Source organism: Psychrobacter sp. Ps4, assembly GCF_022129285.1.
Lineage (GTDB): Bacteria > Pseudomonadota > Gammaproteobacteria > Pseudomonadales > Moraxellaceae > Psychrobacter > Psychrobacter immobilis_A.
Genome location: NZ_JADQAK010000001.1, coordinates 173,014 through 230,684 on the forward strand (window position 1 = coordinate 173,014; position 57,671 = coordinate 230,684).

Here is a 57,671-nt window from a genome sequence, read left to right on the forward strand (position 1 = left end):
CTTGTCCATGTTAGCCAATCATTGGTTAGGCGTTCGGCAGCTTTTTTGAACAATGTCATTGACGGCATTTAAGTATTCTTTTTTAAATTGAATGGACTATATTTTTAATCCTTTTTTTTAACATCGTTCTCTAATATTGTTCCTTGCCATTAAAAGTCAGTAAATCCATTTTAGATAAGTAGGATAGTAAATAAGCATGAGTGATATCCAAGACCCGCTAATTGTATTGCAGCAGCGCCAGATTTTAGCGATGATGGGTATCAATCAGTGGGTGCAGCCGAGCTCTGAAACCCTGAGTATCGCAGATATTTCCGCGCCTACTCTGTCTACCACTAACTCGACTATCGTTAATGCCAGCACGACCTCTATTCCTGCTGCTGCGACCCTTGAACAGCCAAGTGTTAAGTCTCTCAATGGTGATGATATAAGCGTTGGGATGTCGCATTCAGCATCTGCTGATTCGCTATCAGGTATAGTGGGTGATGAGTCTATTAATCATTATTATGATGATGCTAATGAGATAGCTTTACACCATTCTGACCAGCAAAGCCCTGTTACTTATAGTTTTGACTCGACTACTCCTAATGCCCTTAATATCTCTAAGCCAGCCGTTACCTCCTTTGTAGATACTGTTGTACAGCAAGCTTCTATTACTGATATAAATAAAGCTTCGAGCTTTGAAAATGGCAGTTTTAAAGAAGAGAGCTTTCAAGAGGAAAGCTTTAAAAAGGTAGCACCCTTTGATTTACAAGGTGGTCGTTATGGTGATTGGGTGATTTTGGTGGATATCCAAGCACTTAATCATGACAGCCAAAAACTGTGGCAAAATATCACCCAAGCGTTATCCATCAGTTGTGAGACGACATCGTTCCCTATCTGTGAAGGTATGGATACGGCTGAGCTTGCCAATGCCAGTCTTGCTGGATACGTCTTTAAAATCGGCCGTAGCGAAGAGATAAAAATTGCCGCATTGACAGTGTTGCCTGACGGTCTTGAACATCCTAGCGTGACTACTGTGCCCACACTCGATGAGATGCTTGCTGATAGTAGCCTTAAACGTCAGCTTTGGGAGCAGTTATCGAGTCACAGTTAAAGGCTTACCACTTACTATGATAGAGATTAAAAAATAACGATAAAATTCACCTTCAACATTCAACCTTTAATAACCACGATGACTTCATCATATTTAGGATATTGATTATGACCACTAAAGCCGCTCCTAACCGCGTACCCAATTTTTCAGCGGGACCTGCCACCATACCGACGGCCGTATTATCACGCGCTCAAGAAGAGTTGCTTGATTGGCAGGGACGCGGCATGTCGGTTATGGAAGTGAGTCACCGTAGTAAAGAATACATCGCCATTACCGAAAAAGCCGAAGCCAAATTGCGCTCGCTAATGGACATTCCAGATAACTATAAGGTACTATTTTTACAAGGTGGCGCTAGCTTACAGTTTTCAGCGATTCCATTAAACTTGCTAAATGGTGGGCGCGCAGACTATCTAACGACGGGTGCATGGTCTGGTAAAGCGGTCAAAGAAGCACAGCGCTATGAAAAGCTTGGTCTTGGCGAGATTAATGTGGTCGCAACCGGTAAAGACAGTAGCTTTACTGACGTACCAGCCCAAAGCGAATGGAACCTGAGCGAAGATGCCGCCTATTTCCATTACTGCGCTAACGAAACCATTCATGGTTTGCAAATATTTGAGCCGCCACAAGTCGATGCACCAATTGTCGTCGATATGTCTTCTTGTATTTTGTCACAGCCCATTGATGTCTCTAAATTTGGCATGATTTACGCAGGTGCGCAAAAAAATATCGGGCCAGCAGGTCTGATTATCGTGATTATCCGTGAAGACCTATTGGGTCAAGCGAGTGAATGGTGCCCACTGCTGATGAACTATGAGCACCAAGCTGAAAAAGAATCCATGTCAAACACACCAGCGACGTATTCTTGGTATTTAGCAGGACTAGTGTTTGATTGGTTAGAGGAGCAGGGCGGCGTTGCTGCTATTGGCAAAATCAACCAACAAAAAGCTGATTTACTCTATAAAACGATTGATGGTAGCAGCTTTTATAGCAATCCAGTTGATCCCAAATATCGCTCTATCATGAATGTGCCTTTTACCTTAGCCGACAGCAGCCTTGATAAAGTATTCTTAGAAGAGTCGGAAGCGGCAGGCTTGATGAATCTAAAAGGTCACCGCGATGTGGGCGGTATGCGTGCCAGCATTTACAATGCAGTGTCATTAGATTGGGTGCAGCAGTTGGTTGACTTTATGATTGCGTTTGAGAAAAAACACGCATAAATTAGCATGGATTTTAAAACAAAAGACGCAGCTTATAAAAGTTGCGTCTTTTTTTATACGCGTTAGTATTCTTTTAAGATAAATGATGCATCATGTAGCAACTCTAACGCTGCAAATCATTAGGTTAAAAAACCTAAGTTTGTTATGATAAAATTCTGCAGCACTCACTCTTTTTAATTATATGGTAGCACTTAAGTAAAATTTCATCATATTCATTGGGCTCGCACAAGGGTTTGTTATAACTTTATTATGATAAAAAATACCATGCTAAAAGCCGTCTTACTTGCCATGACTGTAAGCTGGATACCTGCCAGTATCGCGGTGCCAATCACTACTACTGCGCTTGGTCATAATAGTACCACTGAGTATATTGACGTGCCCTTTATGCCTTATGCCAACCCAAAGGCACCGACAGGCGGTACATTATCACTTGAGGCGCGTGGTACTTTTAACGCGGCCAATAAATGGATGACCACAGGTGTGGCGATGGTTGGCACCGATTATCTCTATGACACCTTGATGACTGGCTCATTAAATGAAGCCTTTACCATGTATCCGCAGCTGGCAACCAAAGTAACTTATGATCCCGACGATACTAGTTGGATTATTTACCATATTAATCCTGCTGCGCGCTTTTGGGATGGCACGCCGGTCACCAGCAGTGACGTCAAAGCGACTTATGATGCACTGTTAAATAAAGGTCCGATGTATATTCGCAGCTATTTGGGTGATATTAAAAATATTGAAATTATTAATAAGCAACAAGTAAAATTCATCTTTAACTCTGATGACAATAAAGAGATTTTATTAACCGTCGGACAGTTTCCTATTTTTGCTAAGTCCTCTATCGATACGGATTTTGAGAAAATAACGTTGACGCCATTGATGGGCAGTGGGCCTTATAAGTTAGGACGTGTCGATGCAGGGCGCTCGGTCAGCTATCTACGTGATCCCAATTATTGGGGTCGTGATTTGATGGTCAATCGCGGTCGTTATAACTTCGATATGATTAAGTTTGTTTATTATCAAAGCGATGAGATTGCCTTTGAAGGTTTTAAGTCTGGTCAATATCGTTTTCGCCCTGAGAATAAAGCGTCGAACTGGGCAACGGGTTATAACTTCCCTGCAGTCAAGGCAGGTCTTATCAATAAAGAAACCATAAGCAGCGAAAACCCAGTACCAATGCAAGGTCTGGTCATGAATATGCGACGTCCCATCTTTCAAGATATTCGCGTTCGCCAAGCACTGAGCAAGGCTTACGACTTTGAGTGGATGAATAAGACCTTGTTTCATGGGCAGTATGAACGCTTACAAAGTTTCTTTCATGGCTCCGAGCTTGCCGCAACAGGGGTGCCATCTGCTGAAGAGATGCAGGTGCTTACGCCTTTATTACCTAAGCTTGAACCGCTGCAACGTCAAGCCGTATTAATGGAGTGGCAATTGCCGACCAGTGACGGTAGTGGCTTTAACCGTAAAGAGTTACTAGAAGCGCGGCAGCTGTTGCTAGATGCTGGATTTTATTATAACGATATGAAGCTATATCAGCCCAATGGACAACTTGCTCAGATTGAGGTTTTAATGATGGGCGATACTATGGGTCGGGTGCTGCTGCCATATATTCGAAATCTAAAGCGCTTAGGATTTGATGCGACGTTACGTCAAGTCGACGGACCACAATATTATGAGCGGGTACGCCGTTTTGACTACGACATGATAGTTGATAAATTTGCTCAGAGTTTATCCCCTGGTGCAGAACAAGTTGGCTTTTGGGGTAGCTCAGCGGCTGACCAAGCGGGTAATAGAAATACTATCGGCATCAAAAACCCAGAGATTGACGCGGTGATAGAGCAGCTTGGTAATGCTAAAACTCGCGACGATACTATATTATATACTCAGGTGCTCGATCGCCTACTACGTGCTGGTCATTATTTAGTGCCCTTATACGGCAAATCAGCGACCAATGTCGCCTATTGGGATCAATATCGTCATACTGAAAAACTGCCCTCTAATGCCATCGGTATTGACTATTGGTGGACGGATAAAGAAGCAGAAGCACGTGTTAACCAATACTTGAAGCAATAATTTAGAACAATAAATGAAATAACGCTGCATCTTAAAATTTTATTTCGTTTAAAAAATCAATAAAAGACATCAGCAATAAAGATAACTACTGGTAAGGATTTAATATGACTATCCGTATTCACCCAATCAAAGCGTTCAATGACAATTATATTTGGACATTGATTAATGAAAATAATAAACAGGCGATCGTTATTGATCCTGGTCAAGCTGAGCCTGTCATGAGTTATTTGGAAGAAAATAAATTAGAGCTGACGTCTATCTGGACGACTCATCATCATCATGACCATATCGGCGGTGTCGCAGAACTGCAAGAGTCGTATCCGATGACGCATCTGGTTGCGCATACTGAGCATAATGTCGATGAAGATCAAACCATCAAAGATGGCAGTACCGTCAGTGCGTGGGGCTGTGCAGCACAAGTATGGGATGTGTCTGGCCATACTGATAGCCACGTGGCTTATATTTTGGATATTGACGGGCTTAAACATTGCTTTTGTGGCGATACTTTATTTAGTGCTGGATGCGGACGGGTATTTACGGGGACGATTGAGCAATTACACAACAGCTTTAAGCGTTTAAATGGTTTACCAGCTGACACGCTACTATATCCTGCACATGAATACACTGCCAGTAATCTGCGCTTTGGACTATCTATTGAACCTACTAATGAAGCAATGCAGCAAGCACTGATTCAAGCAGAAGAAAAAACCGCCCAAGGTATTCCGACGTTGCCAGTCTCTTTAGAACATGAGCGCGCAGTCAATGTGTTTTTACGGACGCAAGAGCCGAGTGTGATAGCAGAGGTGAAGTCTAAAACAACTATCGATGATGATAAATCTTTGGCTGTATTTGCTGCGTTACGTGAGCTTAAAAATAACTTTTAAACCATAACGGGCGCTTCGACTGACGTTTTGATAGTTATTAGCTGCGTATTCTTTCTGTCGTCATATTTATTATCTTAGGAAGCCACCGTTATGGGTCTTTATATCTTAAAAAGGTTACTGCTGATATTACCGACGCTTTTTTTGATATTGCTCGCAAACTTTGTGATTGTACAAGCAGCGCCTGGTGGTCCTGTCGAGCAGCAACTGGCGCTTATTGAGCAAGGTGCAAAAGACAATGCACTTGGCGATAATATTGGCGCGGGTAGTGCAGGAAATAACAGTACCTATCAAGGTACGCGTGGCTTATCTGAGGAAATGGTTGCAGCGATTAATGCCCAATACGGCTTTGATAAATCGGCACCTGAGCGCTTTTGGCTCATGTTAAAGAATTACGCTCAGCTAGATTTTGGCGAGTCTTTTTTTAAAGGACAGTCGGTAACGGATTTGATTATCGAGAAATTACCCGTTTCTATCTCGCTTGGGCTCTGGAGCACGTTGCTGATTTATATGATAGCGATTCCACTAGGTATCTATAAAGCCATGCATCATGGCTCGGAGATGGATAAATTCACTGCTATGCTGCTTGCTATCGGGCATGCAATACCCGTTTTCGTATTTGCCGTTATATTACTGGTGTTTTTTGCAGGTGGTAGCTACTGGAATATCTTTCCACTGCAAGGCTTGACCTCTGAGAACTTCGATCAATTAAGCGCGCTGGGTAAAATCAAAGATTACTTTTGGCATTTGGCGCTACCACTGCTGGCAAGTACGATTGGCGGTTTTGCGGGTTTGACCTATCTGACCAAGTTTAGCTTTTTAGAAGAGCTGGGTAAGCAATATGTACTTACTGCTCGTGCTAAAGGGCTGGGTGAGCGTCAGGTCCTTTACGGGCATGTGTTTCGTAATGCCATGCTGATTATTATTGCAGGTATTCCAGCGGCTATCGTTGGCATTTTCTTTGCCGGAAACTTCTTAATCGAGATTATTTTTAAACTTGATGGTTTGGGTCTCTTAGGCTTCGAAGCCATTCAACAGCGCGATTATCCTGTGATATTCGGTACGCTATTTATCTTTACTTTACTCGGACTATTATTACAGTTAATCAGTGATTTAAGTTATCACTTAATTGATCCTCGTATTGATTTTGAGGGGCGATAATGTCAGATAAAATATCAAATCATCCGTTACCTTCAACGCCTTCATCTGCATCTCCTGTCTCTATGCCAAAAAAACGTCGCCTAAATCCTATCTGGCAGGCGCGACTTAATCGCTTTCGTCAAAATCGTCTTGGCGTCGTATCATTATTCATTTTTGCGCTGATATTCGTCATTTGTATGGCAGCCAATGTGATTGCCAATGACAAGCCGCTACTGGTGCAGTATCAAGGCGATTATTACTTTCCTGTCCTAAAAGCCTATCCTGAAACGGCTTTTGGTGGGGTGTTTGAGACTGAAGCCAATTATAAAGACCCTGCGGTACAGGCGCTGATTGATGAGCAGGGTTTTTACATTATGCCGCCCATTCCATTTGCTGATCAGACACCAAACGTTGAGCTGGGTATTCCATATCCAGCAGCGCCCAATAGCCAGAACTGGCTTGGTACTGATGACTTAGGCCGCGATGTGTTGGCACGGATACTTTATGGCATGCGGGTGTCATTATTGTTCGGTTTAGCATTAACACTTGCTGGGGCAGTGATTGGTATTATCGTCGGTGCAATACAAGGTTATTACGGTGGTTGGATAGATTTGGCAGGGCAGCGCTTCATGGAAGTATGGGGCGGTATGCCGCAGCTGTTTATGATTATTATTTTGGTCAGTTTATTCAGCCCCAGTATCTTTATGCTATTTGCAATGATGTTATTATTTGGTTGGATGGGATTGGTCGGTTTGGTACGGGCGGAGTTTTTGCGCGCGCGTAACTTTGATTATGTCCGTGCGGCGCGTAATCTTGGGGTATCGGACAGTCAAATCATGCTCAGACATATTTTGCCCAATGCCTTAGCATCAAGCTTGTCACAGCTGCCATTTATATTGACCGCTAATATTATCGCTTTAACCGCACTAGATTTTTTAGGTTATGGCTTGCCGCCTGGGTCACCGTCTCTCGGCGAGCTGATGGTACAAGGGAAAAATAATCTCGATGCACCATGGCTTGCGCTATCTGGGTTTTTTAGTTTGACCTTTATCTTATCACTGCTAATATTCGTTGGCGAAGCGCTGCGTGATGCGTTTGATCCGAGGCGCTCTTAAGATGACCATGACTGATACGCACACTGACAGCCTAAACGGCAACCGTAGCAATACACAGCAAAAGCTAATATTGAGTGTCGATAAGCTTAGTATTCTTACCAATAACGGCGTAACGTTAGTCGATAAACTCTCTTATGAGCTGCGGCAAGGACAAACTTTTGCTATCGTAGGTGAATCAGGCTCTGGCAAATCTATTGCAAGTCTCGCGCTATTAGGCTTATTGCCAGACAGTTTGACCGTTAGCGGTGAGGTGAAGCTGGCAGGGTCAGCAGGGTTGACTGTGCTACCGATAGCCAATGCCAATGCCAATGTTAGTGTTAGTGCTAAGGCACGTAACGCTGCGCTGCGCTCTATTCGTGGGCAGCGCAGCGGCATGGTGTTTCAAGAACCGATGACGGCGCTCAATCCACTACATACAGTTGCCAAACAAATTGCTGAATCACTACGTCTAGTTGGTGTGCCCAAGAAACAATGGCAAAGTCAAACAATCGATTTACTAAATGATGTCAATATTACCAATCCGATTGATAAGCTGAACCGCTATCCACATGAGCTATCAGGTGGTCAGCGTCAGCGCGTTATGATTGCCATGGCATTGGCACAGCAGCCTGATATTTTAATCGCTGATGAGCCGACCACCGCGCTTGATGTGACTCTCCAACATGAGATTCTCGCTCTATTAGATGACCTTAAGCGTCAGCATAATATGGCGATGGTGCTTATTAGCCATGACCTCAATCTGGTCAGGCGCTACAGTGATGAAGTAATCGTCATGCACCAAGGTAAAACGATTGAGCAGGGGCAAACCGCAGCGGTGTTTAACCAGCCCAAAGCCGAATATACCCGCTCGCTAATCAAACAAGACTTTGGCCAAGCACTGAACTTCTCTAATGATGATGAAAGTCAGCCACAAACCGTATTGCAAGTCAGCAATTTACAAGTACAGTTTCCCATTGAAAAAAGTCTGTTTGGTAGTACTAAGCGCTGGTTTGATGCAGTAAAAAATGTTGATATGACGCTACAGAAAGGGTGGGCGTTAGGCATTGTAGGTGAGTCAGGCTCTGGAAAAACCACGATAGCGCTTGCATTAAGTCAATTGCTTAGCAATCAAGCGCGTGTGGGTGGCGAAATAATAGTCAATGGACAAGATATTTCAGTATTGTCCAAGGGTGAGCTACGTCAGTTTCGCTCGCAAATTCAAATGGTATTTCAAGACCCATTTGCCAGTATCAATCCACGTATGACAGTGATGCAAATCGTTGAAGAAGGATTGCTCGTACAAGGCGTTGATAAGGCAGCACGGCAGCAGGCAGTGATGGATAGCCTTACTACCGTGCATCTGCCAGCTGAGTTTGCGCATCGTTATCCGCATGAGCTATCAGGTGGTCAGCGTCAGCGTGTCGCACTTGCGCGCGCCCTTATTATGCAGCCGAGTCTATTGATATTAGATGAGCCGACGTCCGCGCTTGATAGTACCACGCAGGTGACCGTCGTTAATTTACTACGTGAAATTCAGGAAAAATTGCAAATCAGTTATGTGTTTATTAGTCATGACTTAAAAGTGGTGCGCGCCTTATGTCAGCATATTATGGTGCTTAAAGATGGCATATGTATTGAGTACGGACGTACTGAAGATGTTTTTAATAGCCCACAGCATCCCTATGCGCAGCAGTTGCTGCAGGCGAGTATGATTTAGCTTAGCCAAAAAGAGTTAAGCAGATATAGCCAAATAAGCAGAACATGGCAGTTCATACTAATTGCGATATCCTAAAAATAGCAGTGATACAATAAGTTAAACAGACGTTCACTTTAGTTGGATGCTTAGATTTGTTTAATTTTTAGTTAAAGAGCCGTTTAAATTGCTGCTTTAAAGGATTGTCATCGCTATTATTACCATCATTAAAAAGGATTTTTACTCATGAAAAAACAAAATAGTATTGTTAAATTAGTAAATAACAAGTTAGTAAATACCAATGGATTGCAGAATGTCGGTTATTTAGCCGTTGCTAAAACACGCGCTAAAGTCTTAAAAGCGTTCGCTTATGTTGTTCCAATTAGAAGACCAATGCTATTTGTTGGTGAGAGCTCTTGTGAAGAGCTATGTGATATGGCTATCAACGAAGGCAGCACCAATGTATTTATCGTCACTGATGCCGTGCTTAATAAGCTAGGCATTCCAGCCAAAGTGACTGATTATCTAGATAGCAAAAATATCAGCTATACCGTTTATGACGGCATTACCCCAGACCCTACTTTTAAGGTTGTCGAAAAAGGACTGCGCAAATCTATCGATGCTAAGTGCGATTCAATTATTGCCATCGGTGGTGGTTCGGTCATTGATGCGGCTAAGATGATTGCGATGTCACAAGGCAATAGCTGCAAGCCGCAACAACTTATCGGCATTCTTAAAGCCAGAAAGCCTTCTATGCCGCTCTATTGTATTCCTACCACGGCTGGCACAGGTTCAGAAGCAACCCTTGGTGCAGTAGTATCAGACGATAAAACGCATCAAAAAGCGCTGTCTATTGACCCAAGAATGGTGCCATTAGCAGCGGCTATTGACCCTGTTATTATGAAAGGCATGCCGGCTCATATCACAGCGGATACGGGTATCGATGTTTTAACGCACGCGCTTGAAGCTTGGATGAGTGCTAATGCGAGCGTAGAGACCGATTATTATGCGGCTTCTGCGGTCAAATCTGTGATGCAAAACCTACCGCTGGTTTATAAAGACGGCGGCAATCTTAAAGCCAGAGAAGAGATGGGTATTGCCGCTCATTACGGCGGTATCGCCTTTAATAAAGCGGGTCTTGGTTACGTCCATGCTATCGCTCACCAGTTAGGGGCGCACTATAGTATTCCTCACGGTCGTGCCAATGCCATCGTGCTGCCGTATGTGCTTGATGTCAATCGTCAAGGAAGTAAAAAAAGACTGGCACAGTTGGCTAGAAAAACAGGTATGGTAAAATCGGGACAAGCTAGCAAGAGTGATGCTGAGATTGCCGACCACCTCATCGCGCAAGTACGCGAACTGATTGCTACTTTGAATATAGATCCAACGGTGAAAGGCATGCAAAGCAGTGATTTTGATAAAATTGCCAAAGCAGCAGCAAAAGAAGTCAGTGATACCTATGCCGTACCAACGTATCTATCAGCGTCTGAAATCAAGGCTATTTTAACCAAGATTCAGCAAGCCAGTGATGAGCATACTGCTGGAAAATAAAAGAGTAACTAAGCTACATAAGCTGCCTAAGATATATTGATGTAATATAAAAGAGCACACTACGCTGTCCGTAATGTGCTCTTTTTTTAATTATTGTACTTTGTAGCAAACTTATCTTATTAAGAAATTGGGTATAATTCAGGATTATACTGTTTAATTATATTAAATAATATCTAATTACTGTTAAATTTTTATAACAATGTAGGTATAGTTTAGTGAGGTCAAAGAGTTATCATAGTTATATTATATTACTTTTAGGAGGTATCGATGAATCATAAATTAAAGACGGGCGCTATTTCGATGGCTGTAGCAGCCATCAGTATGGTTTTCGTTGGCTGTGCTGCCACCGAAAATACGCCCGCTGTAAAAAATACTGCCATCGATAATCCTTATGCGCCAACGGATCCAAATCTCGCAGTCGCTACGGTCGCTGGCGGTTGTTTTTGGTGCGTGGAAGCGGGTTATGAAAAGATACCTGGCGTTGTAGAAGTGGTCTCTGGCTATACCGGCGGTCAATCGACCAATCCAACTTATAGCACTGTATCAGCAGGCGGCACAGGGCATACTGAAGCGGCTCAAGTATATTATGACCCGACGAAAATCACCTATAATGGTCTCGTTCAAGCGTTATGGCGTATCGCCGATCCAACCGATGCTGACGGCCAGTATGTAGATCGTGGAACCCAGTATCGTCCCGCTATTTTTTATAATAATGCACAAGAAAAGCAGATAGCGGAAGCTGCTAAGCAATCACTGCAAGACTCTGGTGTCTATAGCAAACCAGTTGTGATTGAAATTGTTGCTGCTAGCAAGTTTTACCCTGCTGAAGAGTATCATCAAGATTATTATAAGAAAAACCCAATCCGCTATAAAGCTTATACCTTTAATTCTGGTCGCTATCAGTTTATCGAAAGTGTCTATGGTAAAGACTACGAGCTGGATTTTAGCCAGTTTAAACCTACGGCGGCAGGTAGCGTACAGGCAACATCAAACAATGCGTCAGCTACTAAAGCTAGTACAGGATTCCATCCAGATACCTTTGTGAAGCCTGCACAGGATGAGCTAAAGCAGTCGCTCAGTGATATTCAATATAAAGTCACTCAAAAAGACGGCACCGAACGCGCTTTTGATAATGAATACTGGGATAATAAAGCGCCTGGGCTGTATGTCGATGTGATATCGGGGGAGCCACTATATTCCTCTCGTGATCAGTACAAATCTGGCACTGGCTGGCCAAGCTTTACCCGTCCATTGAGCACGGATATGGTCGTTGAGAAGGAAGACCGAGGGATATTCGGAAGCCGTACCGAAATTCGTAGCCGCTATGCAGACTCACACGTCGGTCATGTATTTGACGATGGTCCAGCACCGACAGGCAAGCGCTACTGTATGAATTCAGCGGCAATGCGTTTTATTCCACTGGCGCAGATGGAAGCAGAAGGTTATGGCAATTGGATTGATGACGTAAAATAGGTTAGTTATGCCTCGTTATATTGCAATTAATGGTTGATTGCTAATTATTAATGATAGCTATATTGAAAGGTACGCATTAAAAAAGGATACTTAAGTATCCTTTTTTTATTATCTATTGTTATTTGAAGCGTTAGAATGCAGGCTGACGTCTAGGGATCGCACTCAAAAACTCTGTACGCGCTTGGTTATCATGGACAAATTCACCTAACATCGACATCGTGCGTGTAGTAGAGTGCTGCTTATTTACGCCGCGCATCATCATGCACATATGCGCTGCATCCATCACTACTGCTACGCCGCGACAGCCAGTGACATCCATGATAGTTTGTGCCACTTGCTCGCTTAAATTTTCTTGAACTTGCAAGCGACGGGCGAACATATCGACAATACGGGCAAATTTTGATAAGCCCAGTACTTGACCATTGGGTAAATAGCCTACATGAGCGATACCATGAAAAGGCAGCATATGATGTTCGCACAATGAATAAAATTCAATATTTTGTACCAATACCAGCTCGCGATTGCTCGATGGAAACAGGGCGTCGTTGACGACTTCATCCAAGCTTTGATGATAACCTTGGGTTAAATGTGCAAAAGCTTTTGCAGCACGCATCGGCGTCTCTTCAAGACCGGGACGCTGTAAGTCCTCGCCAGTTGAGAGAATCAGTTGACGATAAGACTCAACGCTTTCTTGGTAATTTGATGCTATTGTTGGGGTGTTACTCATAAGTTTGGCAGCCATCCAAAATGTGGGTGTAGCTTAACGCTAAATCCCTAATTACGAACAGTTACAAATAACTGTTGTAAAGGATTTTTATAAAAATTGTGCAAGCTGGGAAGGGCTGTGATTATACTTGAAATCTCCTTAACTTCATACTGCTGTGGCGAGCAGTTGGGTGTTTAATCAATATTAGACGCCATTATAAGGGAATACAGTTTACGACTGTTTACTTAAATTAATTCGTGTATAATGACTTATTTTATAATTTGTACTTTTTACGCTGTGATATTCATCGTATCTAATCACTCCAAATAACTTAATATGATTAAATAATTTTGATCGACCCAAAAGGAAATATTATGCTACTACAAGGACAACGATTTGTCGTGACAGGCATTGCGAGCAAACTGTCTATCGCTTGGGCTATCGCTGAGGCACTGCACCGTGAAGGTGCCTCATTAATTCTCACTTATCCTAATGATAAGATCAAAAAGCGTGTCGATATGGCAGCGGAGAAATTCGAAGCAGATTTGGTACTTGAGTGTGATGTGGCGTCTGATGAGTCTATCGCTGCCTGCTTTGAGCAAGTCACTGCCCATTGGGGTGATGGAATCGATGGTGTGGTACATGCGATTGGCTTTGCACCGATGGATCAGCTTGATGGCGATTTTGTTAAGGCGACGACCCGTGAAGGCAGTCAAATTGCCCATGATATCTCAAGCTATAGTTTTGTAGCATTAGCCAAAGAAGCTCGTGCTTTATTAGCCATGCGTCACGGTTCGATGCTGACATTGACGTATGAAGGTAGTATCTCGGTATTGCCAAACTACAACGTCATGGGTATGGCAAAGGCCAGCCTCGAAGCCAGTGTTCGCTATTTGGCTACTTCGATGGGCGGTGAAGGCATTCGTGTCAATGCGATCTCAGCAGGTCCTATTCGCACGCTTGCTGCCAGTGGCATCAAATCATTCCGTAAAATGCTCGATATCAGCGAAAAAATCGCGCCGCTACAACGTAATATCACACAAACCGAAGTTGGTAATGCGGCGCTTTTCTTGCTATCACCTTGGGCATCTGGTATCACCGGCGAGATTATGTTTGTTGACGCAGGTTTTAATACCGTTGCTATCAGTGAGCAATTAATGATGCTTGATGAGCCGAAATAATGCTCTTCAATAGTCGGTTATAGGGTTTTATACATCAGGAAGGCAGCCAATCGGTTGCCTTTTTTGGTTATAATAGATGCTTTTTGGTGATAAGCCATTAGGCGGCAAATATGATAACCAAATTACCAAAGTGGATATTGTGGGGCGGGGCAGTACTGGCATTCAGTGCTGGCTGTGTTAACACTGCTGCGTTAATGGGGTTTACCAATCTATCGGTTTCTCACGTCACTGGCAACGTAAGCTTATTTGCAGCGGCTATTGCTTACTTGGATGTGCGTAGTATCTTGTATGTCGGTGCGCTGCTATTGTCTTTTTTGGCAGGTGCGATACTGAGTGGTTATGTGATTGGGCAGACATCATTAAAGTTAGGTAGGCGCTATGGTAGTGCGCTATATATCGAGGCGGCACTGTTAATGGCCAGCTACTGGTTGTATCAGCAGCATGATTATTTAGGACAGTTGGCTGCGGCAATGGCATGCGGATTACAGAATGCCATGGTAGCGACTTATAGTGGCGCGGTTATTCGTACCACCCATTTGACAGGTTTGACATCAGATATGGGCGCAGCGATTGGTAACTGGTTGGCAGGTCGATCGATTAGCAAACCGACATTAGGGTTTCAAGCCATTATTTGGTATTGCTTTTGCGGTGGCAGCGCCGTTGGAGCATTTTTATTCGCCAAGGTTGGCTATGAAGCACTATTTGTACCCATTGCTATCGTCTTGACGGCAGCATTTATATATAACTACGCCTCAGATCGCTTGCCAGAAAAAAGAGAGCCAAAACAAGAAAGGCGCTCATCATAATGATAAGCACCTTTCGTGTTTTGGCTTGGGTAATCATAAAACGTTGGTTTACTTCTCACCTTCATGGTCTTCATGTTCATGCATGCCCTGCATCATATCGAGTGCAGAGTCATCGGTACGCTGCTGATCTTTTTTAGCCAAACCGTCTTGATTGATATCTCTTGGTGCCATTTTAGTGGTTGAGTCTGTTTTATTTGCATCTGTCATAAAGTGCTCCTATTTATTGTTATTCATTTTCCGATATAAATACTAATAAAAAATAGTTATTAAGCTATTACTGGTATTAGAAATTTATTTTGACTTATTTAGTATGAGATAGCACCATACGCTTGTACATACTAAGTGTACGCTTGTTTAGTGACGATGTGTAACCGCACCTCACAAGGTTTGCTGTCTAATTAAAAGCAATTACTTGGTTATAAGTTGCTCTCACTCACTCTCGGCGTTCGGTTCAAAAATAAAAAACTCATGAGATAAATGTCATCTCTATAAAGTACCGTTTTAAGGTACATTTCCTAAAACGCATTAAAGTAATTCTTTACCTGTGAAATAACCATATTTATTGCAAATTTTATAAGGGCTTTTTTATAAAGGCTTTGTTGCATCAGCTTTTTGTTATATATCTGTTATGATAACGGCGTATTTTTTGTGGTTGCTGGTTGAATAGCCGTCAATCGCTAACATGCGTTTTTATTTTAGCGTCTTTTTACACTGTCTTTGGGAAAATAAGGACATTTTATGTCAGAGCAAAAACTAGATAGCCATCTTCCTGATGATGGCAATGAGTATTTATTTACCGATACCTTTCCAAAGGGTACTGGTAAAGGGTTGATAGTGGTCGCTATTGCGGCGGTTATCAGTATGATTATTTATAATGTATTGCCATTCGATATCAATGCCAATAAGGGTCTTGCCTTATTGTTCTTCATCGGCGTATTGTGGCTAACGGAAGCGTTGCACGTCACGATTACGGCACTATTGGTAGTCGTGGTTGGTGCCCTAGTTGGTATACCGGAATTCGATGCCGAAATAGGCTTACAAAGCTTTGCCAATCCGACCATTTATTTGTTTTTTGGTGGTTTTGCTTTAGCGGCAGCCTTGCATGTGCAGCAATTGGATAAAAAAATTGCCCTGAAGATTTTATCGATGTCAGGTGGCAAATTAAGCACGGCGGTATTTTTGATATTTGGCGTGACCGCATTTTTGTCGATGTGGATATCGAATACTGCGACGGCGGCGATGATGTTGCCATTAGCGCTAGGTATTTTAACGCAAGTTGACCGCGAAAAAGACCGAGGCACTTTTGTATTTGTACTATTAGGTATCGCTTACTCAGCAAGCCTTGGTGGTTTAGGTACGATCGTTGGTTCGCCACCAAATGCTATCGCTGCAAAGGCGCTCAATATTGCCTTTGTGGACTGGATGAAGTTTGGTGTGCCGATGATGCTGGTATTATTGCCGCTATTGTTAGGCGCGATGTATGTGTTTTTGAAGCCCAACCTGAACCGTAAAATTGTATTGGTTGAAGATGAGCCTATTGTATGGAATAAACCTCGCGTAGTGACGATTATCGTCTTTATTGTCACCGCGTTGAGCTGGATTTTCTCCAAAAAGATTGGTGCTGCGCTTGATATTACGGATACTGACGCGGTTATTGCCTTATCAGCTGCTGCCGCTGTGGTCAGCTTAGGCTTGGTATCGTGGAAGCAGGTGTCTGATAATACTGATTGGGGTGTACTCATGCTGTTCGGTGGTGGTATTGCCCTGTCGACGATTTTGAAGGTATCAGGTGCATCCTTGGTTCTAGGGGAGACGGTCGCTAATGCGTTGTCTTCTGCACCGCTTATCGTGGTGATGATTGCGGTATCAGCATTTATTATTTTCTTGACGGAGTTTGCTTCTAATACCGCCTCTGCCGCCCTGCTGGTTCCCGTATTTGCTGCCATTGCAGAGCAGATGGGTTTACCGCACGAAGTGTTGGTATTGGTCATCGGTATTGGTGCATCTTGTGCCTTTATGCTACCCGTTGCGACACCGCCAAATGCGATTGTCTTTGGTACGGGATTGATTAAACAGAGCGAAATGATCCGTACGGGTGTCATTCTTAATATTATTGCTACCTTTGTCGTCGGATTGTGGGCTTATTTCTTCTTAATATAGTTTATTAATCACATTAATCATAATTTATGAAACCCAATGTCTCAATAATCACGAGCCATTGGGTTTTTTTGTTTCTCTTTTCTATTCCTTTTTACAATTAGTCGATGTATAACATAGTGATTTGTTAGGAAAATAAATAGGATGGCGCACTCTAACTCCAACTCTAATAACAAGCAATTAAATACTATCGCGGCTATTTCTGACATTCATAGTAATGTCTTCGCGCTTGAAGCCGTGCTGACTGATATTAAACAGCGCGATATTGATCAAATTGTTAATCTGGGTGATATTTTATACGGACCGATTGCCCCTAAAGATACCTATGCGCTCTTAATGGCACAGCAGAACGATATCATTACTATTCGAGGTAATCAGGATAGACAGATTTACGAAGCGACAGCGGCGGAGATTGGCAACAACGCAACCATGGCTTTTATCGTAGAGGACTTGCCTAAAGCAGCGGTTAATTGGCTACAGAATTTACCATTTGATTGTCATCTGAGTGAGAACATTTATCTGTGCCATGGGTCACCAACCGATGACATGATCTATTTGTTAGAAAATATCGAGACGGGTCAGCCGACCTTACGTGATAATCTAGACATTTTGGCACAGCTTAACGGTATTGGCAGTTCAGTGATCGTATGTGGTCATACTCATATCCCACGTACAGTCACGCTATCGACAGGTCAGATAATCATCAATACAGGTAGCGTGGGTTACCCTGCCTATGAAGATGACTTGCCTGTTTTGCATAAGATGCAAACCTATTCGCCCCATGCCAGTTACGTGCTTATTAAATGTGTTGATACTGAACAAGGTAAATGCTGGCAAGTTGAGCATATCAAGGTGCCTTATGATTATGAAGCCGCGGCTAAATTGGCGGCAAGGAACGGTCGTGAAGACTGGGCGTTTGCACTGAGGACAGGGCGGGTATTGCCTTGATGAGCAATTAAATATATAAGTATCAGGATTTTGCCTATTTTTAGCATGATTTACTAAGTTGCAAGCTATTATATGCATCAATATCTCTATGACCACACCAAACCTCTTTCAATGCGGGTAGCGCTTGAATATCTATTTGCCTAAAAAAACCGTCTACATTAAGCTGTCGATAATTTGGTCCTCGCTCCATTAGTTGATTAGAAAATAAAGAAAAGCTTGAAACTGGCGTCTCAGAATAGCTATAGATATGAATACTAATAACATTAGCTCCCTCTTTGCCGCCTAGACCTTCACGCCAAAAACCATGGCTTTGACTGTTTATCTCATCGACTATGGCCTGCATTTTTTCAGGCTGATGCTTTGCGTCGTAAGATAGTAGAATAGGGTTTGAATAAGGGTTCTCAATTTCAACTTTGCTGATGTCATGATAAGTAGCTCTTGATGTTAAGCTTGATTCTTTATTTGTACAGGAAGTTAAACACAACACTATTGGCAAAAATATAGTCGCTATAAACGTCAGCTTAATAGCTATCAGAATGCCCATATTGATCCTTTTTATATGATTTATCTAACATCACACATTTTACTCAGAAGTTATTAACGTACAAGGTAATTCTTTATGCCAACACTATTTATGGTGCAGCTTGGTGGTCGCCCCAAAGGTCGTTTGATTGAGCAGCACGATATTTTATTCGGTGTAGCCAATCAGGTAAGCGAGCTAATAGACGATATCAATAATCATTGGCCGGAAGTCAACAATAAATGGCATATTGATTCATACAGAGCGATTACCAAAGTGGGAAACCATACTGTTAAATTGATTGAGTCAGATAACCAAGCCGCGAATGATAACGGTTTAAAACTGTTCTTTATTAATTTAGGCGGCTATCAGCGGGGGAGTTTTGAAGAGTTTCATCATAAGCTACTTATCGTTGCTGATAATCAAAAAGATGCTATTAAACAAGCAAAGCAAAGTGAGTTTTATCAACAACTTACTTTTAAAGATAAAGACACACCTTTTAATGCCGCATCGCACATTGATGATAAATTTCAGGTAGATATCGATGATATATACGACGTGAACGACCTTGTCTCAAACATACAGATTTTAATTGAGCCTAGGATTCATAATAGTCACGAACTTACAAATGCTGATGAAGATAAAGAGTATGTTGGTTATCTAAGTATCAAGAATTTAAGGAAGTTATTTTAAATTCATTTCATTTTTAATCTCATCATTTAATTAAGGACACACCCTAATATGGCTTTAAATATGTACTATAAAAATGGCATGATTCGCAAATCGCGTTGCCAAATCTCAGATGAGCTATTACCCACCCTTTATCAGATTCATGATAATGCTAAGTTTCCACAACTCACTTGGTTGATTGATAATGTGTATGAAAATCCGCAGATTCAACCTGATGTCGCACAAGCATTAGCTGATGAAATGGTAGCGTTTGAGAGGTTAATACTTTCGCTGCATCTGCCTTTTCCTAGGCTGCCATTGCAAAAGTTGCAGAATTTCTTTACGGGGGCTGCTATTCGTCAACAGATTATTTATACAAGTAGCGTTTGAGCTTACAAATAATTTATTCACAAAAATAAAATAGGGCTGGCAGGTTTGAGAAATTTGATAAAATGTCACTACTAAACCACGAATTTACGAACCTTTTATGATCTATCAATGCATCACAGAAGAGGGTGAGCATTTACGTTTGGATGTGATTAATAGCGATATTGGTTATATGCTGAAGTATTATTTCGCTACCCAAGGCAATCCTTTAAGATTAGAGGCGCAGCAAGCTACTGAGGATACCTATTATACGACTCTTTCTAATGGTACTAATCTCGTTATGCGGGATCCGAATAATTACTATGAGCTGACACAGTTTGAAGATAGCGATACTCCTTTTTATATTATTAATGCCATCACTAGTCAGGAGATGAATCATTTTTTATGTGAGGATAACTCAATTGAAAAGGATCAGTATGCTTTGATTGTTCAAATGGAGCCAGAGCATTTTAAATTTAAGCCTATGACTAATGAGCTTAGAAATATTTTGACTGAGCGTTTTGAAAATAGATAATAGTCTGCATAGTTGCCAAGCAAACACTATAACCACCTTGAATCGCGCCCAAATTACCCTCATAATCTAACCACTTCCAAACAATAAATAGCCTAAGTAAATATGCCGAATACTTCTAAGAGTACCTCAAATATACCAACTGAAAACAATACCAATGGGCTTAAATCCGATGAATTAAGTAGATTAGAAAACCCAAATCACGATAATTTGAATATTACAGCAAACAGTAATGAAGCGTCTTCACAACCTGATATGGTTGTTGATTTACCAGTACTCGCTAAAGACAGTTATTATTTAAGTCGTCTCGAGCGTGAGCTGGCAAGGGCTGCTGTGGCTAAAAATAAAAAAGTTTCTGACGATAAAGCGGATGATGGGCTAACTAAAAAACGTGCGCAGTATGAAAAAATCAAGACCCGCTCACAGCAAGCGGTGCAGGCACGTATGGATAGTATTCCAGACAAACTGGCAGAAAAACTGAATCTTGATTTGCCCGTGAGTCAACGTGCAGAAGATTTAGTACAGGCAATTATTGATCACCAAGTCATTATTGTTGCAGGGGAGACGGGTTCTGGTAAGACGACGCAATTGCCGAAGCTGGCAATGCTGGCAGGTCGCGGTATCACTGGGCAGATAGGGCATACCCAGCCTCGACGATTGGCCGCGCGCAGTGTGGCAAACCGTATCGCTGAAGAATTGGGCGAGCAGCTCGGTAATACTGTCAGCTTCAAGATTCGCTTTAATGAGCAGGGTACGGCGCAATCTGTTGTTAAGCTGATGACCGATGGTATCTTGCTGGCTGAATTGGGTCACGATAGATTCTTGAGTAAATACGATACCATCATTATTGATGAGGCGCATGAGCGTAGCTTAAACATTGATTTCATTATGGGTTATCTGAAAAAGCTACTGCCCAAACGTCCTGATTTAAAAGTGATTATTACCTCAGCAACACTTGATACCAAACGCTTTAGTGAATACTTTAGCCGCTATGATAATAAGCTAAAACGCAACGTACCTGCACCTATTTTCAATGTCGAAGGTCGTAGTTTTCCTGTTGAAGTTCGTTACCGTCCCCTCACTGATGAGCCAGTGAACAGCTCCGATGATGACAGCTACGATGACTTTGAAGAAAATCTGCCACGTGCGGTTGTGGCCGCCGTCGAAGAATGCTTCAGCGATGCACAAAATAAAGGTCATGCTGATCAAGCAGACATCTTGATATTTGCCGCCACAGAAGCTGAGATTCGTGAGCTGCAAGAGGTGCTTGAGCGTCATGGACCCAAGCACACCGAAGTGCTGCCACTATTTGCACGGCAGACTTATGAAGAGCAGCAGCGCATCTTTCAACCGTCAGGTCGTGGTCGGCGTATCGTTATTGCGACCAACGTTGCCGAGACCGCGCTGACCGTACCGGGTATCCGCTATGTGATTGACTTGGGTTTTGCGCGGATATCACGCTATTCGTATCGCTCGCGCGTACAGCGTTTACCGATTGAGGCGATCTCGCAAGCGGCTGCCAATCAGCGTAAAGGTCGCTGCGGTCGTGTTGCGCCGGGTGTTTGTATCCGTCTTTATAGTGAAGAGGACTTTACCGGTCGTCCAGAATTTACCGAACCTGAGATTTTACGGACCAATCTTGCATCCGTTATTTTACAGATGGCCAATCTGCGCTTAGGTAGTGTTGATGATTTTGCCTTTATCGAGCCACCCGATAGCCGCTTGGTTACTGATGGGCATAAATTGCTTGATGAGTTAGGCGCGATTACCTCTAAAAATGAAGCAACTGCTGCTCATCAAACCAATAAGCCAAAACCAAAAAAAGGTCTCGATCATTTAAGCCTGACGCCCACTGGACAAAAAATGGCGCGTATGCCAATCGATCCAAGGCTAGCACGTATGTTGGTTGCGGGCAGTGATTTTGATTGTATCCGTGAGATGCTGATTGTAGTAGCGGCTCTTGCTGTACAGGATCCACGCGAGCGTCCTGCCAATAAACGCCAGCAAGCCGACCAAAAGCATGCGGAATTTCGTCAAGATGATTCTGACTTTTTATTCTATCTGAGTCTGTGGAAAGCGCTATTTGAAAAAGATGAAGATGGCAATAAGCTGTCTGGCAATCAGCGTAAGAATTTTACCAAGAAAAACTATCTGAGCTTCCCGCGTGTACGTGAGTGGAATCAAACCCATCGTCAGTTAGTACAAATGGTCACAGACCTCAAGCTGACGGATGTTAAAGAGGCAAAAGCTTCCGATAAAGGAACCGATAAAAATGCTTCGTTAGAAAACATGACCAGCGACCCTACCGCGATAGAAGATGAAGAACTCAAAGCGGTTAAATATGCCAATTTACACCGCGCATTATTGACAGGTCTATTGTCTACAATTGCGCATAAAACCGAAAATCGCGGTGAATATCTAGCAGCGCGCCAGCAAAAAGCCAAAATCTTCCCCGCGAGTACGGTATTTAAACAAGTACCACCTTGGGTCATGGCTTTTGAAGTGGTCGAAACCTCGCAAGTCTTTATGCGCACTGTTGCCAAAATTGAACCAGAATGGATTATCTCAGCCGCAGGTGACTTATTAAAGTATCACTACTTTGAGCCGCATTGGTCGAAGAAGACTGGACGAGTGAAAGCTTACGCGCAGATTAGCTTATTTGGTCTGATTATTATTAGTAAACAGCTGACCAATTATGAGCAAGTGAACTTAGTTGAGTCACGAGAAATCTTCATTCGTGATGGTCTGGTGACTGGTAATTTGGGGCGTCAAGCGCCATTTTTACAGCATAATATGGATAAAATTGCCGACATTGAACGTATTGAAGATAAGTTACGTCGCCGTGATTTGTTGGTTGATGAAGAAGCACTGTATCAGTTTTATGATAAAAAAATACCTGAGCATATTGCCAGTCGCAAAGCCTTTGAAGATTGGCGTGCCGAGGTTGAAAAAACTGATGCCAAATATCTATTCTTTACCGATGATGACGTGCTCAATAGCCAAGCACCGACCACAGGCGATTTCCCAGAAGTATGGAAATTGGGTGATTTAAAACTACCGCTACGTTATGTTTTTGATCCGTCCAGCGATGATGATGGCGTGACCATTCGTGTGCCACTTGCCGCGCTACCGCAGCTTGATGCGATCGAACTATTATGGGGCGTACCCGGTTGGCGTTATGAGCTGGTATTGCAATTGCTCAAGTCACTACCAAAGGATATTCGCCGTCAAATTGTACCGATTCCTGATACAGCCGATAGCTTGTTTGATGAACTGCAACCCGCTGGTGGACAAGGACTGCTTAAACAGCTTTGCCAAGCGCTCAATCGTCGCGGCGTTATGTCAGTGACGCCTGATAGCTTTAATCCATCCAGCATTGATCGCTATTTGCAGCCACAAATCTGTGTGGTCGATGACAAAAACCGTATTATCGAAAAGGGTCGCGACCTGCAAACTCTACAGATTCGTCATGCTCAAGAGACCCGCCAAGCGGTGAATGAGCAGCAAGGTACGCATACCGAATTCCCTGAGCATTTTGCCTTTAGCAAAAATCATCATAGTGCAGGAGTGGTGATGAAGCAGTTTGCTGCGCTCGTAGCAGATGCGTCAGGTGAAGCGGTATCTATCCATCAATATACCGATGTCAATGCAGCGTTACAGGCACACCGTATCGGGGTTTTGACCTTGATAAAAGGTAAGCTTGGTGCGAAGAAAAAACAGCTGACCAGCCAAATTGATAAGATATTCAAATTGGCATTTGCACCACTTGGTGATATGGAGAAGCTAAAAACCATCGTCATCGACGCGGCATTGGACGCGTCGCTTGAAGAGCATTATGTGTTATTTGACCACAGTGCTGATTTGCCTGAAAGCGCTGATGATACTGCCGTAGCGCTTGCTGAAGAATTACCCTTTACGCCAGAAGAGTACGAGAAAACCTTGGAAGTGGTGTCGGTTAACTTTCTATTGACGGGGCAAAACGTTATAAAAATCCTTAAAAATGTCTATACTCGCTGGCAGCGTATTCGCCAAAGCTTACTCATGCTCGATCGAGAGGTATTTGGTGAGTCTATCGAAGATATCGAAGACCAATTAGAAGACTTACACTTGGCTGATTTTGTTTATCGCATGGATTATAGCCATTGGCAGCAGTATCCGCGCTATCTCGAGGCGCTGGAGATTCGTATTGAACGGCTTGAGCACAATCTCGAATCTGATCTCGAAGGAGTATACGCGCTTGATGTGCATATGGAGCGGTTGGCAAATCGTGCCCATGATAAAGCCATTAGTGAGTACCGCTGGATGGTCGAGGAGTATCGTATTCAGCTATTCGCGCAACCGATGAAAACCCGCATGGCAGTGTCACCGAAGCGCCTAAGCAAGATGTGGGATAAAATGAGTTAAGGATCGATTTGAGTTTTAAAACTTGCTAATTGACAATTGTCTTGTATAGCTCTTTTATTTAGTCGATAATATTTGATTAAATCAAAGAGCTATTATTTTTTATACCAGAGTTTTTTGGTCGTTACTTAATATATTGATGTAGGTTTTTGAGCAGGATAAAAAATAATGATTAAAGGTAGATTGATAATATTAGGATTTGCATCAACTATATTTATGAGTACGGGCTGTGATGAGACACAAGCCAGTAATAATGAAAATGTGAAGGTATTCGCGCCAACAAGCGTAGAAAAAGAAGTGCAGTTACGCGGCAGTTTTAAAAGAAGCTTTGAGATTCATGAGTTCGTTTCTGATAACATTATTTACTATGTGTCAGACCCAAAGCAATTATTAATTAAAGATTCAAAAAGTCTCAATCAAAAAGGTTATTACAAATATTTCGAAACTTGCGTCATTGGTAACATTAGCCCCATCGGTCAATACGGGCCTCTAGGCAAATATCAAAATCAAATAACTATTCGTGAAATTTGCTCGTAGCTTTGATAGAGTAGGTTATCGTATGGATATCCTACTGATTTTAAGTAATTAACCCTCACTCACTATCGATAAAAAGTCTGGATTAGCAATTGCTAACTCAGCCTTTTTTTTGAGTGTCATTGTTTTTTTGCGATGGATAAATCTTTTATGAAACAAAAAAGCGAAGGTGGCGTCATATGACCTTTGCTCTAAAATTTAGCACCTGAGTAAAATTAGTGACTGATCTTTTCTGTCAGCACACCCATACTATAAAGCACGAATGCTATAACGGTCAGTGCTACAATAAATGGCGTGAGTATCCAAATCACCACGTTGATCAATAATGAGGGCAATAATCCATTAAATAATACCGTGTTTGGTGTAAAAAAGTCCGTCATAACATCGACTGAACGCTTAGCTACGGGGAATAACAAGGTGCTTAGTGCCAGCATATAAATATACTTGCTAAAACCAGGGTCGCTCATGACCACCATAAAATAAAACACCAAAAAATAAGTGACACCCAATGCCCAGCATTTGAGAGTATAGCTTAAACGAATCATATTAGTGCCTCCCGAAATATTCTGACGATCACACGTAGAAAAATTATTATAATAGTTGCAAAATTATGAATATATAATATATGTTATAATATGAATATATAGATCAAGTCAACTGTTTTTTTCTTGAGTAAGATATTTCGTCGTTTGTTCGGATGGAAAGAGGGAGGGTGTAGGAATCTGCTAAACAGATAATTACATTGTGTACGCAGTTGCTTATGAAGCTGTCAAGGCGCAGAGGAATTGCTTTAGTCAGAAACCATTATAGTAGGGGCATTACGGTAGAAGCATCATGTTAGACATTTAACTCACTGCTTGGATTTACTCCAAATAACCGCTTATATTCACGGCTAAATTGGCTGGGACTTTCATAGCCTACTTGCATGGCGATTTGCGATACTTGTGCCTCGCCGAGTTGAATCAGCTGCCGCGCTTTCATCAATCGTAGGCTTTTTTGATATTGAAGCGGGCTTAGTTGAGTGATTTCTTTAAAATGTTGATGAAATCCCGAAACACTCATACCGCATCGACTGGCCAAATCTTCTATGATGACGGGCTCTTCTAAATGCGCTTTTAGCCAATCGGTAGCTTGGGCTATACGGTGGGTGTGACTGCCATTAACCACCAGTTGCCGAAGCTTGTGACCTTGCTGTGCTGAGAGTAGCCGATAATAAATCTCTTGCTGGATTAAAGGTGATAAAAACTCTATGTCACTTGGATAATTAAGCAAGTCTATCAGCCGTTCGAATGCGGTTAATATGGTGTCTTCTAATGGCCATTTTATACCTTGATGCTCATAATCGGCATTTTTCTGAGGGGGTATTTGCGCCATGACCTCACGAATGAGCGCCAAATTTAATTTCATAGACAATACGATGACAGGCTTCTCTACAGTGGCGTGTTTGATATGCATGCTTATAGGAATATTTACAGGGCAGAACATCAGACTGCTGTCATCAAATTTCTGGCAATCTGTACCTAAGTAAATTTCACGCGTGCCTTGTAAGACGATACATATACTAGGTTCTTGGATATAGCTGACCGTCTTTCTTGGTCTGTCGGCACAATAAAAAAACAAGCCTGAAATGTCTGATTCGATGGTTTGGTTTTTGGGTAATATACTAAGTAGCTGCTCAACCGTTTTTGTTTTCATGATTTCTACTTACTTTATAATTTGCCTAATGATATAAATATTTATAGGAATAGGCAAGGATGCTGGAGTAATGCTCTACCAGATTAGCGTGTTCACTTTTATAATGATGGCACCAAAACGCAGTAAGATTGATTTGCAGCGTATTGCCCAATACCAATAACATGCCAATCCATAAGGAATATATGATGAAAATTTTCTATAAAACGCGAGCAACGGCAACGGGTGGTCGTTCTGGTCATACAGGTCTTGACGATGGTTCGCTAGCTTTTGATCTGGTCTCTTTTCAAGAAACAGAAAAGGAAGGTGTCAATCCAGAGCAGCTTTTTGCAATGGGTTATGCGGCTTGTTTTGATAGTGCTTTAAATCTGACCGCCCAGCAAATGAAACTGCCAATCACTGCCTCAAAAACCTCGACCCAAGTGGGTATTGGTATGAAAGCCGATGGTAGATATAACCTAGATATAGATTTGTATGTTGAAGTGTCGGGCATTGATGACGCTCAAGCGCAAACACTGGTCGAAACAGCTCATCAAGTTTGCCCATACTCTAATGCTACTCGCGGTAATGTCGATGCACGTTTGCATGTGACCGTGGTTTAACGGTCCGCCGTAGTTAACACCTAACGACTGATTCAACAGCTGTTCTAATAACTATAAACAAATATAAAAACGACATGACTTTCAACTGCTTGGGTACATAAAGTATTCAGGCAGTTTTTTATTGAGTGATTCAATGTTGATCATTAAGATTGAATTATCAAGCATAAAAAGTTAAGCACAAAAAAGAGCCAGTAGTTTGCCTATTGGCTCTTTCGTTTTAATAGATTTGAATAGAAACATGGGTTTTATTCAAATAACCATCACGTATTATTTATGCTTGTTTCTAGGGTTATTATAGTTGGCAGTTCACTTGGTATTGTTGACCATTGTCTGATGTGATGGTCATGATGCCGTAATCCGCTTTGGTGTGCCAATCGTAAGTGGTTTTAGGGTTAACATTATTCACATAACGAGCGCCAGAACCTGATACCGCTTGCTCCATAGTGATTTTTGCGTTGGTTAAGCCAACTTTAGGCAAGGTCACGTTTAGGTTAGCAGTTTGACCATTGGCAGTGTAAGCAGCAGTGAGTTGACCGTTGTCTTCACAAGTGAATGATTGGACTACTGGCTGAGTATTGGTCTCTGGGGTCGTAGTAGTTGGTGCATTAGTGGCGCAGGCAGACAATAATAGAGCAAAAGGTGCTACAGCTAATAATTTTTTCATAATATGCCTCAAAAGTATCGGTAAAAGTAGGTTGTTACTTCAAGCAACATGATACCGTAGAGAATGTAACTTCATGTTGTGTTTGAGGGCTATGGTAGTAATCTTATCTATCTTTTTTATCACTAAGCATTTTAGTCTTTATTAGCCTATTAATTTTGAATAACGAATGAGGATATTTCACGAAGGGGCTTTTTCTCTATTTAAAATAAATACCAGTACTGCACCCAAGATAACTGAGCTTGCTATAACGAATGGCATGGTCAATTGCTCAGATAAAAACACCACGCCTAATATCGCAGCCAGTATAGGTACACACAATTGTACAACTGCTGCTTGAGTGTTTTTTAACAAAGGCATGGCCATATACCAGATACTGTAGCCCATACCAGATGCGATCGCTCCTGATGCACAGGCCAAAAGTACTCCTTTGATAGTAATATCACCTAGATTGATGTTTTCCAAGCCTATATTTTCTAGATAAGTCATGCTTATCACTAACAGTATGGGCGCTGCTATCAGACTCCGAATGAAATTAAAACCTGTGGCTCGCAGCGGTGACACGCATGATTTGCCGCGTATGCTATATATACCCCAAGCAGCACCACTGATTGCCATAAGCACCGCCGCTAATAACGAAGGCACCGCTGCTGACGGTAGCATCAAATAGACAAACCCTGCTACCGCTACGATAAATGCCAGCCATTGTAAGCCGCTCAATTGCTCTTTCTTATAGATGCCCCAACCAATCATCGTCAGCTGAACCGCTGAAAATAGAATCAGCGCTCCTGTACCAGTATCCAACTCTACATAAGCAATCGAAAAGCATAGCGCATAAATCACTAAGCTCACGCTACTTAACCAGCTGCCTTTGTCACTTAAAATAGCAGCGTGAGCAATACTGTCAGACTCTCGCGCGTGCTGTCGTAACCGATAAGCATGAATGGTCATGATAATACCTAGGCAGACAGCAGCGCTCAGCAGGCGCAAAATGGTAAAGCTCCAAGCATCTATATGACCCTCTGCTAACGCCATACGGCAAAAGAGAGAGTTTGCAGCAAAGGCGATTAATGCAATAACGGTGTACAAGGTGGCTTTCAAAAATAATTCCTACAATAAAGAAGTTGGTTTTTAAATAAAATAGGCAAATTCGACTTTTAGGGATGTTGTTGTAACCGATTTTTTACCAGCAGAAATACTGGCTGAAGTGCGAAAACCCCGTTGCTAGTTGTCAATTGGGAGATTTCTCACAACAGATCATATTTTATTGCACTCGCAGGCAAAAGTATTTTTTAAATTGGACTGATGATAGTTGAATTAACAATAAAGGCTGACTACAAAAGTGATGTGATGTGGGTCAAGCGCATACTCAGAACGATTGCTTAAATGAATTGTCGTAAATTAAATAAAAACAATAGATAGGAAAAAGTAATATGGATTGGGCAAGTATCTTTATTCATGACACCACTTGGGCATTTGCGCTTGAGATATTGGTGCGTGTCAGCGTCATGTTTGTACTGATTATTTCGTTTTTGCGTTTGACGGGCAAACGCGGCGTCCGTCAGCTGTCAATCTTTGAGTTGACCATTATTTTATCATTGGGTTCTATCGCAGGTGACCCTATGTTTAACGAGGATTTGCCGATTATTCAGGCGGTGCTGGTCATGAGCGCCGTTATCCTGCTTTATCGATTGTGCACGTGGATCATGATGGAATTCCAACCTTTTGAAGATCTGTTAGAAGGGAAGTCGCTCTATATTGTAGAGGACGGAATGCTGGTACTCGATAAGATTAAAAAGGGTAAAATGTCTCATGATGAGTTTTTTACTGAGATGCGCCAACAAGGGGTCGAGCATTTGGGTCAAGTGCGTACAGGCCTGCTAGAGACAGACGGTAATTTTAGTATATTGTTATATCCGCCTGAAAACACTGGCTATGGTATGCCGCTTTTCCCTAAGCAGTATCAACCTGTCGAAGAGATAGAGTCAGAAACATATTACGCATGTATGCATTGCGGCTATGTTGATCATATATTTGACCCCAATCAGCTCTGTGAACGCTGTGAGAATGGATGTCGAGACTGGGCGAAGGCCTTGAATAGTGAGATCATTAGATGATAATAAATAAGATGATTGCTATATTGAATTATCTATGAGTAGATCGAGCGGTCTTATGTTAGCAGGCTTAATAATAGCCAATGATACCAACGTAAGACAGCCCTAGACTAAACGCTTTTAACATGCCCTATCTGAGTTAGGCAATTTTGTACCAATCAATTTTACGCGTCATGACCATCACGCAAGCGAGTAGCACAAAACAGAAGACAGCACCAAGCAATAAATTCATATCTTCGGTGGTTAATATGCCGAAAAACGCCGCATACAATCCTGCCAGTGTGACAGTGAAAATCGCCGCTCGCTTGACGCCGCCCAGTACATAATAAGCATACCAACCAATGAGTCCAACACAGGCGCTGGCAGCAATGGCATACGCCTTCCAAAAGACAATTTGCTCAGCAAGTGGTAATAGTAAGACATAAAACACAAACAGCGCACAACCGACCAACAGATATTGAATAGGGTGAATACGACTGGATTTGATCACTTCAAATAAGAAGAAAGTGCCGAATGATACTAAGATTAATAATAAGGCATATTTCATCGTTCTTTCAGTTTGTAAATATACATCATTAGGCTCAGCAAAACTTACACCAAAGCTGTTCAGGCGCACGTTTCGATAGCTATCAGGTATGGCAGTAGCTTCTGCTGTAACAGCGCCTTCCATTGCTATAAGCGCATCACCAGAAGCCATTGACTGGCTATTATTATCGAGAGTGGCTTGACTGGTGACGACACATCGGTTGTTAGCGCTGCTGATACACTGCGACAAATCTTGATTGTTGGCTATTGTTAAATACTGATTTTGCCAACTGGCTTCAAAACCTTTAGCGGTAAGTTTTTTGGCATTGGGGAGCGCCTTACCAATAAAGTTTGGTGCATGCCAATTACTGCGCATCGTTAAGTTAAAGTTTTGTCCAGTCGGCACAGTGTTTACATTGCTAATACCAGCTAACGGTAAATCAGTGACGATTTCTGTACTGGTTAATGACTCGCTAGCACCGTTCGTAGCAAGGGCGTTATTGCTATTCTGTTGGCTCGTTATATTTTTTACTGAATGCTGTAATATATTTTGCGGAATAGCTACTTCTACATAGGTTAGATTTTTCAGCAGCGCTGTCTGAGGGTAGGTCGCTTTTATCGGTTTTTTATCAATGGTCACCGTTGGTAGCGTCGCCACGCCGCGCAGATCTGATACTGGAATAATCAATTTTGCTGCGTTCCAGTGGATGATGGCTTTTTCGGGCTGGGTGTTGTTTTTATTGGTGGGTGTGTTGATGGAGACTTGTGCGTCACTAGTTTTGCTCGTAGTGTCATATAAGCTGCTGATGGCTTGATCAAATGTATAGCGCTGGTCAAATGTCAACGCACCATCATAACTGGTCGCATGATAGATGCCACGTTTGTAGGTATCAGTGCTGACTTCAAGATCTTGTATGGCTTGGGTCTGACTGGCAAAGATAATTTCATTTTTTGAGTAGGATGGTGCACATTTACTGGTTGTTCCAGGTGCTGTAATCTGACATTCAGGCGTAATTGTGGTAGGGATGATGATAAATGGGGTGATGACTTCTTGCGGATTGACGTGCTGCTGGGCAATTTCTTTAACCACCGACGCGGCATAATTTTGTCGTTCGTAGATGACTGAGCCAATCATACCGAGACCGATGGCAAAAATAATACAAAGCCCGGCGATGATGGACAATTTAGTCAATAGTGTTTTTTGCATGAAAGCTCCTCATATGAATCTTTAGTCCAAAACTGTGCATATAACAGTCAGTAGGTTCAAAGAAGATCATAGAGGAGAGGTGAAGAAAAAATATGTAAGAACGATGGAGAGTGTGTGGAAAAATAAGCCTTAGTATTTTCTGATACCAGTATTTTTTGATACTAGTGTTTTCTGGCATCAGTGTTTTTTAGTATCACCAACCACTTTATCCATAATAGCAAATAATAAACCAGACAACACGAAAGTCATATGAATGATGACTTTCCACATGAGTTTATCCGCTTCACCCTCACTCAATTCATTAGGAATATCCATAAACGATTTTAATAGATCAATCGCAGAAATAGCGACGATGGCACCGATGACTTTTAGTTTTAGACCAGAAAAATCTACTTTGCCCATCCAACTAGGTCGATCAACGTGATCACCAGTGTCAATTTTTGAGACAAATATTTCATAGCCACTAAATATGATAATTAATAATAAACTGGCTACTAAAGAGAGGTCGACCAACACTAATATATTAACAATGACATCTGATACAGAAGCGCTAAATACAGTATTGAACATCATGACTGTTTTTTGAATGAATTTTATAAATAATAAAATAATCCCTAAGACTAGCCCTAAATAAAAAGGCGCCAATATCCAGCGGCTGTTAAAGATGGTTTTTTCTAGGTATCGTTCAATGTTTTTTAGCATGGACATCTCTTAATGCTCTTAAAGGTAAGGTTGTAGGTCATTTACTGATAACGTGGTATAGGATGGGTTTAAGAAAGCCATTCGAGCACTTGTTGTACCCGCTCATCTCTATCACCACCTATGCGATGAAATGGCTTTTGGTGACGGGTCAGCTGACTTTCAAAATAAGCACTGATTTCATCACGCTGATGTGGGCTATCTCTTAGGTCATCGGCGACCCACGGGATATCGACTTCGGTTAATAAAATCAAGTCATAATGATGCGTTAACGCCGCTTGGGTAAGTGCATCAGGGCAATCACCATAATACCAATTAGAATAAACCATTAGCTCAAATAAACTGGTGTCACAAAATAAATAATGGTTGTGATCGCTTTGAGCCGCTTGTTCAGCGAGTTTATTTTCTAACTCAATTTGACCTTGTGCAATAGGGAGTAAATCCTCCCAAGTGCAAGTGAGGTGTTCCTTATCCCATTTCGCTTGTAGATAGGTGCGCATATATTCTGGTACCCAAGGGCAGCCAAAATGCGCTGCCAAGTCGCGACATAGCGTGGTCTTACCAGTGCTCTCTGCCCCTAGGATAGCGACATTGATGACCGATTTAGGCGTATGCTGCTTTAGGTTGCAAGCGGTAACGTCGTTGCCATTCATAGTAAGCCCAAATTGCGATAAGAGTGAAGACTACGTATTGTAGCGCAGTAAAAGTGAGACCTTTATAAAAGTATAGCGGGACTGAAATAGCATCGGCGATTATCCAGAGTATCCAATGCTCAATTTTGCGCCGCGCCATCAGCCACATCGCCATCAAAAACAGCGCGGTAGTCAACATATCGGTGTAATCGACCCACGTAAATAAATGCAATCCTAATACCGCGCCATCAAAACTAAAGTTATTATTGATGACTGGTCTGAAGTAATACACCAACGCGACAAAGGCAATAGTCGCCGAGGCTAGTAAGGCGAGTATTGGCAAATCTTTTTTATCGAGATGTTCTACTTGAATAGCGTTCTGGGCGTTAATGCTTGCTAACGACTCATTTTGCTGCTGACCAGTAGGGTTGATATAATCTTGCTGTTTTTTTATGGCTGTGTTTTTCTTACTCTGTGTCCAATTGATCCAGCCATATAGACTCATCACCGTATAGTAGGCATTGATAAACATATCGCCAAATAACTGCCATTTCCACAATAGATAGACAAATATAGCGGTGCTGACGAGACCTATCGGAAATACCAAAATATTGGTTCTGCTGGCGAGTAAGACACTTGCTACCCCAAATATGACAGCAATCAATTCCAGAGCAATAAAGACAGTGGGATAGTCAGCGTATTGTCCAAATAACCAGTTAAAAATTTCTACCATGAGTATTCCCAAATATGAGCGGGTTTTATGTCTCGCAGTTTTATGCGCTCGAACTGTGAATGTGTCGCTAGCAAAGTGCGCCAATTATAACGTAGCTGCTCCAAAATGAAGTCAGGACTTTGCTTATTTTTCGCAACAAACAGATTATTTGTAACAAAGTATTAGAAAAATAATTATATTCAGGCATAATAAAGGCTCTGATTTTAAGTTTACAGTTATTCACTGAAATCAAACGACTGTTATTTTTCCACTTTTATGCTTATCCCAAGCCCTATAGTAGTAGACAAGGAAGCTTATCATGACGACTTGTATCACAGGCACTGGCCTGTATATTCCGCCTTATAGCATCAGTAATGAAGAGCTAGTAGATTCATTTAATAAATATGTTGAGAATTATAATGCAAAGCATGCTGACGAGATAGCAGCAGGAACTTTGACTGCCCTAGAGCCTTCTTCAGCGGCCTTTATCGAAAAAGTATCTGGTATCAAATCACGTTATGTGATGGAAAAGGATGGTATTTTAGATCCTGAAATCATGGCACCAGTGATTCCTTATCGTCATTTAGGTGAAGAGCTGTCTATCATGGCAGAAATGGGTACTGCGGCTTTGAAAGACGCGCTAGCAGATGCAGGTCTTGAGGCGAATGACCTAGATGGTATCATTCTTGCCTGTTCAAACTTTCAGCGTACTTATCCTGCGGTCGCTATCGAGATTCAAAATGCAATCGGTATGATTGGTGGTTTTGCTTATGATATGAACGTTGCTTGTAGCGCCGCGACTTTTGGTCTATCGCAAGCACACGGCTCTATCGTTTCTGGTCTGGCTAAGCGCATCGCTGTGGTCAACGTTGAGATTACCTCAGCGCATCTAAACTGGCGTAACCGTGACAGCCACTTTATCTTTGGCGATGTCGCAACAGCATCTATCGTCGAAGAGCTAGACACGCCAAAAGGTTATGAGATTCTTAACTCTAAGCTATTCACCCAGTTTTCGACCAATATCAAAAACGAATACGGCTTTATGGATCGCTCAGAGTTCTTAGCGGCACAGACTGAGATGTATCCAGACATTAAAGAGCCAGTCACCGACAAGCTATTCTTACAAAATGGTCGAAAAGTGTTCCGTGAAGTCTGTCCAAAGGTTTCAGAAGTCATCACTGAGCATTTGCAAGAGAACGATATCGCAACGTCTGACGTTAAAATGATGTGGCTGCACCAAGCCAATGCCAATATGTTGGATTTAATCCTACGTACGGTCATCGGTAAAGAAGCGGATAAAGCGATTGTGCCAAGTGTCATTGCTGAATTTGCTAACACCAGTTCAGCCAGTCCGATGATTGTTTTCCATCGCTATAAAGATGAGCTGGCATCAGGTGATTTGGGTGTTATCTGTTCATTTGGTGCTGGTTACTCTATCGGTTCAGTGTTGGTGCGTAAGGTTTAATTTTTAAAGTAAAATCTGTTACTAATAAAAAATAGCTAAGAGCAACCTTAGCTATTTTTTTGTCTGTTATTTTTGTTATGAGCATTTAATTACATTATTTAAGCAATATATTATTCAAGAATGAGGCGCTATTTGCGAATATAACGGGAAGAATGCTTAGAGGTTTTAATTTACCCCGAAAAATTTGCTATAATCACGGTCTTATTCCTCTCATCCAATTAAAAGTCCTTTTATGAAAGAATCCTTACGCCTGCGTTTAGACCAGATGGTAGACCGTTATGAAGAGGTCACCGCCTTATTATCAGATCCTAGTATCATCAGCGATAATAATAAATTCCGTGAACTGTCTGTCGAGCACAGCGACTTGATGGATATCACTACTTTATGGCAGAACTATGTGCGTGCAGAAACGGATCAGGCTGATGCAGAGGCTATGCTGGCTGATGCATCAGATCCTGACATGAAAGAGATGATGCAAGAAGAGATTGATAACGCCCGCGAGACTATCGTAGAGATGGAAGAGGCGCTCAATGTCATGATGCTACCAAAAGATCCAAATGATAAAGTGCCTGCTTTCTTGGAAATTCGAGCGGGTACAGGTGGTGATGAAGCCGCGATTTTCTCTGGTGACTTGTTTCGAATGTACCAAAAATACGCGCAGACACAAGGCTGGACAGTGGAAGTACTGTCGGCAAGTGAAGGCGAGCATGGCGGTTATAAAGAAATCATCACTCGCGTATCAGGCAACAGCGTGTATGGTCGCTTAAAGTTTGAATCAGGCGTACACCGTGTGCAGCGTGTGCCTGAAACCGAAAGCCAAGGTCGCGTGCATACCTCAGCTTGTACCGTGGCGGTGATGCCTGAGGTTGAGATTGATGATACAGTAGATCTAAATCCAGCCGATATCCGTTTTGATACCTTCCGTTCAAGCGGTGCCGGTGGTCAGCACGTTAACACCACTGACTCAGCCGTACGTTTGACCCACATTCCCACGGGTACCGTGGTAGAGTGTCAACAAGAGCGTAGCCAGCACAAAAACCGTGCGCAAGCGATGAAAATGCTGATTTCAAAGATTCAGCAAGTCAAAGTACAGGCTCAAGTTGATGCCGCAGATACCATACGCCGTGATTTGGTGGGTAGTGGCGATCGCTCAGAACGCATTCGCACCTATAATTTCCCACAAGGTCGCATGACCGATCACCGTATCAACCTGACGTTATACAAGCTTGATGCCATTATGGAAGGCGACTTGGATGAGGTTCTTGATGCACTGTTGCGTGAGCATCAGGCTGATTTGATGGCCAGTATTGGCGGTGGTGATTAGTAACCATCAGGATATTAATGACTAGAGGATCAATAGCTGGTCGTGAATCATTAATTCATAAAAGCGTGACACTGTCTAGATGACAGTGTCTGTTTGTTTATAGCTGTTTTTTTACGGCTATCGACCATGATAATAAGTATAGATTTAATTTTGCAGTTTTCGTTTATTTCATTTAATTACCTAACAATATTGAGAGTGTTATGTCAAAGCACAACAATCAGAATCAAGAGCAAGCCCCAGAAGACGCTAACGAGCTAATTGCTCAGCTGCAAGCTAAGCTAGACGATATCACTGCTTCAGGCAAACAGCCGTATCCAAATACATTTAAACGTACTGATTATGCGCAAGATTTGCAAACTGCCTTTGACGGCGTCTCAAAACAAGAAATTGAAGAAAAAGCGGCGAATGGCGAAAAAATACAGGTCAACGTGGCAGGTCGCGTCATGCTGAACCGTGGTGCCTTTATTGTTATTCAAGACATGACGGGTCGCATTCAGTTATATGTTGCACGCAAAGAGTTGGATCCAGAGACGTTAGCGACCATTAAATCATTAGATTTGGGTGATATTGTTGGCGTATCAGGCTACATCGGTCGCTCAGGCAAGGGCGATTTATATGTGCATATCGAAGAGTTTCAGTTATTGACTAAAGCGCTACGTCCAATGCCAAACAAGTTCCATGGTTTAGCTGATATCGAAGCTCGCTATCGTAATCGTCATCTTGATTTGATGACCAATGAGACGACTCGTGATACCTTTATGATTCGCAGTCAAGTCATTAGCGGCATTCGCAAGTTTATGTTAAATGAGCGTTTCATGGAAGTTGAGACGCCGATGATGCATCCTATCCCAGGTGGTGCGGTGGCGCGTCCGTTTGTGACGCATCATAACGCTCTAGATATGCCTTTATATCTGCGTATCGCGCCTGAGCTTTACTTGAAGCGCTTAGTCGTTGGTGGTTTTGAAAGAGTGTTCGAGATTAACCGCAGCTTCCGTAACGAAGGTGTATCAACTCGCCATAATCCTGAATTTACCATGATTGAATTTTATCAAGCGTATGCTGATTATCATGACTTGATGGATTTGACCGAACGCTTATTTAATGAATTAGCGATGGATATTTTGGGCACGACTGAGATTGCTTATCAAGAAGAAGCCATCAGTCTAAAAGCGCCATTTATACGTTTATCTATGTCTGATGCAATTGCAAAATATGCCGAAAATTTCGATATGGCACGTATCAATGACCGTGAATATCTGGCAGAGTACGCCTCGACAACGCTTAAACAGCAAGTGAAAGAGGTGTTTGGTGTGGGCAAACTACAGACTATTATCTTTGAAGAAACCGCTGAACACCAATTGCGTCAGCCAACGTTCATCACTGAATATCCAGCGGAAACTTCACCACTGGCACGCCGTAGTGATGACAATCCTGAAATCACCGATCGTTTTGAGCTATTCATCGGTGGTCGTGAACTGGCAAACGGCTTTAGCGAGCTCAATGATCCTGCTGATCAGGCAGAACGCTTCCGTGGACAAGTCGCTGAAAAAGACGCTGGTGATGATGAAGCGATGCATTTTGATGAAGAATACATCGAAGCGTTGTCTTATGGCTTACCACCAACCGCAGGTGAAGGTATCGGTATTGACCGTTTGGTGATGTTGTTTACCGATTCGGCCAGTATCCGTGATGTGATTTTATTTCCGCATATGCGCCGCAAGTTAGAAAGCTAGAACTGGTTTACTTGCCATAAATCCATGCTGGGACTAAACTGAACATAAGAAAGCTCTTTTGCTTTCAATGGAATGGTCCCAGATTCTTTATGAGACCTCATTTATAGGGACATCATGGATACTCAGCACGCGTCACCATCACTTTTGCAACAGATGATTCAACAAAGTTTCTTATCTTTGTATGAATTACCAGCAGATAAAACAATCAATCCTAAGCAGTTTCAAGGTTATGATTTCGTTTTTGAGTTTTCTGGCGCTATTATTTATTTGATCGTCAATGATGTGGTGATGCAAGCGAGTAGGCAAAAAGTAGACAGCGCTCAAGTTCGTGAGTGGAGAAAAGAAGTCGTCAACCAACTAATTAAGCGTCATGCTCAGCTTTATCTAAAAAACGATAGGTCGATGGCAGAAAGTAATACCTCGACAGCTGGTAAGGATGTTTATTTCATTGGTTTGACGTCACTGTCTGTTACACATCAAGATGACAAACCACAAGCATCCTCGCATACGGTTGATTATGAATATGGTAGTCAGTTTTTTGCTGAAGACTGTGTTTTAGATCTGGATGATGAGCAGAGTGTCTTACAGGTATTTAGCCATCAAAGCTTTGTCGATATCATCAGCCAATTGGTTACGCCAAGCGATTTGTCCGCATTTTTAGACTTTCATCGCAGCCAGCTGACAGGGTTTAAGTCATTCCAAGACGAATCGACATTACTTACCCAGTTTTTACAGTCGCCTGACTTTCATCAAAGAGCGATTAGGGTGCAAGAGCAATTGATTGATAATCAGTTGATCGATCAAATTGAGCAACGTTTGCTCAAAGCTACAGAACCAGATCAGGCAGTCTTTGCCAAAGCACTCATGGCTGAGATTCAGAAAAATACTCGAATGTGGTACAAGCTGTTTAATAGTTTGATTAAAAATCATTATGAGGCAGGTCAACCCCTACCAAAAGAGCCGGTCGATATTTTGGTCGATGAGTCAATGTACACTTACGCTTGTTTGGTTGAAAAAATCTTAGCTTACAAAACGATGGATCAAGACTCTCGCTGGAATGGTTATGTTTGTCATGAGCACTCTTATCACGTGTTTGGACGCCATTATCTGCTGGTTTTCTATGCGCAAGATGATAATAGTTCGCTGAGTGCTGATAAGGTTCGCACGTCTCAACAAGACTTGTTATTGGAGCTCAATGCTCAAATACAGGATCCAGTGATGGATGATTTGTTTTTGATTGGCGTAGAGTTTAGACCTTGTGATGATAGCGTCAATACAGAGGTGTACTTGGATGCCTTTTATCAAAAAGGTCCAGTGATTGACGCCAATACTCAGCGCTTATATGAACGTTTAGCACAACTTCAAGCCCAGTTATAATCTAAACCTAATACAGCCTACTGGTTTGACACCCCATCTATATTTGTATTATTCACATTGGCATTTATTATGACGCAGCAATATCAAGTTTTAGCGCGCAAATATCGTCCCAAAAACTTTCACGAGTTGATTGGGCAAACGCATGTTTCTCAAGCATTGATTAATGCGATTGATTATAACCGTTTGCATCATGCTTACCTCTTTACGGGCACACGCGGTGTGGGTAAGACCACGATTGCGCGTATCCTATCTAAATGTTTGAACTGCGATACGGGTATTACTAGTACGCCTTGCGGTGTGTGTGATAACTGCGTGGCCATCGATCAAGGGCGATTCATCGATCTTATCGAGATTGATGCGGCATCCCGTACCAAAGTAGAAGATACACGAGAGTTGCTGGATAATGTGCCGTATGCGCCAAGTCAGGGGCGTTATAAAGTGTACCTGATTGATGAAGTACATATGTTGTCCACACACAGTTTTAATGCGCTTCTTAAAACTTTGGAAGAACCCCCTGAGCATGTAAAATTCTTACTTGCCACGACTGATCCGCAAAAATTGCCGATTACCATTATTTCGCGTTGTTTACAGTTTGTACTACGTCCGCTACCGCAAACGTTACTCAGCGAGCATTTGGCAAATGTTCTTACCCAAGAGCAGGTAGGTTATACACAGCCTGCGCTCTGGCAGTTAGCCAGCGCCGCCAAAGGCTCGGTACGTGATGCGTTGTCATTGACCGATCAGGCCATTGCTTTTGGTCAAGGTGCGCTCGATGATGTCACTGTAAACGCCATGCTTGGTTTAATTGATGCGGCTGATCTGGTCAGTTTAATTACTGATATCTATAACCATGACAAATCTGCTGTCGCGGCTCATATAGAACAAATGCGCGCGCAAATGGTTGATGCAACTAGCATGTTTGATGGTCTTACTGAATTACTGCATCAATTGGCGTTGACTCAGCTGTTGCCTGAAGTGGCATTAAATGTAAATGAGGCACAGGCGCAAGATATTAACACGCTTGCGCAGCATATGAGTCCAGACGTTCTGCAACTGTATTATGAGATTGTCGTGCAAGCACGTGAAGGTGTTAAGCTTGCGAGCACACCAATGCAAGCGCTGGAAATGTGCATTTTACGTCTGCTAGCATTTCGTCCATTGCCAGTCGATGAGATATTAAATCATACTTATGCTGGCTCTGTATCACCTGAAGTACCAGCTATAGAAGATGGGACATCTACACCTTCTACACAATCATCGAATAGCCAATCGGCTTCTGCACCGCCATTACAGTCTTATGGCGTTGATTATCAAGCACGAGATAATGATGATTTACAAGTCAAAACCTATAACAATTTTGAGCCAAGTTTGGCTCAAAATGATGAGCAAAATCATGATGTATTAGTTACTAACCCTGAACCCGTTATTGAGCCTGAACCCGTTATTGAGCCTGAACCCGTTGTTGAGCCTGAACCCGTTGTTGAGCCTGAACCCGTTATTGAGCCTGAACCCGTTATTGAGCCTGAACCCGTTGTTGAGCCTGAACCCGTTGTTGAGCCTGAACCCGTTGTTGAGCCTGATGCAAATAATTCTCAGTTAACAACGCAACTGGATGATCCTCGTACTTTGCTGCGTTGCTCACCGCAAGAACTGCTTGGTGAGTGGACACCAGAAAAATGGGATTATTGGCTACAAACGGCTCGTGAAGCGGAGATATTGGCTCAAGACGAATTGGCACTTGCGCGTCAAGGCATGATGACGGGCTTATGCGATGGCAAGGCAATATTTATAACCAGTATAGATAGTCGGCATTTACAAACTACTTTTCAGCAATTAGCGGCTAAACTGCAACAGCAGTTCACCCAAGCAGAAATTGACTTGCAAATCGATGGCAGCGTCATGCAAGCAGAGGATAAGACGCCTGAGCGTCGCCAACAAAAACGCTTGGTGCAAGCCAAAACGGTTGCAGAAGCAAGACTGCTTGCTACGCCTGTGATGCAGTATTTGAATGAGCGCGGTGAAGGAAAAATGGGTAAGGTTCAGTTGTATTAAACAGTCAGAAAAACTGTTGTTAAAATTATTTAAAAGTCTATATAGTTATTAAATACAACTTTCATATAAAATATCAAGGCGATGTTGTACTATCGCCTTGATATTTTTGTTTTTATTGCAGATTAAATGGGCTTTTTTAAACAAGAGAGAAATATTTAATAACGATAAAATAAATTAAGATTCGCTATAATGGTTAAGTTATATTAAAAACTGAAATGAAGTTTAGGTGAGAATATGTTGGATAATTTACGTGGTATGGCTGTGTTCGCCAGTGTAGTTGGACATGGCTCTTTTAGTGGCTCTGCTCGTGAGCTTGGCATTACAACCAGTGCCGTCAGTCAGCAAATCCGCTCATTAGAAAATGAGCTGGGCGTCGTGCTATTACACCGATCAACTCGTAAGCTGAGCTTAACAGAAGCTGGCGAGAGCTTTTATGAAGCCGCAAAGGATGTGGTAAGTGCTGCTGAACAAGGACGGATTAAGGTCAATCAGTTGCGTGATGAGTTGGCAGGCAGCTTACGAGTGGCGACAACACCGGAGCTTGGCGTTAATCATATTTTGCCGGCACTTTCTACGTGGATGGCGGCACATGATGATCTTAGCATTACCTATCTAGCAGACAACCACTATATTGACATGATTGATGAGCGGATCGATATTGCGATTCGTATGAGTCCATCGATTAATGACTCGAGCCTCAGCAGTCATCCATTGACCGATGTGCGCCAAATGTTGGTTGCTTCACCGCAGTACCTACGCCAACATACCAAACTGCAGACGCCTAAAGATTTGGCTGACCATCAGCTGATTTGTATTGAAATCATGAAAGATGCCAATCAAATTGATCTCATTCAGACAGAAACGGGTAAAAAGACGCGCACGAAAATGAATTCACGCATTTATACCAATAATGTCTTTATGGCGACCACCTTGGCAAAAGAAGGTCATGGCTTGGTTAGAATGATGGAAATGGACATCAAAAAAGAGCTTGAAAATGGTGACTTGGTCGAAGTGTTGACCGGTTATCAATTACCAAGTTTTGTACTATATGCCGTCACCTTAAACCGTGATCAACAGCCAGCTAAAATCACTCGCTGTTTAGAGGTGTTAAAAAAGTACTTCCATGCCAATTAGATGACGTTTGAATAATGCACCGTAGAGAGTGGTCTAAAGCCTCCAAAAGCAAAAAGCCTATAGACATATTATCTATAGGCTTTTTTAGTATTAGCGTTTAATGTAACCAATCATTTAAAATGATGGTTTTAGCAAGTCAATCAGACGCTCAGCCACTTGTGTGCTCTCATCGCGGCTCATATTAAGCGGCGGTAGCAAGCGCACAACATGCCCACCAGTGACATTGATGATTAGCTTTTGCTCATCACGTGCACGATCAACCAACTGACTACAGTCCATGTCTTCAGGTAAGGCGATACCAATCATCATACCTGCACCACGACTGCTGACACCATATTGTCCTAGTGTATCGACCAGCGTCTCTCGAATAAACAGCCCTTCGGTTACGGCATTGGTCATGATATCACTGTTAGCCAATACGTCATACACGCTATGTACCACACGACTGGCTAGCGGCGTGCCGCCATAAGTAGAACCATGGCTACCAGCACCAAACAGCCCATTAGCGCGGCCACGTACCATACACGCGCCTACTGGAAAACCGTTACCCAAGCCCTTAGCCGTCGTCAATACATCAGGACGCGCATTACTATGTTGATAAGCGAAGTATTTACCTGTACGGCCATTACCTGTTTGCACTTCATCTAGCATAAATAGCCAGTTGTGTGCTTCACACTCTGCTTGTAATTCTTCAAGATACGTAAATCCGTTGGCAGCAGTATTTAAACCCCCTTCACCTTGAATAGGCTCTACAAAGATGGCGCAAATTTCATCATGATCTTGCGCGGCTTGCTTAATCGCGGCAATATCGCCAAAGGGTACACGGATAAAGTCCTCATCTAATGTGTAAAACCCTTCACGGGCTTTTGGGTTGGCGGTGGCTGACAATGATAGTAAGGTACGACCATGGAATGACTGCTCCATAACGACGACTTTTGGGCGTTTAAAACCTTGCTGATAGGCATATAGACGCGCCAATTTGAGCGCCGCCTCGTTCGCTTCAGCACCACTATTGGCAAAAAACACACTGTCCATTTGGGCGGCTGTACATAGCACTTCACCCGCACGCTCTTGCCAGTCGATACCGAATAAATTACTGGTATGTACTAAAGTCGCTGCTTGCTGCTGAATGGCGTCAGTCACTTGCGGGTGGCAATGCCCTAAACCGCATACGGCAATACCAGTCAGCGCATCTAAATAAGGCGTGTCATCTTTGGTATATAGCCAGCTGCCTGAACCGCGTATAAAGCTGATTGGCTGACGGTTATAAGTGGGCATCAGATAAGTAGCAGACATATAAAACATCCTCAAGATGATAAATTAGTTAAAAGAGAAGGTGTTGATTATAGCTCGTCAGAAAAAGGCGTGGTTTCTGCAGGTAAGGTATAGTCTTCATTTGCCCATGCACCTAAGTCGATAAGTTTGCATTGACTGCTACAAAACGGCTTGTATTTATTGTCTTGCCATGCTGTTTTAGTGCCGCAACGTGGGCAAGGATAGGTTTTAGGGGAGCTATGGGGGGTAGATTCAGTCATGATAAGGGTGGGAGTATCCTCGATTTATTTGTATGATGAACGTCATTAGAGAGCGGCAGTCGGTAATTGCATCTATTTTCACCTCGTATACGCTTGATAGACTACGATAGCACGTTACTCGCTGTCGCTATATTACTATTGAAGTAGATTGGCTATATAATAGCATGCGCCCGAATAATGGCAAAAGACAAATACTTTAAGGATAGTAGATGACCGATAATATTGAGCTTACACATCAGCAACAGCGAGCATTTCAACCAGAAAAGCTTTCAGCACCACGTGATTTTATTATGCCAAATATCATTCACGACAATAAAAGCGCTGTCCCTTTAATATTAGAAATTGGTGCAGGGAAGGGTAAGCATGCTCTTGGTTTCGCCGCAAAAAATATCGATAAGCATCTGATTGCGATCGAACGTACGCGCAATAAGTTTGACGCTTTTGCCAAACTGGCAGTGCTACAAGATTCACCGAATTTAACCGCCATTCATGCTGATGCGATCGCATGGATTGTGCATGCCATTAAACCCAATAGTGTCAGTAAAATCTTCATACTGTACCCCAATCCTGAACAGCACAATCCCAACCAGCAATGGCTAAACATGCCTTTTTTCGAGTTTCTATTGTCGCGATTGCAAGTAGGTGGAGAAGTGGTACTAGTAACCAACATTGAAGCCTATATCAATAATGCAGAGCAGCAAGCAACGGAGATATGGTCGTTGCCTAATGAGCGCTATCAAGTCGCTGATGACAGTCAGCGCACGCATTTTGAAATAAAATATTTAGCCCGTGGAGAGGTATGCTGGGAACTTATTATGCGTAAGCCCGAGGGTTATAAAACTAGGTTTGATGAGTGGAAGGTCGACACTGTGAATCAAGTTAAATAGCCTAAGTAAATAAAATGATAAAAAATAAAACCGCCACAAAAGGGCGGTTAAAAAATTACTTACTATTAGAGAAAATTTTCTTCAATCAAAACTACAAATAAGGTTTTACTAAAGTATCCGGATCAGTATAAGCATCAAGCACCGTCAAAAAGGTATAAGCACCAATAAATTTTCGACTAATAAACATAAATTCTTTTGGTGGTAAGTTAAACTCAAAAGACTGCATCGCTTTTGTGGCTTGTGTTGAGAGGCGAGAGTGGAGTTTGCTGTTCGCCCAAATATAACGGTCGTCCTTATCTAGACAATCGCTAGGAATATCAGGATTGGTCGCCGGATCACTAAACGGTTCGGTTGCCAATAAAAATAGTGACGCCATATCAGAGCGTACTTTATCACTCATACTATCAAAGAAGTCATAACCCGTCATCGCAAGCATCATCGCCTGATGATCATGGCGGTAACCAGCTTTTAGTAAGCCATGCGCAATGGTCAAAAGGTTGTTATCAAATTGACGAATAGCACCAAAATCTAATAATACTAATTTATCGATATCGCCTTCATTTTCACTGACACGAACCAGATAATTACCAAAGTTGGGGTCTGTCTGCATTTCGCCCCACACAAAAATCTCTTGCATCATGATTTCGATGGCTGCCTGACCAATAGCGTTACGACGCTCATGAGGTAATAATTGTAATGCCTCAGAAACTACGGTAATACCTGGCTCATAAGACATACAGAGTAGACGTTTTTTGGAATAAGTGCGATTAATCTTGGGCACTATGTAACGCGGATCATTACTCAGACGGTCATAAAATCGTTCTGTCGTCGCGGCTTCAGCTTCATAGTCCACTTCATGATGGAGTAGGTCACGTATCTCTTCGAACCAAGCATCGAGCGAACGGGTCTGCGGAACGATATTACTTACTCTTAATAGTTGCTTAAATAAAGCAAGATCTGAGTTGATTGCATCAGCAACACCCGGATACTGAATTTTTAATACAACTTGCTCGCCAGTTGCAATCACCGTAGCGCGATGAACTTGAGCGAGAGACGCAGTGCCTATAGGAACCGTATCAACATCTAATTCATGTAGTTTTTCACCCAATAATTGCTGTAGGGTTTGTTGCATGGTTGGCCATGATAACGTAGCGGTATCATCATTGAGCGTTTGCAAAGCACGGGTGATTTCTGGTGGTAAAATATGTTCGCCATAAATCGCTAGCATTTGACCAATTTTGACGACCGAACCTTTTAGCTTACCTAGCTCTTCTGCGAGGTAGTTTGCTTGGGCTTCCATAAATACTTGGTTGCGTGCTGTGCGAGCTTCTTTATTTAAGAAAATGCCAGACACACTATTACCCGCCCAGCGGCGACCAATATTTAAGGAAGTTTTAGCAATCGACATTCGTCTATCAAACCCTGAGGTTTTTAAGTTATCGATGGATTGCTTGGTGCTAGAAGGTTTAGACGTATCATTTGCCATAAATATAATCATTCATCCAGTTGGTATTGATTTGTGGGTTCAAAACCTACAATACAAGGGAGATGCGATGTACGGGTACAAAATTGTATCATATAAAGCACATTTGGTTGATGAGCCTAAGCTTGCCAATAGCAGTTACTTTGTAAGCCGCAGTATATATTTGCAGATTATAACTTCGTAAAAAATAATATCAAAAAATAAGACCTAGCATGATACTAGGTCGAATTATAAAAGCTAAGAGTAATTTGCTTTATCAGACTAAAACTGCGAATAGCTCTCGCCTGAGTAATATTGATTTTTAACTGTTTTCACGAGCAATGGCGTGATGACCAATATCACGGCGATACTGTGCACCATCAAAACTAATCGCACCTGTTACCGCAAGTGCGGCTTGCTGAGCATCTGAAATACTATCTGCAAGAGCAGTCACGCATAATACACGTCCGCCATTCGTCACTACTTCTTTTTCACGGTCTATGGCATCGCTGTCAGAAAAAGCAGTGCCAGCATGGAAGACTTTGACAGCGTTGTCATTATTATCATCTAGTTCTGGCAAGCCAGCAATCACATCACCTTTTGATGATGTTTCAGGATAGCCTTTTGAAGCAATGACGATACCGAGGGCAGGGCGGCTGTCCCATTGAGCATCACTAGGCAACTGTCCTGCTAGACCTTGTGCCACCAAATCTACCATTGATGATTGTAAACGCATTAAGATAGGCTGAGTTTCTGGATCACCAAAACGGCAGTTAAATTCGATCACATAAGGGTCACCTGCTTCATCAATCATGAGACCTGCATATAAAAATCCCGTATAAGGGTGACCCGCATTATTCATTGCATCAACCACTGGTTGAATGACTTGGGTCATGACTTTTTCATGGACATCTTGAGTGACCACTGGCGCAGGAGAGTATGCTCCCATACCGCCTGTGTTCGGACCTGTATCGCCTTCAAAAGCCCGTTTATGGTCTTGGCTTGTTGCCATTGGCAAGATATTTTTACCATCAATCATGCAGATAAAGCTGGCTTCTTCACCTTGCAAAAATTGCTCAATCACCACGCGGCTGCCTGCATCACCAAACTTATTGTCCGCAAGCATATCATCGATGGCCTCATATGCCTGTTCGATAGTTTCTGCAACGATGACCCCTTTGCCAGCGGCAAGGCCATCAGCTTTGATAACGATGGGTGCACCTTGTTCATCGATATAAGCTTTGGCAGCTACTGCTTCGGTGAAGCCTTTGTAGGCTGCGGTAGGGATATTGTTTTGCTCCATAAATTCTTTGGCGAAGGTTTTGGAACCTTCTAATTGCGCACAGTATGCTGTTGGTCCCCACGCTTGAATCCCAGCATCGCGGCAAGCATCAACGATACCAGTGACCAAAGGCGCTTCTGGTCCAACAATGACCATATCAATGGCATTGTTTTGGCAAAAATCGATGATTGCACTATGTTCACTAGCGTTCTCGTCAGTAGATATTAGTACAACGTTTTGGCATTTAGGTTCAAGCGCTGTACCAGCATTACCAGGCGCGACGTAGACATTATTGACCTTGTCGTCTTTTGCACATTGCCATGCTAGCGCGTGTTCGCGACCACCTGAACCAATCACCAAAATATTCATCATACGTCTTGCCCTTAGCATTAAAGTTAATTATGAGTTAGCCACACACTCTCAAATATACTGGCATATTCTAACAAAAAAGTCGTACCGATTGCCATGAGTATCCACTTGCCAGCAATTAATCATCAATAAACGGAAAAACCTGTCTCATGAGCAAATGTTATCGACATGTTGCTGATTCATGAAATGATGTTGTACGCTTTAGCTGGCGCGCTATGTACGTTACACTTCACTAAATTAATGGTATTAAATCCCAATTGCGACATATTCCTAAAAATAAGGGTTAAAAAAGGAGAGAAACTTAAAATATCAAGAAAAAACAGAATAAATTGCGTAAATGGATATACTGCTCCGCAGCACCAATAATGTTTCACATATTTATGCGCTGCCATTAGTTAGTACGAATTAATAAACTTAAATAAATGATAAATTAAATCTATAAAAAAGGATGAAGGACATGCCAAACTCCCTCAGTATCGCAAAAGAGCGCATCAGCCAGATAAGCGATATTGCTACCAGTTATGTACAAAAAGACAAATCATTATTTGATCATTTTATTCATAGCTATTATCAGCCATTGCACGCAGAGGCAGCTGAGACTATCAGTAATGCTGACCTAGCGGGCATGGCATTACATCATTTTACGTTGCTCCAAGCCTATGATGGCAGCAAGCCACAACTGAAGGTGCTGAACCCCAAAGCAGAAGAGCAGCATTTTCATAGCTCACATACGGTTATTCAAATTGTTGCCTATGACAGACCGTTTTTAGTCGATACGATTTTGATGAGTCTTGAGTCTGAAGGTATCGATGTTCATCGTACTTATAACATCATTGTCAGTGTTGCACGTGATGATAATGGTCATATTACTCATGTCGAAGGCGCACATGAAAGCGCGACCTCTCATTTGTCTTTGATTCATTGTGAAATTGCCTATCAAGATGATGAAGATCTGGCTGCATTACAGCAAATGTTATTGGCAAAAATTGATACGCTAGATACAGTCGTTGGCGATTGGAAGCAGATGCGTGCGCAGTTGACGGATATCAAAGCTGAGCTATCAAACAAGCCGCTGCCAGAAGTTTTTTACTCGCAGCAAGAAATACAAGCATTTTTAGATTGGATATTAGACGATCATTTTATATTCTTGGGTTATCGTGAATACCGTTTGGAAGGCGGGCAGGCTGTCGAAGTGAATGCTGAACCTGCTGATTTAGATTTATTCGCCATTGGTAATAGCGGTCTTGGTCTATTACGCGGTGCCGAAGAAGATAAACTGTCAGAAAGTTTTAGCCAATTGCCAAAAGTATTAAAGCAACTATTGACTGAACCGCGCGTATTGATGTTGTCCAAATCAAGCCGTGTATCGCCTGTGCATCGTCCCGTATATATGGACTTTTTAGGTATTCATAAATTTGATGATAGTGGTAAGCTGGTTGGTGAATATCGATTTATTGGTCTATTGACCTCACAAGCGTATCAACTAACGGTACAGCAAATTCCGCTATTACGTGACAAAGCCAATAAGATTATGGCGATGGCAGAACTGCCGCGTGACGGTCATGCGCACCATAAAATGATGCATGTGATTAACACCTTACCGCGTGACGACCTCTTTCAAGCCAGCGTTGAAGAGCTATATCCTATCGTTTCTGGTATCAGCCAGTTGCAAGATAAAAAGAGCCTGCGCCTATTCAGCCGTGTGGATCATTATCAGCGTTTTGTCTCATGTTTGGTCTATATCCCGCGCGACAAGTTCAATACAGAGCTACGTATCAAAGTACAGAACGTCCTAAAAGAAGCCTACGGTGGCACATCATCAGGCTTTACCACAGAATTCAATGAATCAGCTCACGCACGTGTGCATGTCCATGTACGTACAGTGCCAGGTCAAGTGAAAGACGTCGATACTGCTGCACTTGAAGCCAAACTATCTGCTTTAATGCAATCATGGAGCGACAGCTATCAAAAAATGCTGCTGGATAATGTCGGTGAACAACAAGCCAATGCTTTAAACCGTCGCTTTTTGAATTATATCCCTGCGGCTTATCAAGAGCGTTTTGATGCCCGTACTGCGGTTGAAGACACCAAGCGTTTGGCTGTATTGACAGCAGAACAGCCGATGATTTGGCATTTATACCAATCAACCGGCGACGCAAGCAATCAATTACACCTAAAACTGTATGGTCGTGAACAGCCTGTTATTTTATCCAAAGTCCTGCCAATCCTTGAAAACTTTGGTGTGTCTGTCATTTCAGCACAAACCTATGAGTTTGATTTGCCAGAGCAGCCCATTTGGATGCAAGAGTATGAGTTAACACTGGAGCATGTCGATACTGTCAACATGCAAGTGGTGCGTGGTCAGTTTGAAGACAGTCTCAAGCAGATTTGGGCGGGACATGTCGAGAGTGACTCCTTTAACGAATTGGTATTAACGACCAATTTAGACACTTATGATGTGGTGGTACTACGAGCATTGTCACGCTATATGATGCAAGCGAAAGCACCATTCTCTAGTACGTATATTCAGCAAACGGTAGTAAAAAATAGCGACATTAGCGTGGCGCTCGGTAGTCTGTTTGATGCCCGTATGAACCCTAAGTACAGTGAAGATGAGCGCACAGAAAAAACCGCTCAGATTCACCAGCAAATCATGGCTGCATTGGCAGGTGTGGATAGCTTGGATGAAGACCGTATCTTACGCTGGTACTTAGATTTAATTAACGCCATGGTACGCACCAACTTCTATCAAACCGATAGCGATGGTCAGCGTAAAGATCGTTTATCGTTTAAGTTTTTGGCAGCAGATATTCCTAATCTACCAAAACCAAAGCCGATGTTTGAGATATTCGTGTATTCGCCGCGTGTTGAAGCGGTGCATTTGCGCGGTGGTAAAGTGGCCCGTGGTGGTCTGCGCTGGTCGGATCGTATGGAAGATTTCCGCACCGAAGTGCTTGGTTTGGTCAAAGCACAAATGGTCAAAAACGCGGTGATTGTTCCTGTTGGTTCAAAAGGCGGCTTTATCGTCAAAACCAAAACCATGGCAGATGGTCGCGACGTATTGCAAGCCGAAGGCATTGCTTGTTATCAAGCATTCCTACGCGGCATGCTCGATGTGACGGATAATATCGTTGATGGCAAAATTGTCCCGCCAGCCAACACCGTGCGTCATGATGAAGATGATCCGTACTTAGTGGTCGCGGCTGATAAAGGAACCGCCAGCTTCTCTGATATTGCCAATGCCTTGTCTGCTGAATATGACTTCTGGCTCGACGATGCCTTTGCTTCAGGTGGCTCAGTTGGTTACGATCACAAAGCCATGGGTATCACTGCACGCGGTGGTTGGGAATCGGTCAAACGCCACTTCCGTATGCGCGGCATGGACATTCAGAACCGTGATAACTTTACCGTGGTTGGTATTGGTGATATGAGCGGTGACGTATTCGGCAATGGTATGCTGCTATCAACCCATACCCAGCTGGTCGCCGCATTTAACCATCTACATATCTTTATTGATCCTAATCCAGATGCTGCTGCTTCACACGCAGAACGTGCCCGCTTATTTGACATGCCGCGTTCGACGTGGGATGACTATGAAAAGTCGCTTATTAGCCAAGGAGGTGGCGTTTTCTCCCGCCAAGATAAGAGCATCACGCTCAGTGCTGAGATGAAACAGCGTTTTGATATCGCTGAAGACAGCATGGCACCCAATGAGTTAATCAGTGCGTTGTTAAAATCGCCTGTTGATCTCATTTGGAATGGCGGTATCGGTACTTATGTGAAAAGCGTGAATGAGAGCCATGCTGATGTCGGCGACCGTGCCAATGACGCAGTACGGGTCAACGGCAATGAGCTACGTACGGCCATCGTTGGTGAAGGTGGTAACTTAGGCTTTACCCAGCAAGGGCGTATCGAATATGCACAAACAGGCGGTCGCATTTATACCGACGCTATCGATAACTCAGGCGGCGTAAACTGCTCAGATCATGAAGTCAATATCAAAATTTTACTTGGCAAAGTGGTCGAGCAAGGCGACATGACTTTAAAGCAGCGTAATGAGTTGCTTGAGAGCATGACTGATAGCGTGGCAGAACTGGTATTGCGTCAAAATTACCTTCAGCCACAAGCGATCGAGCTTAGCCACATTCGTGCGGCGGCTAACTTAAGCGATCATCAACGTTTTATTCAGATGTTAGAAGGTGAAGGGCGTCTTGATCGGGCGATTGAATATCTGCCATCAGATGAAGAAATTGCCAAACGTCAAAAAGCAGATACTGGCTTGACCAACCCTGAGCTGGCAGTTGTCATGGCTTATGGCAAAATGTGGGTGTATGACAACTTGTTATCATCAGACTTGCCAGATGATGCGTACTTTATCAATGAGCTGCGCAAGTATTTCCCTGATGAGCTGGCGACGCGGTTCTTTGATGAGATGACTGAACATCGCTTACATCGTGAGATTATCAGCACCTATTTGACCAATAGTGTGGTCAATCGTTTGGGTATTGAAGCACTGTTCCGTCTTTATGAGGAAACAGACCAATCGCTTGCGACCATCGTACGTGGTTATGCGATTAGCCGTGATGTCTTCAATGTGTCAAAAGCTTGGAACACCCTTGAAGCACTGGACAATCAAGTCGATGCTACATTACTGCTAACTCTTGAGCTGCGTCTACGTGACGCGCTTGAGCAAGGTGTGGTTTGGTTTATCAATGCCTTTGGTCAAGAATTGCAAGTCGCTGATATGATTAGTCGCTTTAGTGATAGTGTTGAGAAATTAACCAAATCAGGCGGCTTTATTGAGCAACAATTTGCAGAATACTTGCAAGAAGATACCACTAGCCTGATGCAGAATGATTTGTCTAATAGTGATGCCGCATTGTTTGCGATGCTGCCTTATCATGTTGATGCACTTGATGCCGCACTGCTCGCTGAGCAATATGAGCGTCCTGTTGATGAGATTGCAACGTTGTACTTTGATGCCTATCACGTCTTACAGTTAGATTGGATGATGGACAACATCGCAACGTTACCACAGCAAGACTACTGGGATCGCCGCGCACGTCATGCGTTGATGAATGAGCTGTCACGTAGCTTGCGTCTACTAATGGATGCGGTATTATCAAAACCAGATGCCAAGCAAGCATTTGGTGAATGGCGTTCACGCCACTTAGATCATCTGGAGTCTGTCACCACAGAGATGAGCAAGTTAGATAATCTGCATAGCAATGATGAAAATGGTCAAATTGGTCTTTCAACGTTGTCAGTATTGATGAGTGAGCTAAGCGGTTTAGTCACTAAGTAACTAAACTAACTAAGTAGTCATTCAATAAACAACAAGATAAAGATCTTTTCAAAAAAACCACCGTTATTAATTAACGGTGGTTTTTTATCTTCTAATGCTCGAATGATAAATAGGAGCATTAAAATAGAAGCAGTAAAAATGATAAAAGCGCTACTCTAACGTTATCAATGTATTTAAACGCCGCATTTTACCATTCTTTTCAAGCCATACTTTATCCGCATCATCACGATAACTGTCAAATTGGGGTTTTAGTGTTACTTCACCTTTATCATTAATAATCCCAAACTTACCCGCTTGCTTATAAGTATAGAGCTGATGATATAGCAGTTTTCTAATCGGTGCGTCTGATGCGAGGATTAACTTACCATTAGCGTCGATAATTTGAGCGCTAATAATATCCTCTTGAATATCTTCACTCATGCCAGTAGCGGTGCTACCAGCAACTAACGTGCTGCGTAAAAATAGTAGCGGCTTGGTAGAATTATTAAAAGATTCGATATGTTGGTTGGCAGCGAGTGGAATGATGACATCATTGTTTTGGTCAATAAGCGCCGTTTTATTTTTAAAGCTGACCTGCAGGTATAATGGCTCGCCTGTACAGGCATTTAACGGATGAATCGCATCATATTGCGGCATTACAGCCCAGTAGCCTCTATCATCAAGCAATCCTGTTAGCTCGTTATTGTTAGTAACTATAAAATAATCTTGGGCAGAATCGTAATGCGCATGCTCGATATGAGCATTGTCTAACGGATAAACCCAGCCGCCATGGCGATTGATAATACCCTGTTTGGTGGCATTGCGAGCATCATCTGATGACTTAACGCTGACAATAAAGCTGGTCGTTATATCAGGTTCAGTTTGAATATCGTCATACTCAAAAGGCACAATTATCTTGCCAGCTGCGTTTACGACACCATATTTTCCGTTTTTCTGAGCCAATAAATACTTATCCATCAATATATAGCCGTCTGTCAATCCATCGAGAATAACGGTGCCATTTAAATCTTGTAGCTGCTGCGACCCATCTGTTAATTCGACTAACTTGCCAGCAAAGGGTACGTTAGTTTCAATACGCTCAAAATAGCTATTCGGTAAATAACCAGCGCAGCTGATGGTTGCCTGAGCGGTGCCAGTCGCGATAACCAAGACTCCAACTAAAACAACGGGCAGGGCGTTAGCAATCTTTGCGTTACCCACACTCTGTATAACCCTACTTAGCATCATAATAATATCATCATAGTCCTTTCATCTCTTTCACACTTTAAACAGCATCTTTAGTGGTGACTCTACTACAGCCTTGACCACTTATTTCACTATAACCACCTGAGAGCTTCTTCACGTGAATTTGGGTAAAAATGCGTGCTTTCAGCGCTTGCACATGAGAGATGATACCAATGATTTTACCTTCTTGTTGCAAGTTGGTTAAGGTGTCGAGGGCAATATCTAATGACTCCTCATCAAGCGTGCCAAAACCTTCATCCAAAAACAGTGAATCGACCCGCGTATTTTGGCTGGCCATTTGTGATAAGCCAAGCGCTAGAGCGAGACTGATAATAAAACCTTCGCCACCTGATAGGTTCTTGGTACTACGAATATCACCGCCTTGATAATTATCAATAACGTTGAGCTCTAGCGGATTATTAATATCGGGTGTTAGCAAATAGCGGTCACTCATTTTCTTCAATTGAATATTGGCATGGTCAATCATAATTTTAAAGGTTAAACCTTGTGCAAAATTGCGATATTTTTTACCATCTGCTGAACCGATAAGCTCATACAGCTGCTGCCACACTTGTAAGGCTTCTTTTTGAGCATTTATGGCAATATTTTGCGTTGTTTGCGCCACTTTTTGTTGTTCATTGTCTATTAGTCGCTGCTTAATTGCCCCAATTGCGCCCAATCGCTGCTCATTCTCTAACTTGAGTTCAGTATGCTTACTGGCAAGACTGTCTCGATTCTCATCTGTCAGCTCAGTTAATGCCAAAGATACCTTTTCATCGAATGCATGCTGCGTCTGTTTTAATTGCATGTTGGCATGATTTAAAGCCTGTTCAATAGAGGCGTATTGCTGTTGGAGCGTATCACGTGTCGCTTTCGGCAGACGAGCGTTAAAAAAATCAGTTTCAGTATCGAACTGCGATTGTATTAACACGCTTGAAAACTCACTTTCCTGTGTGCTAAGCGTGATAGAAATCTTACTAAGATCAGTTGATAGTTGTTGGGCACGATTCTGTAGTTGCAACAGCAACTGCTCGTTATTATCTCGTTGCCTTTGTGCTTCTACCTTTTTGGACTTCGCGTTATCAAGTGCTGTATGCAAACGATTGCTTTCTTCATCAGGATCTTTATCAGTGAATTTCTGTGTTCTATCGTCTTGTAATTGCTTAAGCGCTGTTGTTTGTTCTTCGATACTGTTGTTAAGCTTATTAAGCTCAGTATTTTCATTATCCAACTGTACTTGCTTGGCCTCAATTAGAGTGGTTAATTTACTACTTTCCGTTTGTAAGGTTTGGGCGCTGTCTTTTTGAGCATGAAAGTACTGTTTCAGCTGTTTTAAACCCAAACTTAGCTGGCGCAAATGACCAATATATGTATCACTATCCTGTTGATTAACAACTATTTTATCTTGAATGCTATTGTTTAATATTGATAAAGTATTTTTTATTGCAGTAGAATCTGTTATTACACTATGGGTTGAATCATTATCAGATATCTTGCTTAAATGATTTTGATATTGATCAGCCGGATAGGTTTCTACCACAGTCGCTACCGCAGCTATTACTGTGGTCAGCTCCACAAAACTTGCCTGTAGCACGCGATCTATGTCGTCTATTCGTTGAGTGTTGAGCCTAATATCAGTGGTTATCTTATGATTATCATTATGATAGTGCTGCTGTTGTTTTTGAGTATTATCAAGCGCTTCGGTCGTCTCAGACAGTGTTTGAGTGAAGCTGTCATATTGGTTAAGCGTACTTTTGATCCTTTCTTTTTCTTGGCTCAGTGCTGCTTTAACATCGTTGACGGTAGATAATAAATGGCTAAGCAACTGTGGGTCTGTGCTTATACTGTCGGCAGCATCGCCAGCTAAATACTGAGTAACTGACAGTATTTTATTATTCATATCACTTATAGGCTGAACAATAGTGTTGATAGCAGTGTCAGTGTCAGTGTCAGAATTGATATTATTTTCGATATAGCTATTGATATCGCTACAAAGCGTTTGCGCTTGCATGCGTAATGTGGCGAGTTGATTGCTTTCATTTTGCAGCTGGTTTTGTTTGCCAGCATATTGACTTTGACAATCTGATAATTCGTGCGTCATATTATCTATACGCATATCAATATTAATAATCTGTTGCCGTGTTTGTTCCGTTAATGAGGTCTCATGTTGGCTATTATGACTTTCTAATAGTGGGTGCTGCTGTCCGTAGGGGTGTTCAAGCGCTCCGCATAATGGACATGGCATGCCATCCTGTAACTCGATAATATAATTCTCAAGATTAGCAACTTTCTGTAGTGCTTCAAGATAGTCTTGCTTGTCTTGGCGTTGAGTTTTTTCGCCTTTAATAGCTGATTCATGATTAGTTATTATATCTCTAAGCGTATTCAATGCTTGTTGGATATCTGGCACAGCTGCGCTAACAATAGTTATTCTTTCTGAAACGTCAGCCAGTTGCTGGAGTCCAAGGCGTATTTGTTCACTGTGCTGAGTAAGCGTGTCTATATAATCAATATCAGCACGTAGCTCATTTGGTGACTTATCTTCTAATAATGCCGTTTGCTGCTGTTGTAATTCTTTAAGTACTTGTTGTTTTTGCTCAATAAGCTTGTTATCTGCTTCTTGTTGCTGATTGA

The 57,671-nt window shown here is 42.4% G+C and carries 46 protein-coding genes (2 of these 46 only partly in view); 29 read left to right on the forward strand and 17 right to left on the reverse strand.

Annotated elements, in window-relative coordinates:
* The 10 genes from I3252_RS00700 to msrB form a co-directional block, all read left to right on the forward strand.
* Positions 1-49 carry the final stretch of a M48 family metalloprotease gene (locus I3252_RS00700; protein ID WP_238033898.1) on the forward strand. It extends 3,020 nt beyond the left edge of the window, so 49 of the gene's 3,069 nt are visible here — the last part of the coding sequence; its start codon lies off the left edge, out of view; it ends in the stop codon at positions 47-49.
* A gap of 147 nt (positions 50-196) precedes the next feature.
* Positions 197-1,093 (forward strand): hypothetical protein, encoded by an 897-nt coding sequence (locus I3252_RS00705; RefSeq protein WP_238033899.1) that lies wholly within the window; start codon positions 197-199, stop codon positions 1,091-1,093.
* Between the two features lie 107 nt (positions 1,094-1,200).
* Entirely contained in the window at positions 1,201-2,310 is a 1,110-nt protein-coding gene (gene serC, locus I3252_RS00710) for a 3-phosphoserine/phosphohydroxythreonine transaminase (protein ID WP_238033900.1), read from the forward strand.
* Between the two features lie 249 nt (positions 2,311-2,559).
* Positions 2,560-4,392, forward strand: coding sequence for an extracellular solute-binding protein (locus I3252_RS00715; protein WP_238033901.1), 1,833 nt, complete (start codon positions 2,560-2,562; stop codon positions 4,390-4,392).
* A gap of 104 nt (positions 4,393-4,496) precedes the next feature.
* Positions 4,497-5,276 carry a hydroxyacylglutathione hydrolase gene (gene gloB / locus I3252_RS00720; protein WP_238033902.1) on the forward strand — a complete coding sequence of 260 codons (780 nt, stop codon included), beginning with the start codon at positions 4,497-4,499 and terminating at the stop codon, positions 5,274-5,276.
* A gap of 90 nt (positions 5,277-5,366) precedes the next feature.
* Positions 5,367-6,434, forward strand: coding sequence for a microcin C ABC transporter permease YejB (gene yejB, locus I3252_RS00725; RefSeq protein ID WP_238033903.1), 1,068 nt, complete (start codon positions 5,367-5,369; stop codon positions 6,432-6,434).
* Positions 6,435-6,496: 62 nt separating this feature from the next.
* Complete coding sequence (locus tag I3252_RS00730; protein ID WP_201501610.1) at positions 6,497-7,528, forward strand: ABC transporter permease; 1,032 nt, start codon at positions 6,497-6,499, stop codon at positions 7,526-7,528.
* Positions 7,529-7,535: 7 nt separating this feature from the next.
* Positions 7,536-9,224, forward strand: coding sequence for a dipeptide ABC transporter ATP-binding protein (locus tag I3252_RS00735; RefSeq protein WP_238033983.1), 1,689 nt, complete (start codon positions 7,536-7,538; stop codon positions 9,222-9,224).
* Positions 9,225-9,446: 222 nt separating this feature from the next.
* Positions 9,447-10,751, forward strand: coding sequence for an iron-containing alcohol dehydrogenase (locus I3252_RS00740; RefSeq protein WP_238033904.1), 1,305 nt, complete (start codon positions 9,447-9,449; stop codon positions 10,749-10,751).
* A 267-nt stretch (positions 10,752-11,018) separates the two neighbouring features.
* Entirely contained in the window at positions 11,019-12,224 is a 1,206-nt protein-coding gene (msrB, locus tag I3252_RS00745) for a peptide-methionine (R)-S-oxide reductase MsrB (protein WP_238033905.1), read from the forward strand.
* A 130-nt stretch (positions 12,225-12,354) separates the two neighbouring features.
* On the opposite strand, the gene folE is transcribed toward msrB, so the two are convergent.
* The gene (folE, locus tag I3252_RS00750; RefSeq protein ID WP_238033906.1) at positions 12,355-12,951 is read right to left on the reverse strand and encodes a GTP cyclohydrolase I FolE; all 597 of its coding nucleotides are present in this window, start codon (positions 12,949-12,951) and stop codon (positions 12,355-12,357) included.
* 353 nt (positions 12,952-13,304) lie between these two features.
* Between folE and I3252_RS00755 the strand changes: the two genes are divergently transcribed.
* Positions 13,305-14,111, forward strand: coding sequence for an enoyl-ACP reductase (locus I3252_RS00755; RefSeq protein WP_060491067.1), 807 nt, complete (start codon positions 13,305-13,307; stop codon positions 14,109-14,111).
* Positions 14,112-14,221: 110 nt separating this feature from the next.
* Positions 14,222-14,917 (forward strand): YoaK family protein, encoded by a 696-nt coding sequence (locus I3252_RS00760; protein WP_238033907.1) that lies wholly within the window; start codon positions 14,222-14,224, stop codon positions 14,915-14,917.
* A 48-nt stretch (positions 14,918-14,965) separates the two neighbouring features.
* On the opposite strand, the gene I3252_RS00765 is transcribed toward I3252_RS00760, so the two are convergent.
* Complete coding sequence (locus I3252_RS00765; protein WP_167541670.1) at positions 14,966-15,124, reverse strand: hypothetical protein; 159 nt, start codon at positions 15,122-15,124, stop codon at positions 14,966-14,968.
* Between the two features lie 531 nt (positions 15,125-15,655).
* Here I3252_RS00765 and I3252_RS00770 point away from each other — a divergent pair.
* Both I3252_RS00770 and I3252_RS00775 read left to right on the forward strand, forming a co-directional pair.
* The gene (locus I3252_RS00770; RefSeq protein WP_060491069.1) at positions 15,656-17,077 is read left to right on the forward strand and encodes a DASS family sodium-coupled anion symporter; all 1,422 of its coding nucleotides are present in this window, start codon (positions 15,656-15,658) and stop codon (positions 17,075-17,077) included.
* 141 nt (positions 17,078-17,218) lie between these two features.
* A complete protein-coding gene (locus I3252_RS00775) occupies positions 17,219-18,022 on the forward strand; it encodes a metallophosphoesterase family protein (RefSeq protein WP_238033908.1) in 804 nt (267 codons plus the stop codon).
* 40 nt (positions 18,023-18,062) lie between these two features.
* Here the strand turns inward: I3252_RS00775 and I3252_RS00780 are convergent, their stop codons facing one another.
* Positions 18,063-18,566 (reverse strand): hypothetical protein, encoded by a 504-nt coding sequence (locus I3252_RS00780; RefSeq protein WP_238033909.1) that lies wholly within the window; start codon positions 18,564-18,566, stop codon positions 18,063-18,065.
* A 75-nt stretch (positions 18,567-18,641) separates the two neighbouring features.
* Between I3252_RS00780 and I3252_RS00785 the strand changes: the two genes are divergently transcribed.
* The 5 genes from I3252_RS00785 to I3252_RS00805 all read left to right on the forward strand — a co-directional run bounded on the left by I3252_RS00785 (position 18,642) and on the right by I3252_RS00805 (position 25,047).
* Entirely contained in the window at positions 18,642-19,235 is a 594-nt protein-coding gene (locus I3252_RS00785; protein ID WP_238033910.1) for a DUF1543 domain-containing protein, read from the forward strand.
* Between the two features lie 48 nt (positions 19,236-19,283).
* Entirely contained in the window at positions 19,284-19,601 is a 318-nt protein-coding gene (locus tag I3252_RS00790; RefSeq protein ID WP_201553814.1) for a hypothetical protein, read from the forward strand.
* Positions 19,602-19,698: 97 nt separating this feature from the next.
* Positions 19,699-20,112: a hypothetical protein gene (locus tag I3252_RS00795; RefSeq protein ID WP_238033911.1), complete on the forward strand. Its 414-nt coding sequence runs from the start codon at positions 19,699-19,701 to the stop codon at positions 20,110-20,112.
* A 252-nt stretch (positions 20,113-20,364) separates the two neighbouring features.
* Complete coding sequence (gene hrpA / locus I3252_RS00800) at positions 20,365-24,513, forward strand: ATP-dependent RNA helicase HrpA (RefSeq protein WP_238033984.1); 4,149 nt, start codon at positions 20,365-20,367, stop codon at positions 24,511-24,513.
* Positions 24,514-24,678: 165 nt separating this feature from the next.
* Positions 24,679-25,047 (forward strand): hypothetical protein, encoded by a 369-nt coding sequence (locus I3252_RS00805; RefSeq protein WP_238033912.1) that lies wholly within the window; start codon positions 24,679-24,681, stop codon positions 25,045-25,047.
* Positions 25,048-25,259: 212 nt separating this feature from the next.
* Here the strand turns inward: I3252_RS00805 and I3252_RS00810 are convergent, their stop codons facing one another.
* On the reverse strand, positions 25,260-25,589 hold the full coding sequence (locus I3252_RS00810) for a hypothetical protein (protein WP_045447417.1): 330 nt from the start codon (positions 25,587-25,589) through the stop codon (positions 25,260-25,262).
* A gap of 292 nt (positions 25,590-25,881) precedes the next feature.
* Positions 25,882-26,739 (reverse strand): AraC family transcriptional regulator, encoded by an 858-nt coding sequence (locus I3252_RS00815; protein ID WP_238033913.1) that lies wholly within the window; start codon positions 26,737-26,739, stop codon positions 25,882-25,884.
* A gap of 185 nt (positions 26,740-26,924) precedes the next feature.
* Here I3252_RS00815 and I3252_RS00820 point away from each other — a divergent pair, with 185 nt between their 5' ends.
* A complete protein-coding gene (locus I3252_RS00820) occupies positions 26,925-27,338 on the forward strand; it encodes an organic hydroperoxide resistance protein (RefSeq protein ID WP_045452972.1) in 414 nt (137 codons plus the stop codon).
* Positions 27,339-27,630: 292 nt separating this feature from the next.
* Here I3252_RS00820 and I3252_RS00825 read toward each other — a convergent pair whose 3' ends face one another.
* Together I3252_RS00825 and I3252_RS00830 are read right to left on the reverse strand one after the other, a co-directional pair.
* Positions 27,631-28,002 (reverse strand): MliC family protein, encoded by a 372-nt coding sequence (locus I3252_RS00825; RefSeq protein WP_238033914.1) that lies wholly within the window; start codon positions 28,000-28,002, stop codon positions 27,631-27,633.
* Positions 28,003-28,179: 177 nt separating this feature from the next.
* On the reverse strand, positions 28,180-29,100 hold the full coding sequence (locus tag I3252_RS00830) for a DMT family transporter (RefSeq protein WP_238033915.1): 921 nt from the start codon (positions 29,098-29,100) through the stop codon (positions 28,180-28,182).
* Positions 29,101-29,432: 332 nt separating this feature from the next.
* Between I3252_RS00830 and I3252_RS00835 the strand changes: the two genes are divergently transcribed.
* Positions 29,433-30,116, forward strand: coding sequence for a YetF domain-containing protein (locus I3252_RS00835; RefSeq protein ID WP_055125435.1), 684 nt, complete (start codon positions 29,433-29,435; stop codon positions 30,114-30,116).
* 136 nt (positions 30,117-30,252) lie between these two features.
* Here the strand turns inward: I3252_RS00835 and creD are convergent, their stop codons facing one another.
* The 4 genes from creD to pnuC form a co-directional block, all read right to left on the reverse strand.
* Positions 30,253-31,845: a cell envelope integrity protein CreD gene (gene creD, locus I3252_RS00840; RefSeq protein ID WP_238033916.1), complete on the reverse strand. Its 1,593-nt coding sequence runs from the start codon at positions 31,843-31,845 to the stop codon at positions 30,253-30,255.
* A gap of 177 nt (positions 31,846-32,022) precedes the next feature.
* Positions 32,023-32,547: a TIGR00645 family protein gene (locus I3252_RS00845; RefSeq protein WP_045447433.1), complete on the reverse strand. Its 525-nt coding sequence runs from the start codon at positions 32,545-32,547 to the stop codon at positions 32,023-32,025.
* A gap of 68 nt (positions 32,548-32,615) precedes the next feature.
* On the reverse strand, positions 32,616-33,197 hold the full coding sequence (locus tag I3252_RS00850) for an ATP-binding protein (protein WP_238033917.1): 582 nt from the start codon (positions 33,195-33,197) through the stop codon (positions 32,616-32,618).
* Positions 33,148-33,909: a nicotinamide riboside transporter PnuC gene (gene pnuC, locus I3252_RS00855; protein ID WP_060491082.1), complete on the reverse strand. Its 762-nt coding sequence runs from the start codon at positions 33,907-33,909 to the stop codon at positions 33,148-33,150. Before pnuC ends, I3252_RS00850 begins: the two co-directional genes overlap by 50 nt.
* A 298-nt stretch (positions 33,910-34,207) precedes the next feature.
* On the opposite strand from pnuC, the gene I3252_RS00860 reads away from it, so the two are divergent.
* The 6 genes from I3252_RS00860 (at position 34,208) to I3252_RS00885 (ending at position 42,973) form a co-directional block, all read left to right on the forward strand.
* Positions 34,208-35,353 (forward strand): beta-ketoacyl-ACP synthase III, encoded by a 1,146-nt coding sequence (locus I3252_RS00860; protein WP_060491083.1) that lies wholly within the window; start codon positions 34,208-34,210, stop codon positions 35,351-35,353.
* A 232-nt stretch (positions 35,354-35,585) separates the two neighbouring features.
* Entirely contained in the window at positions 35,586-36,677 is a 1,092-nt protein-coding gene (gene prfA, locus I3252_RS00865; protein WP_238033918.1) for a peptide chain release factor 1, read from the forward strand.
* Between the two features lie 200 nt (positions 36,678-36,877).
* Positions 36,878-38,410: a lysine--tRNA ligase gene (gene lysS, locus I3252_RS00870; RefSeq protein ID WP_238033919.1), complete on the forward strand. Its 1,533-nt coding sequence runs from the start codon at positions 36,878-36,880 to the stop codon at positions 38,408-38,410.
* 114 nt (positions 38,411-38,524) lie between these two features.
* Positions 38,525-39,787 (forward strand): hypothetical protein, encoded by a 1,263-nt coding sequence (locus I3252_RS00875; RefSeq protein WP_238033920.1) that lies wholly within the window; start codon positions 38,525-38,527, stop codon positions 39,785-39,787.
* A 69-nt stretch (positions 39,788-39,856) separates the two neighbouring features.
* A complete protein-coding gene (gene dnaX / locus I3252_RS00880) occupies positions 39,857-41,839 on the forward strand; it encodes a DNA polymerase III subunit gamma/tau (protein WP_238033921.1) in 1,983 nt (660 codons plus the stop codon).
* Positions 41,840-42,073: 234 nt separating this feature from the next.
* The gene (locus I3252_RS00885; RefSeq protein ID WP_045448120.1) at positions 42,074-42,973 is read left to right on the forward strand and encodes a LysR family transcriptional regulator; all 900 of its coding nucleotides are present in this window, start codon (positions 42,074-42,076) and stop codon (positions 42,971-42,973) included.
* A gap of 114 nt (positions 42,974-43,087) precedes the next feature.
* Here the strand turns inward: I3252_RS00885 and I3252_RS00890 are convergent, their stop codons facing one another.
* Together I3252_RS00890 and I3252_RS00895 are read right to left on the reverse strand one after the other, a co-directional pair.
* Positions 43,088-44,269 carry an aspartate aminotransferase family protein gene (locus I3252_RS00890; protein ID WP_238033922.1) on the reverse strand — a complete coding sequence of 394 codons (1,182 nt, stop codon included), beginning with the start codon at positions 44,267-44,269 and terminating at the stop codon, positions 43,088-43,090.
* 47 nt (positions 44,270-44,316) lie between these two features.
* Positions 44,317-44,508, reverse strand: a complete 192-nt coding sequence (locus tag I3252_RS00895) for a DNA gyrase inhibitor YacG (RefSeq protein ID WP_201540852.1) — start codon at positions 44,506-44,508, stop codon at positions 44,317-44,319.
* 209 nt (positions 44,509-44,717) lie between these two features.
* On the opposite strand from I3252_RS00895, the gene I3252_RS00900 reads away from it, so the two are divergent.
* Positions 44,718-45,395, forward strand: coding sequence for an SAM-dependent methyltransferase (locus tag I3252_RS00900; RefSeq protein WP_238033923.1), 678 nt, complete (start codon positions 44,718-44,720; stop codon positions 45,393-45,395).
* A 91-nt stretch (positions 45,396-45,486) separates the two neighbouring features.
* Here the strand turns inward: I3252_RS00900 and I3252_RS00905 are convergent, their stop codons facing one another.
* Positions 45,487-46,881, reverse strand: a complete 1,395-nt coding sequence (locus I3252_RS00905) for an AarF/ABC1/UbiB kinase family protein (protein WP_238033924.1) — start codon at positions 46,879-46,881, stop codon at positions 45,487-45,489.
* 298 nt (positions 46,882-47,179) lie between these two features.
* Entirely contained in the window at positions 47,180-48,508 is a 1,329-nt protein-coding gene (gene purD / locus I3252_RS00910) for a phosphoribosylamine--glycine ligase (protein ID WP_238033985.1), read from the reverse strand.
* Between the two features lie 457 nt (positions 48,509-48,965).
* Between purD and I3252_RS00915 the strand changes: the two genes are divergently transcribed.
* Positions 48,966-53,813, forward strand: coding sequence for an NAD-glutamate dehydrogenase (locus I3252_RS00915; RefSeq protein WP_238033925.1), 4,848 nt, complete (start codon positions 48,966-48,968; stop codon positions 53,811-53,813).
* Positions 53,814-53,963: 150 nt separating this feature from the next.
* Here I3252_RS00915 and I3252_RS00920 read toward each other — a convergent pair whose 3' ends face one another.
* Together I3252_RS00920 and I3252_RS00925 are read right to left on the reverse strand one after the other, a co-directional pair.
* The gene (locus I3252_RS00920; RefSeq protein WP_238033926.1) at positions 53,964-55,013 is read right to left on the reverse strand and encodes a WG repeat-containing protein; all 1,050 of its coding nucleotides are present in this window, start codon (positions 55,011-55,013) and stop codon (positions 53,964-53,966) included.
* A 64-nt stretch (positions 55,014-55,077) separates the two neighbouring features.
* A protein-coding gene (locus I3252_RS00925; RefSeq protein ID WP_238033927.1) for an AAA family ATPase crosses the window boundary here: on the reverse strand, positions 55,078-57,671 show its 3' portion. Its footprint extends 1,402 nt past the window's final position; 2,594 of the gene's 3,996 nt are visible here — the last part of the coding sequence; its start codon lies off the right edge, out of view; its stop codon occupies positions 55,078-55,080.

Coding starts and splice junctions, on each gene's coding strand:
- I3252_RS00705 (WP_238033899.1), top strand. CDS start 197: ATGAGTGATATCCAAGACCCGCTAATTGTATTGCAGCAGCGCCAGATT.
- serC (WP_238033900.1), top strand. CDS start 1,201: ATGACCACTAAAGCCGCTCCTAACCGCGTACCCAATTTTTCAGCGGGA.
- I3252_RS00715 (WP_238033901.1), top strand. CDS start 2,560: ATGATAAAAAATACCATGCTAAAAGCCGTCTTACTTGCCATGACTGTA.
- gloB (WP_238033902.1), top strand. CDS start 4,497: ATGACTATCCGTATTCACCCAATCAAAGCGTTCAATGACAATTATATT.
- yejB (WP_238033903.1), top strand. CDS start 5,367: ATGGGTCTTTATATCTTAAAAAGGTTACTGCTGATATTACCGACGCTT.
- I3252_RS00730 (WP_201501610.1), top strand. CDS start 6,497: ATGCCAAAAAAACGTCGCCTAAATCCTATCTGGCAGGCGCGACTTAAT.
- I3252_RS00735 (WP_238033983.1), top strand. CDS start 7,536: ATGACTGATACGCACACTGACAGCCTAAACGGCAACCGTAGCAATACA.
- I3252_RS00740 (WP_238033904.1), top strand. CDS start 9,447: ATGAAAAAACAAAATAGTATTGTTAAATTAGTAAATAACAAGTTAGTA.
- msrB (WP_238033905.1), top strand. CDS start 11,019: ATGAATCATAAATTAAAGACGGGCGCTATTTCGATGGCTGTAGCAGCC.
- folE (WP_238033906.1), bottom strand. CDS start 12,951: ATGAGTAACACCCCAACAATAGCATCAAATTACCAAGAAAGCGTTGAG.
- I3252_RS00755 (WP_060491067.1), top strand. CDS start 13,305: ATGCTACTACAAGGACAACGATTTGTCGTGACAGGCATTGCGAGCAAA.
- I3252_RS00760 (WP_238033907.1), top strand. CDS start 14,222: ATGATAACCAAATTACCAAAGTGGATATTGTGGGGCGGGGCAGTACTG.
- I3252_RS00765 (WP_167541670.1), bottom strand. CDS start 15,124: ATGACAGATGCAAATAAAACAGACTCAACCACTAAAATGGCACCAAGA.
- I3252_RS00770 (WP_060491069.1), top strand. CDS start 15,656: ATGTCAGAGCAAAAACTAGATAGCCATCTTCCTGATGATGGCAATGAG.
- I3252_RS00775 (WP_238033908.1), top strand. CDS start 17,219: ATGGCGCACTCTAACTCCAACTCTAATAACAAGCAATTAAATACTATC.
- I3252_RS00780 (WP_238033909.1), bottom strand. CDS start 18,566: ATGGGCATTCTGATAGCTATTAAGCTGACGTTTATAGCGACTATATTT.
- I3252_RS00785 (WP_238033910.1), top strand. CDS start 18,642: ATGCCAACACTATTTATGGTGCAGCTTGGTGGTCGCCCCAAAGGTCGT.
- I3252_RS00790 (WP_201553814.1), top strand. CDS start 19,284: ATGGCTTTAAATATGTACTATAAAAATGGCATGATTCGCAAATCGCGT.
- I3252_RS00795 (WP_238033911.1), top strand. CDS start 19,699: ATGATCTATCAATGCATCACAGAAGAGGGTGAGCATTTACGTTTGGAT.
- hrpA (WP_238033984.1), top strand. CDS start 20,365: ATGGTTGTTGATTTACCAGTACTCGCTAAAGACAGTTATTATTTAAGT.
- I3252_RS00805 (WP_238033912.1), top strand. CDS start 24,679: ATGATTAAAGGTAGATTGATAATATTAGGATTTGCATCAACTATATTT.
- I3252_RS00810 (WP_045447417.1), bottom strand. CDS start 25,589: ATGATTCGTTTAAGCTATACTCTCAAATGCTGGGCATTGGGTGTCACT.
- I3252_RS00815 (WP_238033913.1), bottom strand. CDS start 26,739: ATGAAAACAAAAACGGTTGAGCAGCTACTTAGTATATTACCCAAAAAC.
- I3252_RS00820 (WP_045452972.1), top strand. CDS start 26,925: ATGAAAATTTTCTATAAAACGCGAGCAACGGCAACGGGTGGTCGTTCT.
- I3252_RS00825 (WP_238033914.1), bottom strand. CDS start 28,002: ATGAAAAAATTATTAGCTGTAGCACCTTTTGCTCTATTATTGTCTGCC.
- I3252_RS00835 (WP_055125435.1), top strand. CDS start 29,433: ATGGATTGGGCAAGTATCTTTATTCATGACACCACTTGGGCATTTGCG.
- creD (WP_238033916.1), bottom strand. CDS start 31,845: ATGCAAAAAACACTATTGACTAAATTGTCCATCATCGCCGGGCTTTGT.
- I3252_RS00845 (WP_045447433.1), bottom strand. CDS start 32,547: ATGCTAAAAAACATTGAACGATACCTAGAAAAAACCATCTTTAACAGC.
- I3252_RS00850 (WP_238033917.1), bottom strand. CDS start 33,197: ATGAATGGCAACGACGTTACCGCTTGCAACCTAAAGCAGCATACGCCT.
- pnuC (WP_060491082.1), bottom strand. CDS start 33,909: ATGGTAGAAATTTTTAACTGGTTATTTGGACAATACGCTGACTATCCC.
- I3252_RS00860 (WP_060491083.1), top strand. CDS start 34,208: ATGACGACTTGTATCACAGGCACTGGCCTGTATATTCCGCCTTATAGC.
- prfA (WP_238033918.1), top strand. CDS start 35,586: ATGAAAGAATCCTTACGCCTGCGTTTAGACCAGATGGTAGACCGTTAT.
- lysS (WP_238033919.1), top strand. CDS start 36,878: ATGTCAAAGCACAACAATCAGAATCAAGAGCAAGCCCCAGAAGACGCT.
- I3252_RS00875 (WP_238033920.1), top strand. CDS start 38,525: ATGGATACTCAGCACGCGTCACCATCACTTTTGCAACAGATGATTCAA.
- dnaX (WP_238033921.1), top strand. CDS start 39,857: ATGACGCAGCAATATCAAGTTTTAGCGCGCAAATATCGTCCCAAAAAC.
- I3252_RS00885 (WP_045448120.1), top strand. CDS start 42,074: ATGTTGGATAATTTACGTGGTATGGCTGTGTTCGCCAGTGTAGTTGGA.
- I3252_RS00890 (WP_238033922.1), bottom strand. CDS start 44,269: ATGTCTGCTACTTATCTGATGCCCACTTATAACCGTCAGCCAATCAGC.
- I3252_RS00895 (WP_201540852.1), bottom strand. CDS start 44,508: ATGACTGAATCTACCCCCCATAGCTCCCCTAAAACCTATCCTTGCCCA.
- I3252_RS00900 (WP_238033923.1), top strand. CDS start 44,718: ATGACCGATAATATTGAGCTTACACATCAGCAACAGCGAGCATTTCAA.
- I3252_RS00905 (WP_238033924.1), bottom strand. CDS start 46,881: ATGGCAAATGATACGTCTAAACCTTCTAGCACCAAGCAATCCATCGAT.
- purD (WP_238033985.1), bottom strand. CDS start 48,508: ATGAATATTTTGGTGATTGGTTCAGGTGGTCGCGAACACGCGCTAGCA.
- I3252_RS00915 (WP_238033925.1), top strand. CDS start 48,966: ATGCCAAACTCCCTCAGTATCGCAAAAGAGCGCATCAGCCAGATAAGC.